Origin of the sequence: Tepidiforma thermophila, assembly GCF_002563855.1 — a bacterium.
Classification (GTDB): domain Bacteria; phylum Chloroflexota; class Dehalococcoidia; order Tepidiformales; family Tepidiformaceae; genus Tepidiforma; species Tepidiforma thermophila.
In genome coordinates this window covers 674,781-731,754 of record NZ_PDJQ01000001.1, presented here as the reverse complement: position 1 = coordinate 731,754, position 56,974 = coordinate 674,781, and the positions used below count along the sequence as shown (strand labels likewise).

Annotated in this window: 45 protein-coding genes and 1 pseudogene (2 of these 46 only partly in view); 12 read left to right on the top strand and 34 right to left on the bottom strand. The window is 70.5% G+C overall.

What is annotated here, in order from left to right:
- Positions 1-159: the 3' portion of a GAF domain-containing protein gene (locus A9A59_RS03450; RefSeq protein ID WP_133117498.1), read on the top strand. 4,350 nt of this gene lie to the left of the window's left edge; 159 of the gene's 4,509 nt are visible here — the last part of the coding sequence; its start codon lies beyond the left edge, outside the window; the stop codon is at positions 157-159.
- A 239-nt stretch (positions 160-398) separates the two neighbouring features.
- Here A9A59_RS03450 and A9A59_RS03445 read toward each other — a convergent pair whose 3' ends face one another.
- From A9A59_RS03445 to A9A59_RS13970, 4 genes are all read right to left on the bottom strand, one after another.
- Complete coding sequence (locus tag A9A59_RS03445; RefSeq protein ID WP_133117497.1) at positions 399-971, bottom strand: hypothetical protein; 573 nt, start codon at positions 969-971, stop codon at positions 399-401.
- A 100-nt stretch (positions 972-1,071) separates the two neighbouring features.
- Positions 1,072-5,385, bottom strand: coding sequence for a hypothetical protein (locus A9A59_RS03440; protein WP_098502945.1), 4,314 nt, complete (start codon positions 5,383-5,385; stop codon positions 1,072-1,074).
- Positions 5,386-6,572: 1,187 nt separating this feature from the next.
- On the bottom strand, positions 6,573-6,938 hold the full coding sequence (locus A9A59_RS03430; protein WP_278286771.1) for a four helix bundle protein: 366 nt from the start codon (positions 6,936-6,938) through the stop codon (positions 6,573-6,575).
- A gap of 285 nt (positions 6,939-7,223) precedes the next feature.
- Entirely contained in the window at positions 7,224-7,637 is a 414-nt protein-coding gene (locus tag A9A59_RS13970; RefSeq protein ID WP_165772378.1) for a hypothetical protein, read from the bottom strand.
- Positions 7,638-8,462: 825 nt separating this feature from the next.
- Between A9A59_RS13970 and A9A59_RS03420 the strand changes: the two genes are divergently transcribed.
- On the top strand, positions 8,463-9,062 hold the full coding sequence (locus tag A9A59_RS03420; RefSeq protein ID WP_133117496.1) for a PA14 domain-containing protein: 600 nt from the start codon (positions 8,463-8,465) through the stop codon (positions 9,060-9,062).
- A gap of 93 nt (positions 9,063-9,155) precedes the next feature.
- On the opposite strand, the gene A9A59_RS03415 is transcribed toward A9A59_RS03420, so the two are convergent.
- Together A9A59_RS03415 and A9A59_RS03410 are read right to left on the bottom strand one after the other, a co-directional pair.
- Complete coding sequence (locus A9A59_RS03415) at positions 9,156-9,785, bottom strand: CDP-alcohol phosphatidyltransferase family protein (protein ID WP_098502942.1); 630 nt, start codon at positions 9,783-9,785, stop codon at positions 9,156-9,158.
- Entirely contained in the window at positions 9,782-10,501 is a 720-nt protein-coding gene (locus A9A59_RS03410) for a phosphocholine cytidylyltransferase family protein (RefSeq protein ID WP_106427052.1), read from the bottom strand. The genes A9A59_RS03415 and A9A59_RS03410 overlap by 4 nt, the downstream gene beginning before the upstream one ends.
- Positions 10,502-10,925: 424 nt before the next feature.
- Between A9A59_RS03410 and A9A59_RS03405 the strand changes: the two genes are divergently transcribed.
- Both A9A59_RS03405 and A9A59_RS03400 read left to right on the top strand, forming a co-directional pair.
- Entirely contained in the window at positions 10,926-13,382 is a 2,457-nt protein-coding gene (locus A9A59_RS03405) for an HAD-IC family P-type ATPase (RefSeq protein ID WP_098502940.1), read from the top strand.
- A 53-nt stretch (positions 13,383-13,435) separates the two neighbouring features.
- Positions 13,436-14,203 (top strand): enoyl-CoA hydratase/isomerase family protein, encoded by a 768-nt coding sequence (locus A9A59_RS03400; RefSeq protein ID WP_098502939.1) that lies wholly within the window; start codon positions 13,436-13,438, stop codon positions 14,201-14,203.
- An 8-nt stretch (positions 14,204-14,211) separates the two neighbouring features.
- Here the strand turns inward: A9A59_RS03400 and A9A59_RS03395 are convergent, their stop codons facing one another.
- On the bottom strand, positions 14,212-16,248 hold the full coding sequence (locus A9A59_RS03395) for a penicillin-binding transpeptidase domain-containing protein (protein ID WP_165772471.1): 2,037 nt from the start codon (positions 16,246-16,248) through the stop codon (positions 14,212-14,214).
- Here A9A59_RS03395 and A9A59_RS03390 point away from each other — a divergent pair.
- A complete protein-coding gene (locus tag A9A59_RS03390; protein WP_165772470.1) occupies positions 16,214-17,407 on the top strand; it encodes a glycoside hydrolase family protein in 1,194 nt (397 codons plus the stop codon). The genes A9A59_RS03395 and A9A59_RS03390 overlap by 35 nt on opposite strands.
- 15 nt (positions 17,408-17,422) lie before the next feature.
- Here A9A59_RS03390 and A9A59_RS03385 read toward each other — a convergent pair whose 3' ends face one another.
- From A9A59_RS03385 to A9A59_RS03315, 15 genes are all read right to left on the bottom strand, one after another.
- Entirely contained in the window at positions 17,423-18,595 is a 1,173-nt protein-coding gene (locus A9A59_RS03385; protein ID WP_098502936.1) for a site-2 protease family protein, read from the bottom strand.
- A 35-nt stretch (positions 18,596-18,630) separates the two neighbouring features.
- The gene (gene purL, locus A9A59_RS03380) at positions 18,631-20,859 is read right to left on the bottom strand and encodes a phosphoribosylformylglycinamidine synthase subunit PurL (RefSeq protein WP_098502935.1); all 2,229 of its coding nucleotides are present in this window, start codon (positions 20,857-20,859) and stop codon (positions 18,631-18,633) included.
- Between the two features lie 60 nt (positions 20,860-20,919).
- Positions 20,920-21,507, bottom strand: a complete 588-nt coding sequence (locus tag A9A59_RS03375; protein ID WP_098502934.1) for a DUF4389 domain-containing protein — start codon at positions 21,505-21,507, stop codon at positions 20,920-20,922.
- A gap of 127 nt (positions 21,508-21,634) precedes the next feature.
- Positions 21,635-22,336, bottom strand: a complete 702-nt coding sequence (gene purQ / locus A9A59_RS03370; RefSeq protein ID WP_098502933.1) for a phosphoribosylformylglycinamidine synthase subunit PurQ — start codon at positions 22,334-22,336, stop codon at positions 21,635-21,637.
- A gap of 47 nt (positions 22,337-22,383) precedes the next feature.
- Positions 22,384-24,561 carry an HD family phosphohydrolase gene (locus A9A59_RS03365; protein WP_098502932.1) on the bottom strand — a complete coding sequence of 726 codons (2,178 nt, stop codon included), beginning with the start codon at positions 24,559-24,561 and terminating at the stop codon, positions 22,384-22,386.
- 51 nt (positions 24,562-24,612) lie between these two features.
- Entirely contained in the window at positions 24,613-25,338 is a 726-nt protein-coding gene (locus tag A9A59_RS03360) for an HAD family hydrolase (protein ID WP_098502931.1), read from the bottom strand.
- A gap of 6 nt (positions 25,339-25,344) precedes the next feature.
- Entirely contained in the window at positions 25,345-25,842 is a 498-nt protein-coding gene (locus tag A9A59_RS03355; protein ID WP_098504784.1) for a GatB/YqeY domain-containing protein, read from the bottom strand.
- A gap of 78 nt (positions 25,843-25,920) precedes the next feature.
- Positions 25,921-26,136, bottom strand: coding sequence for a 30S ribosomal protein S21 (rpsU, locus tag A9A59_RS03350; RefSeq protein ID WP_098502930.1), 216 nt, complete (start codon positions 26,134-26,136; stop codon positions 25,921-25,923).
- Between the two features lie 78 nt (positions 26,137-26,214).
- A complete protein-coding gene (locus tag A9A59_RS14235) occupies positions 26,215-26,679 on the bottom strand; it encodes a DnaJ family domain-containing protein (protein WP_181950226.1) in 465 nt (154 codons plus the stop codon).
- Positions 26,680-26,754: 75 nt separating this feature from the next.
- Positions 26,755-27,057 carry a hypothetical protein gene (locus A9A59_RS03340; protein ID WP_098502929.1) on the bottom strand — a complete coding sequence of 101 codons (303 nt, stop codon included), beginning with the start codon at positions 27,055-27,057 and terminating at the stop codon, positions 26,755-26,757.
- A 138-nt stretch (positions 27,058-27,195) separates the two neighbouring features.
- Complete coding sequence (locus tag A9A59_RS03335; RefSeq protein WP_098502928.1) at positions 27,196-29,046, bottom strand: LysM peptidoglycan-binding domain-containing protein; 1,851 nt, start codon at positions 29,044-29,046, stop codon at positions 27,196-27,198.
- Positions 29,047-29,061: 15 nt separating this feature from the next.
- A complete protein-coding gene (locus A9A59_RS03330; protein WP_098502927.1) occupies positions 29,062-29,670 on the bottom strand; it encodes a QcrA and Rieske domain-containing protein in 609 nt (202 codons plus the stop codon).
- 1 nt (position 29,671) lies between these two features.
- Positions 29,672-30,562 carry a cytochrome b family protein gene (locus A9A59_RS03325; RefSeq protein ID WP_098502926.1) on the bottom strand — a complete coding sequence of 297 codons (891 nt, stop codon included), beginning with the start codon at positions 30,560-30,562 and terminating at the stop codon, positions 29,672-29,674.
- 36 nt (positions 30,563-30,598) lie between these two features.
- Positions 30,599-31,351: a selenite/tellurite reduction operon b-type cytochrome ExtP gene (gene extP / locus A9A59_RS03320; protein ID WP_098502925.1), complete on the bottom strand. Its 753-nt coding sequence runs from the start codon at positions 31,349-31,351 to the stop codon at positions 30,599-30,601.
- 302 nt (positions 31,352-31,653) lie between these two features.
- Positions 31,654-32,394: a dolichyl-phosphate beta-glucosyltransferase gene (locus A9A59_RS03315; RefSeq protein WP_098502924.1), complete on the bottom strand. Its 741-nt coding sequence runs from the start codon at positions 32,392-32,394 to the stop codon at positions 31,654-31,656.
- 217 nt (positions 32,395-32,611) lie between these two features.
- Here A9A59_RS03315 and A9A59_RS03310 point away from each other — a divergent pair, with 217 nt between their 5' ends.
- The 3 genes from A9A59_RS03310 to A9A59_RS03300 all read left to right on the top strand — a co-directional run bounded on the left by A9A59_RS03310 (position 32,612) and on the right by A9A59_RS03300 (position 34,784).
- Positions 32,612-33,307, top strand: coding sequence for a ubiquinone/menaquinone biosynthesis methyltransferase (locus A9A59_RS03310; protein WP_098502923.1), 696 nt, complete (start codon positions 32,612-32,614; stop codon positions 33,305-33,307).
- Entirely contained in the window at positions 33,304-34,215 is a 912-nt protein-coding gene (locus tag A9A59_RS03305; protein WP_098502922.1) for a 1,4-dihydroxy-2-naphthoate polyprenyltransferase, read from the top strand. Before A9A59_RS03310 ends, A9A59_RS03305 begins: the two co-directional genes overlap by 4 nt.
- Positions 34,216-34,301: 86 nt before the next feature.
- A complete protein-coding gene (locus tag A9A59_RS03300) occupies positions 34,302-34,784 on the top strand; it encodes a hypothetical protein (protein ID WP_133117495.1) in 483 nt (160 codons plus the stop codon).
- Here A9A59_RS03300 and A9A59_RS14300 read toward each other — a convergent pair.
- Together A9A59_RS14300 and A9A59_RS03295 are read right to left on the bottom strand one after the other, a co-directional pair.
- Entirely contained in the window at positions 34,781-35,437 is a 657-nt protein-coding gene (locus A9A59_RS14300) for an MFS transporter (protein ID WP_278286770.1), read from the bottom strand. The genes A9A59_RS03300 and A9A59_RS14300 overlap by 4 nt on opposite strands.
- An 89-nt stretch (positions 35,438-35,526) precedes the next feature.
- Positions 35,527-36,126: pseudogene (locus tag A9A59_RS03295) on the bottom strand (MFS transporter); the annotation flags it as partial.
- Positions 36,127-36,226: 100 nt separating this feature from the next.
- Between A9A59_RS03295 and A9A59_RS03290 the strand changes: the two are divergent.
- Positions 36,227-37,165 (top strand): aldo/keto reductase, encoded by a 939-nt coding sequence (locus A9A59_RS03290; RefSeq protein ID WP_098502919.1) that lies wholly within the window; start codon positions 36,227-36,229, stop codon positions 37,163-37,165.
- A 799-nt stretch (positions 37,166-37,964) separates the two neighbouring features.
- On the opposite strand, the gene A9A59_RS03285 is transcribed toward A9A59_RS03290, so the two are convergent.
- The 3 genes from A9A59_RS03285 to A9A59_RS03275 form a co-directional block, all read right to left on the bottom strand.
- Positions 37,965-38,612, bottom strand: coding sequence for a hypothetical protein (locus tag A9A59_RS03285; protein ID WP_098502918.1), 648 nt, complete (start codon positions 38,610-38,612; stop codon positions 37,965-37,967).
- Between the two features lie 13 nt (positions 38,613-38,625).
- A complete protein-coding gene (locus A9A59_RS13965; protein ID WP_165772468.1) occupies positions 38,626-38,793 on the bottom strand; it encodes a hypothetical protein in 168 nt (55 codons plus the stop codon).
- A gap of 357 nt (positions 38,794-39,150) precedes the next feature.
- Positions 39,151-40,359 carry a serine hydrolase domain-containing protein gene (locus A9A59_RS03275; RefSeq protein ID WP_278286769.1) on the bottom strand — a complete coding sequence of 403 codons (1,209 nt, stop codon included), beginning with the start codon at positions 40,357-40,359 and terminating at the stop codon, positions 39,151-39,153.
- A gap of 371 nt (positions 40,360-40,730) precedes the next feature.
- Between A9A59_RS03275 and A9A59_RS03270 the strand changes: the two genes are divergently transcribed.
- Positions 40,731-41,138, top strand: a complete 408-nt coding sequence (locus tag A9A59_RS03270; RefSeq protein ID WP_098504783.1) for a DUF302 domain-containing protein — start codon at positions 40,731-40,733, stop codon at positions 41,136-41,138.
- Positions 41,139-41,150: 12 nt separating this feature from the next.
- On the opposite strand, the gene A9A59_RS03265 is transcribed toward A9A59_RS03270, so the two are convergent.
- From A9A59_RS03265 to A9A59_RS03255, 3 genes are all read right to left on the bottom strand, one after another.
- Positions 41,151-42,467, bottom strand: coding sequence for a PSP1 domain-containing protein (locus tag A9A59_RS03265; RefSeq protein WP_133117494.1), 1,317 nt, complete (start codon positions 42,465-42,467; stop codon positions 41,151-41,153).
- Positions 42,460-43,548, bottom strand: coding sequence for a DNA polymerase III subunit (locus A9A59_RS03260; RefSeq protein WP_165772467.1), 1,089 nt, complete (start codon positions 43,546-43,548; stop codon positions 42,460-42,462). Before A9A59_RS03260 ends, A9A59_RS03265 begins: the two co-directional genes overlap by 8 nt.
- A gap of 224 nt (positions 43,549-43,772) precedes the next feature.
- Positions 43,773-44,069, bottom strand: a complete 297-nt coding sequence (locus tag A9A59_RS03255) for a helix-turn-helix domain-containing protein (RefSeq protein WP_098502913.1) — start codon at positions 44,067-44,069, stop codon at positions 43,773-43,775.
- Between the two features lie 160 nt (positions 44,070-44,229).
- Here A9A59_RS03255 and A9A59_RS13960 point away from each other — a divergent pair, with 160 nt between their 5' ends.
- Positions 44,230-44,544 carry a hypothetical protein gene (locus A9A59_RS13960; RefSeq protein WP_098502912.1) on the top strand — a complete coding sequence of 105 codons (315 nt, stop codon included), beginning with the start codon at positions 44,230-44,232 and terminating at the stop codon, positions 44,542-44,544.
- A 153-nt stretch (positions 44,545-44,697) separates the two neighbouring features.
- Here the strand turns inward: A9A59_RS13960 and A9A59_RS03245 are convergent, their stop codons facing one another.
- From A9A59_RS03245 to A9A59_RS03230, 3 genes are all read right to left on the bottom strand, one after another.
- The gene (locus A9A59_RS03245) at positions 44,698-45,735 is read right to left on the bottom strand and encodes a Gfo/Idh/MocA family protein (RefSeq protein ID WP_098502911.1); all 1,038 of its coding nucleotides are present in this window, start codon (positions 45,733-45,735) and stop codon (positions 44,698-44,700) included.
- Positions 45,736-46,143: 408 nt separating this feature from the next.
- The gene (locus tag A9A59_RS03235; protein WP_098502910.1) at positions 46,144-51,873 is read right to left on the bottom strand and encodes a choice-of-anchor K domain-containing protein; all 5,730 of its coding nucleotides are present in this window, start codon (positions 51,871-51,873) and stop codon (positions 46,144-46,146) included.
- 710 nt (positions 51,874-52,583) lie between these two features.
- Positions 52,584-53,897 carry a phage terminase large subunit family protein gene (locus A9A59_RS03230; protein WP_098502909.1) on the bottom strand — a complete coding sequence of 438 codons (1,314 nt, stop codon included), beginning with the start codon at positions 53,895-53,897 and terminating at the stop codon, positions 52,584-52,586.
- Between the two features lie 122 nt (positions 53,898-54,019).
- Here A9A59_RS03230 and A9A59_RS03225 point away from each other — a divergent pair, with 122 nt between their 5' ends.
- Entirely contained in the window at positions 54,020-56,353 is a 2,334-nt protein-coding gene (locus tag A9A59_RS03225) for a sensor domain-containing diguanylate cyclase (RefSeq protein ID WP_098502908.1), read from the top strand.
- Positions 56,354-56,396: 43 nt separating this feature from the next.
- On the opposite strand, the gene A9A59_RS03220 is transcribed toward A9A59_RS03225, so the two are convergent.
- On the bottom strand, positions 56,397-56,974 hold the 3' portion of the coding sequence (locus tag A9A59_RS03220) for a major capsid protein (RefSeq protein ID WP_098502907.1). It continues 310 nt past the right edge of the window; the window shows 578 of its 888 coding nt (coding positions 311-888); its start codon lies beyond the right edge, outside the window — the gene reads right to left on this strand; its stop codon occupies positions 56,397-56,399.

The following is a 56,974-nucleotide window of genomic DNA, read 5'->3' as shown; positions in this document are numbered from 1 at the left end:
CCGGACCTGCCGGTGGTGGTGTGCACCGGGTATGCGGCGGACGCGCACATCGATACGGACGTGAAGCGGCGGATTGCGGGGCTGATCCAGAAGCCGTTTACGGCGGAGCGGCTTGCCCGGGCGCTGGAGGCGGCGGGGGCGCGGCCGCGGAGGCGGTAGGGAGGAGGGAGGAGGGAGCTGGGAGCGGGGAGCTGGGAGCTGGGAGCGGGGAGCGGGGAGCTGGGAGCGGGGAGCTGGGAGCGGGGAGCGGGCGTGATGACGGCCTCGGTTGGGTCAAGCTTCAAGCTGGAGCAAGGGGGGAGGAGGGACCATCGTGAGCGGTGAGCGCTCGCGCCGGGGGAAATGGAACGGGGCCCCGCTGGTGCGGGGCCCCGTGGTGGTCACCCGGAGGGTGAAGGCTAGCGGGCGCGCCGGGCGACGGCGAGGCCGCTGACGCCGAAGGCGAGAATGCCGAGGCCGGCGATGGCGAGGAGCCAGCTGGCCGAGGCGCCGCCATCGGTGGCGAGCGTTTCGCCGGTGGACGGCGGCCGCGGGGTCGCCGTGGGCGACGGCGCCGGGGTCGGCGTCGTGTAGGTCAGGTTCAGCTCGTTGAGCTGGTAGTTCCGCCACGTGCCGGACTCCGCGGCCTTCTTGCCGCCGATGTAGAAGCTGACGACCGCGCCGTCGACGCCGCAGTTCGGGTTCGCGCCCGGGTCGAGCGCCGGGACATCGAGGACGTAGCGGGCCTGCCCGCCCTGCGTGAACGTCTGGGTGACGCCGCAGGCGGCGTTGCCGATGCGCGCTTCGATGACGGTGCCGGCCGGAACCGGCTGGCCATCGACGGTGACCGTCCCGACAAACCGGGCCGGCGGGTTCGGCGGCGACTCTGCGGAGACCGTCTGCCCACCAAGGGCGCCGGAGGCCGCGAAGAGCGCGATGCCGAGGACTGCAGCCAGCCATCCGCCAGCGAGCACCTTGAGAACTTTCGTCATGGTTTGCTCCATTCCTGTCTGTACGACCGTTTTCAACCTGCCCGGGCCCGGGGGACCGGCCCGCCCGCGGGGGGCAGGCCGGCCTCCGGGGGCGCCGGTGCTAGTCGACGTTGGTCGCGATAGTCCAGGTGACGGACGACGGACCGGTGATGGCGATCCAGTAGGCCTCGCCAGTCTTGAGGGCGGTCAGGTCGTTCGCGCCGGGCACATCAACGCCCGCCGGGAAGAACCCGAGCCACGCCTGGGCGGCAGCGTTCCAGCCGTAGATGGCGGTGACGCTGTCGGAGATGTCGTTGCCGGCTTCGTTCTTGCCGGTGCCCTTGATGGCATCCATCACCGGGATGTTGTCGGCGCCGGCCCAGGTGATGAGGCTCCAGCGGAAGTTGAGCGTGTAGCTCGTGGTCGTCTGGAGGTCGATGACCCGGTCGAAGCCGATGTTGCCCTCGTCATCCTTCGCAATCACGAGGACGTTGACGATGCCGAGGAGGCTGTTCGAGACCTTGATCCAGGCCTGGCACTCGTCGTCCTGGCCCTCCGCCGCGAGCGGGCTGAGCGGGAACTCCTTGATGCCCGACGTGGCCGGGTTGTTGGCCTTGACGGAGAAGGTCGTCACGCCGGTGGCGAACCGCTTGCCATCGTTGATGGCGCCGCCGCCGGACTGGGCGATGATGATGCCTTCACCGCTGTCGATCAGGAAGTCGACGTTCTCGTTCGGGTCGCCGTTGTAGCGGGCGCCGAGGGCCGAGAAGTCGTTGCCGGCATCCGCGCTGGTGAGGACCGGGTGGAGGCTGACCGCGCCGGACGGCACGGAGCAGAACCCATCGCGGTCGAGCGCGTGGAAGACGACGTAGACGAACTGGTCGGTCTCGCCGGGCTGGATGGAGACGTCCTTGTAGCCGCCCCAGGTCCAGTCGACGGTGACCGCGTTGGACGCGACCGGGAAGTGCTTGCCGCGGAAGTCCGGGTAGTCGGCGGTGGCGGTGATGGTGGCCGTGCCGACCTTGTCGCCGGGCTTGCAGTGCTTGCCGCCGGCGAGCGCGTTGGTGGCGCAGGCCGAGAGGTCGGTCTTGAAGTCGCCGTTGGCAGCGACCATGAACTCGCCGTGGTTGTCGCTGAAGACGACCAGGTCGCGGGCGATGGTCTGGTCACCGTAGGCGCTGCGGATGATGCCGAGCTCGGTGATGTCGGTCGAGCTGAGGGCTTCGCCGATGCCGGCGCTGTTCACGCCGACGCGGACGGGCCGCCAGAACAGGTACGGACCCTGGGCCGAGCCGTTGGTGCCCCAGCTATCCCAGAGGAAGCCGCCGCCGGCAGCGACCGCGCTGATGAACGGGCTCTCGGGGATCTCGGTCCAGTAGTACGGGTTCGGGTAGACCTGAGTGCCGCCGGTAGCCACAGGGTCCGTGTTCGGCGTGCCAAGGTAGTAGACCTCGTCCTTGAACACCGCCTTGATGAAGCCGGTGCCGCGGAGGCCGACGCTGAGGATAGCGGGCGGCATCGGGGCGTCCCACCAGTCGACGTCGAAGTCCTTCCAGGCCGTGTCGCGCACGGTGAAGCCGGACAGGGACGTCGGCGCGGTGGTGCCGAAGCCGTCCTTGCTGAGGCCGACGATATCGAGCGCGCTGTAGGGGCCGATGAACGGCGTGCCGGACGCCTCGAAGATCGCCGTGCCCGCGGGCGGAGCAGCGGTGAAAGCCGGGTTGATCACCAGCGCGGTGCCCGAGCAGGAAATCACCGTGCGGTTGACGGACGGGGAGTTCGAGAAGATGACGATGTCGCCGGTCTGCAGCGAGGCGCAGGTCGTCACGCCGATCGGCGAGGTGGACGTGCCGACGCCGCTGTTGCCGGCGGCGACGACGGCAACGAGGTTAAGGCCGACGCCGCTGTTGGAGGCGAGCGCCAGGCCGAGGGCGTTGTTCGGGGCGATCATGATGTCGTAGTAGGGCCGGAACTGCTCAGCAGTGCCGAACGCCTCTTCGCCATCGGGACCGCCGGCGAGGAGCGGCCAGTCGTTGGGCATGACCCAGCGGTTGGCCGGGCGGACGTTGAGCGGATTGCTCGTATCGGCCGGGCGGCCAGACGGGTTGCTGTTGACGAACCAGCCGGAGACCCGGCCGCGGACGAGGATGTCCCTCGAGACGTTCCACTCCGTGGTGCCGTCGCTGTCATCCTGCGAGGCGTCCCACGGGTTGCCAGGCGCCCAGTCGGGAGCGGTCGAGCCGTTGTGGGTCGGCTTCGAGACCTGCGTGACCAGCGAGAGGTTCACGGTCTCGATCTTCATGTAGTAGACGACCCAGGCGACCTTGGAGGCCGGCTCGCCGGGGATGAACGCTTCGACGTCGACCTGGCCCTGGTCCTCCGACTCGTAGACGGCGACGGAGATGCAGGGGTAGGACGAATCGTTCGCCTGGAAGGTGGCGCTGGCCTCGTCGTTGCCGGAAATCGTGTTGACCGTGCCGCCGGGGATGAAGTTGCCGGGGCTGTTCGCCTGGCGGATGTACGTGACCAGGCCGGTACCCTGCTGGACCGGGCAGGTGGCCTGGGACGACGCCCGGGTGGACGGGTCGAGCGCCCAGTTGTGCTCGAGGACAACGCGCTGGCCGGCCCAGGCGAGGAAGACGTGCTTCGCCGGGATGGACGTCACGAAGTTGAACTCGATGAGCTGGGTCACCGTATTGCCGGTGCCGGAGCCGAGGGCGCCGGGCTCGGTGCCGCGGATGCGGATGACCACGCGCTGGCCGGGAGCGCAGCCGTCCGGGTCGAAGGTGACGTTCGGCTGGCCGCCGACGACGTGCGTGTTCGGTCCGCCGGCCGGCGTGCTGGTCAGCGTGGTGGTGCCGCTGAGCGCGCCGCCCAGGTTGCCGCAGGAGCTGGAGCCGGGTGCGCGGTCGACCGTCCACTGGACGCCGGCGAGCGGCATCGGGCCTTCCTTCTGCCCTGGCGTGTTGGTGTGGCTGCCGCGGAAGACGTCGCTGATGATGACCGGCTCGCCCTGGTACTGGCCGGTGACCGGGTTGAGGGTGACGCCGAGGGTGCGGCTGATGACCGGGGTGGACTCGCTGTTGCCGGTGCCGCTGCCGGTGGCGCCGCCGGAGAGCGTGACGGTGCTGTCCTCGAGGCGGTTCCACTCCTTGACGACGCCCTGGGTGCCGGCCGTGTTGAGGTTGCTGACGTTCGGCCGCCAGAAAACGTTGTAATTCTGGCCATCGGCGCCGACGTAGAGGAGGCTGATCGTCTGGTCGCCGGCATCGAGCGAGCGCCAGGTGATGCAGGTTGCATCCTGGCCGCCGACGCTGCCGACGTAGATCTGCACATCGCTGAAGGTCGGGTCGGTGTCCGCGGTGCTGGCGTAGCCTCCGCCGTTGGTGACGACGATGTTGGAGAGCGTCAGGCCGGGCAGGACCAGGCCCACCGGGGCGATGTCACCGTCACCGCTGTCGAGGTAGTCGCCGTCGTTGTTGGCGTCGTAGCCGGCGGTGGCGACGCAGATGGTGTGCTGCGAGCCGCGGACGTTGTTGTTCACCTCCTGGGCCACGATCGGCAGGCCGTTGTCCGCCATGTGGTAGAGGTGCGGGCGGACGTAGTCCTTGGTGCCTTCCGCGGAGGTGAAGGTCGTGTAGTCGTCGTCTTCAGGGTCGTCGCCGGTGGCGACATCGAGCGAGACGGTGCCGCCGGGGCTCGTGGGCGAGCTGTTGAGGACGGTGACGAGCACGTCGCTGCCGTCGACCTGGATCGACACCAAGCTCAGGCCGGGGCTCAGGTTGACGTCGGCCGCGGTGCACTCCGGCGTGACGCTGTCATTGTCAGTGTCCGAGGCGCAGGTCTCGGTGCCGCTGAAGGTGAAGGTGAAGGTATGCGGGACGCCGAGGGCGTTGGTCGCGCTCTCAGGCGAGACCGAGACGGCGTTGGCAACGGTGTAGGCGCTGTGCGTGGTCCCGGTGCAGCTTACCGTGGTGCCCTCGGTGATCTGGCAGCCGGTCGGGGGGCTAATTGTGCCGCCGCTGTACGGGTTGGTGGCATTGATCGTGATCGTGCCGTTTGTAAACCCGTTAGGGTTCGCGACCGTCGCGCACGTCACGACATTCCCGGGATTGACAGAACACACCGGGATTCCCGGGACGGTTGAGGCGGGGAGACCGTTGATGATGAGGTCGTCATCAAGGTCGATGGTGAATGAACCGCCGCCGGCAGAAGCAGACGGGCTCGGGTTGAACGTCAGTGTGATGGTGTAATTTCGCGAGTCGCCGGGCCCGGTGCCGCCGGTCGAGCTGATGACGGCCGTGGTCGAAGGCAGCGCCGCGGATGACGTCCGCCACTGGCTGCCGAGGGCTGCCGCGACGGCGAAGGCGGCGAGGAGCGCGATGAGCCACGCGACCCTCTTTCCGCCAACGGTCTGAGCAAGTTCCTTACTCAATTGCTGTTACCTCTCCAGTCATGTGAGTCGTTGTGGGTTTCGTTCCCCCGCGGTGTGCGGGGTTCGGAGCGACTCCTGGCTGTGGTTGCGGGGCGATGCGGCCTCGCGGGCCGGTTCCCCGCGGTGTGGGGTTGCTGGCGGGCGCCTGCCTTTGGGGGGCGGGCTCCCGTGTTCCGGATGCGCCCGGACTGCGGGCATTCGTTCTGCAGGTGCTGCCGGCGGGCGCCGGCTTCGGCTGCTGGCGAGGTTGCCCGCTCGTCTGCCGCGCCTGGCCTGGCGCTGGCCATGGGCGGATCCGGGCTTCCCTCTGGTCGGACGGTGGTGTGTGCGGATTTCGTTGGTGCGGGGCCTTCCGCCTGCGGGAGCGTCACGGCGTTCCCGGCGCCGGGCGTGCGGCCGCGCTCAGCGAAGCCCTCCTTTCGTACCGAGTGTGGGATGTTCCTGCCACCCGGCGCGGGTGCGCCGAGGTTGGAGGCTGAAACGGGGAGCGGGGAACAGGGAGCCGGGAGCAGGGACCCCGCCGCTCCGCCCCGCCGAGGCTCCGGGGAGCGGGGAGCGGGGAACAGGGAGCGGGGAGCGGGGCATGGGGCCTCCTGGTGTGACGGACATGATGAGGCGCCGCGGGGTGTGCCCCGGGCGCGGGTAAAGTCTTGCGAAAGGTACTGACCGGTGGTGCAAGGGTCAATCCTTTCGTGGTGGGCGCGTGGAAGCGCGTGGTACGGGGAGCACGGGTGGGTGCTCTCCGTCCGGCGGTAGTAACGCTTTGGGGAAGGGTGGGGTTAACGGGGAGGAGGTTGGAGCTTGGAGCTTGGAGGTTGGAGGTGGGAGGTGGGAGGTTGGAGCTTGGAGGTGGGAGGTTGGAGGTTGGAGGTTGGAGCTTGGAGCTTGGAGGTGGAAAAGCTTCAAGCTTCAAGCTCCAAGCTGGGCGGGGGGAGACGGGGCGGGGGCAAGCTTCAAGCTCCAAGCTTCAAGCTGGGGAGGGGAACCATGGGGTGCGGGGCCAGCTCCAAGCTGGGGAAGGGGGATGGGGTGCAGGGGCAAGCTTCAAGCTCCAAGCTTCAAGCTGGGGAGGGGAACCATGGGGTGCGGGGCCAGCTCCAAGCTGGGGAAGGGGGATGGGGTGCAGGGGCAAGCTTCAAGCTCCAAGCTTCAAGCTGGGGAGGGGAACCATGGGGTGCGGGGCCAAGCTACTTCGGGTTGCGAAGGGAGTCGATCATGGCCTGGACCATGGCGGTGAGCTCGTAGATTTCGGAGTGAAGGGCAGCGTAGGTTCCATCGGGGAGGAGGTTGCGGCAGTGGCAGAGGTAGAGGGCGGCGTCGAGTTCGAAGAGGGAGCCGCGGGCGATGGCAAGGAACCCGGCGAAGTCGTTGCGAGTTCGACGGCCGCGGCCCTCGGCGATGTTGAGGGGAATGGAGAGTGCGGCGCGGGTAATTTGGTCGGCAAGGGCAGGGCGACGGGCGACGGGCCGGGATTCTGCGAGGTCGAGAGCGGCCATGGTGAGTGCGTGCGACCGCCGCCAGACCTCGAGGTTCCGGTAGGGCAGCTCGGGCACGGCGCGGACTTTAGCATAGAGAGCTTGGAGGTTGGAGCTTGGAGCTTGGAGCTTGGAGCTTGGAGGTTGGAGGTTGGAGCTTGGAGGTTGGAGGTTGGAGGTTGGAGGTTGGAGGTGGAAAAGCTTCAAGCTCCAAGCTGGGGAAGGGGGATGGGGTGCAGGGGCAAGCTTCAAGCTTCAAGCTCCAAGCTGGGCGGGGGGAGACGGGGCGGGGGCAAGCTTCAAGCTTCAAGCTTCAAGCTCCAAGCTGGGGAAGGGGGATGGGGTGCAGGGGCAAGCTTCAAGCTATTCCACGATTTCGAGGCGGGCGGAGCCGCGGGCGGTGAGGCCCTGGCAGGCGGGGGTGACGCGTCCGTGGGTGTTGGTGGCGTAGTCGCTGAGGGCGGCGTCGGGCGGGACGGTGAAGGTCCAGCTGACGCGTCCGTTGGGGCCGGTCGGGCTGGGGCCGCCGGAGGCGATGGGGTTGAGGGCGCGGTCGTAGGCGGTGTAGCTGCACGGGATGCCGGCGGGGCCGGGGACGGGGGTGCCGCCGGGCGGGGGCGGCTCCTGGACGATGATGGTGACGGTGACCTGTCCGCCGCGGCTGACGCGGATGGGGTCGACGTGGATGAGCATTTCGAGCGCGGCGCCGGGCGTGGACGTGGGCGTGGGCGTGGGGCCGAAGGGCTGGTCCGGGCTGCAAGTTGCGCCTTCGGGCATGGCGAAGGCGAGGACGGGTGCGAGTTCGATGCCGGAGGGTGCGCCGTCGGTGCCGGTGGTGCGCGGTTCGCCCCAGGCGGGGACGCCGACGAGCGCGGCCTGGCCGCCGAGGGTGCGCCAGCTGGCGGATGGGGGGACGCCGCAGCGGTTGATGAAGGCGACGCGGGCGGCTTCGATGGCGGCGCGGTCGGCTTCGCTGGCGCCTTCGGTGCAGCCGGGCGCGGGGAGGCGTGCGCGGAGGGGGGGGCCATCGGGGCTGGCGGAGAGGAGGAGGTCGATGGTGCCGTCGCGGGCGCGGATGGCGGCGCGGAGCCAGGCGGTGAGCTGGACGGCGCGTCCTTCGGTGGGGAGGTGGCGGGGGCTGGCGGCGGCCAGGCCGGGGGCCGGTCGAGGGCGAGGAGGCCGGCGATGGCGGCGGGCGCGGGGGTGCGGTCGACGGCGGCGGCTGCGGGGTCGGCGAGGGCGCGGACGTCGGCGCGGTAGCCGCAGGCGGAGGCGGGGGAAGGGTGGGGGTGGGGGTGGGGGTGCCGGCGGGGAGGGTGGCGAGGCCGGGGGCGGAATCGGCGGCGAGGGCGGGTGCGACGGCGCGGTGGGGGCGGTCGCCGCCGGGGGCCTGGGCGTGGGGCCGGGGGGCGGGCGCGGCGGCGAGGAGGAGGGCGGCGCCGAGGAGCGCGGCGGCGAGGGCGGCGAGGGAGCGCATGGGGGAAGTGTGGGGCACGGCGGCGTTTGCCGGAACGGGGAGATGGTAAGCGGCGGGCAAAATGTGTCGGCGGGGGCGTGTGCGGCGTTCCGCGTTCGGGCCGGCGGGGCGACACTGTTTGGGTGATGCGCGGGCTGGGGCTCCGGGAGATTGTTGCGCTGCTGGCGCTGGCGGTGGTGGGGGTGATTGCGTTCCAGTTCCTCGACCCGGCGGCGAGCGAGGGCGGGGTTCGTTCGACGCCGACGCGTGGTCCGGCGGCGACGGTGACGGCGGAGGTGACGGCGCCGGTTTCGACGCCGACGCCGACGGCTTCGCCGACTGCGACGCCGACGCCGCTGCCGCTGCGGGAGCTGGCGCGGCCGGCGCGGTTCCGGGTGGAGGTGTTCGATGACCGGCCGACGAGCGGGCATGTGAAGGTGGCGGACGGCGCGGTGGAGGGGCTGGCGCTGTCGTACGCGGGGGCGCCGTTCCCGGACCTGGTGGACGACCGGTGGAGCCTGGTGGCGAGCGCGCCGGTGGAGCTGCCGGAGGCGGGGCGGTACCGGTTTGTGCTGGTCTACCGCGGGGAGGTGACGGTGCGGGTGGACGGGGAGGAGGCGGCGCGGGCGGCGGGGCCGTCGGAGGCGGGACGGCTGGAGGTGGTGTTCAGCCACGGGGGCGGGACGGCGCTGCTGGAGATTGAGCTGCGTGACCGGGGCGGGGTTGCGGAGGTGCGGTGGGAGTAGGGAGGAGGGAGCTTGGAGGTTGGAGGTTGGAGGTGTTGGATAGCTCCAAGCTGGGGGGTGGCGGGGACGATGGGGCGGGGGAAAGCTTCAAGCTCAGCGCGGCGGGGGGGCGGAGGCGGCGGGGGAGAAGCGGAGGTAGGCGAGGCGCCAGGCGATGGTGAGGCCGGCGAGGGCGGCGACGAGGGCGAGGGCGAGGTAGCACTGGCCGAGGACGGCGCCGATGGCGAGGAGGAGGGAGCGAACATCGCGGCTGGCGAGGCCGAAGATGCGGTCGAGGTTGCCCTGGCGGGCGACGTGGGGGAGGTCGGCTTCGATGCGGGCGCGGCTGTAGCTGACGATGAGTGAGGCGCCGAGGGCGAGCATGCCGACGAATTCGGGGCGGGGCCAGTCTTCGAAGCGGGCGGCGTAGACGGTCATGCCGGCGATGAGCGCGGCGTCGGCGTAGCGGTCGGTGACGGCATCGAAGATGGCGCCGAAGCGGGTGGCGGCGTTTTTGAGGCGGGCGAGTTCGCCGTCGACGCCATCGATGACGCTGACGGCCTGGATGGCGATGCCGCCGGCAATGTTCCAGCCTGCGGCGAGCATGGCGCCGGCTGCGACGGCGAGGAGGAGGGTGAAGGCGGTGACCTGGTTGGGGGTGACGGGGGTGCGGCGGAGGGCGCGGGCGGCGGGCCGGCTGAGGGGTCGGTTGAGGTAGCGGGAGACGAGGCCGTCGTAGCTCATCGACGGGCGGCGAGGAGAGCGGCGGCGGCTTCGAGGTCGGCGCCGGTATCGATGTCGTACCAGTGGGCGCCGCCGATGTCGACGGCGCGGAGGGCGCGGCGAGCGGCGAGGATGGAGAAGATGGTGGAGAGTTCGCAGCTTTCGGGGGCGGCGTCGAGGGCGTCCCAGGCGGCGGGGTCGAGGAGGAAGGCGCCGGTATCGAGGGCGTCGTAGGGTTCGAGGTGCTTGCCGATGGCGGTGACGAAGCCGTCGGGGTCGAGGGCGAGGCGGGTGGCTTCGTCGAGGTAGTCGGCGGGCCAGCGCGTGGGGGTATCGGCGGCGACGAGGGAGACGCCGGGGGGCGTGTGGGCGCGGGCATCGAGGAGGCGGCGGATGATCGGTTCGGAGAGGAGGTGGTCGGCCATGAGGAGGAGGAAGGGTTCGCTGCCGGCCCACTGGCGGGCGGCGGCGAGGGAGAGGGAGGCGCCTTCACGGAAGCGGGCGTTGTAGATAAAGGAAAGGCTGAGGCCGCGGGCGTCGGCGGCGAGCGCTTCGCCGAGCTGGCCGGCGCGGTAGCCGATGACGACGGCGGTTTCGCAGACGCCGGCGGCGGCGAGGGCTTCGAGGGTGTAGCTGATGATGGGCCGGCCGGCGATTTCGACGAGGGGCTTGGGGCGTTCGCGGGTGAGGGCGCCGAGGCGGCCGCCATCGCCGGCGGCGAGGATAAGGGCGTTCACCAGCGGGCCCGGGCGAGAGAGCGCATGGGGATATGGTAGCGGGTGCGAGGGAGATCGCGTATGGGCGGCGCGGGAGTTAGGATGGGAAAGCCGGGCGAAACCCCGGAGTCCAGCGGGAGGGTGGACTGCCCATGTGGAAGACGATTGGCTACCTGACGCTGCTCTGCGGCGTCTTCATCGCGATGCTGATCTCGCTGTCCATCATCGGCATCAAGGGCTGAGGCGGGGGCACGCCCGCGGGGGCGGATGCCGCGTCAGCGACGGAAAACGCGACGGCGGCCAGCTGGAGGGAGAAGCTGGCCGCCGTTTCTTGCGCATGCTGCAGGGGCATGCTCAGCGCATATGTACTGTGCACCGGGCAGTGTTAGGCGGTGGTTAACGGCCTGCCCTTTCATTCCGGGCGGGATTGCGTCAGGCTAAACGGGTGACGCAGACAGCACAGGCGCCGCTGCCGGGGCTGCAGGATGGAACGGCCCTCCGGGGGCTGACCTCGGCGGAGGCGATGGCGCGCGCCGCCGCGGGGCTGACCAACCGGGACGGGGGGCGGATCCGGACCGACGCGGACGTCATCCGCGCGAACGTCCTGACGTTCTTCAACGTGATCCTCGGGTCGCTCATCCTTGCGCTGCTGGCGATCGGCGAGTTCAAGGACGGGTTTTTCGTCGGGATTGTGGTCATCGCCAATGTGCTCGTGGCCACGCTGCAGGAGCTGAAGGCGACGCGGACGCTGCGGGAGCTCCGGGCGCTGACGGCGCCGCAGGTGACGGTGGTGCGCGACGGGGTGGAGATCGACATCCCTGCGGAGGATGTGGTGCAGGGCGACCTGGTGCACCTGAAGAAGGGGGACCAGGTGGTGGCCGATGGGCCGATTGTGGCGCGCGAGGCGGAGATCGACGAATCGCTGCTGACGGGCGAATCGGAGTCGGTGAAGCGCCGGCCGGGCGACGAGCTGCGGAGCGGGAGCTTCTGCACGACGGGGGACTGCTACTACCTGGCGGAGAAGGTGGGGATGGAGGCGTACGCCATGCGGCTCACGGCGGATGCGCGGCAGCTGGTGAAGCGGCTGACGCCGCTGCAGATCCGGTTCAAGCGGATCCTGCGGGTGCTGCTGACGGCGACCGGGGTGCTCGCCGCCGCGCTCCTTATCCAGTACACGATGAACGACCGGGGGCTGGCCGACGCGCTGAAGGCAACGACAGCCACGGTGACGACGGTCGTGCCGACGGGGCTGCTGTTGGGGATGACGGTGGCGTTCGCGGTCGGGGCGGTGCGGGTGTCGCGGGCGGGGGCGATTGTGCAGGACATCAATGCGGTCGAGGCGCTGAACTATGTCGACGTGATCTGCCTCGACAAGACGGGGACGATAACGGCGAACCGGATGTCGCTCCGGGAGGTGCGGTGGGTGCCCGGGGCGGAGGGGTATGCGGGCTGGCTGGGGGCGTTCGCCGCGGCGAGCCGGGAGGAGAGCAAGACGGCCGAGGCGCTGGCGGAGGCGCTGGGGAACACGACGAACCTCGCCCGGCCGACCGGTTCGGTGCCGTTCAACTCGGAGCGGCGGTGGAGCGCCGTCCGGCTGGAGAAGGACGGCGAGGTGCGGACGTTCGTGCTCGGCGCGCCGGAGACGGTGCTGCCCCGATGCGTGAACGGCGCGGAGCTGGAGGCGGCCTACCGGGAGGCGGCGGAACACGGCCTGCGCGGGGTGGTCTTCGCCGAGGCGGAGCGGCTGCCCGGCGCGGACGAGGACCCGGGCACGCTCCGGGCGCTGGCGCTGCTGACGCTGGCCGATGAGTTGCGGCCGGAGGTGCGGAACGCCTTTGCGATGATGGAGCAGCTCGGGATCGAGCCGAAGATCATCTCCGGCGACAACCCGGAGACCGTGCGGGCGCTGCTGGCGCAGCTCGGCATCCGGCTGAAGGGCGGGGTCGTCGCGGGGCCGCAGCTCGAGCCGCTCGACGGGGAGGCGTTCCTGCGGGCGGTGGAGGAGCACAGCGTGTTCGGGCGGGTCACGCCGGCGCTCAAGGCGCGCATCGTGGCGGCGCTGAAGGAACAGGGGCACTTCGTGGCGATGGTGGGCGACGGTGCGAACGATGTGCAGGCGCTGCGGACGGCCGACGTTGCGGTTTCGATGGCGAGCGGCACCTCGATGACGCGGGCGGTGGCCGGGATTGTGCTGCTGAACGATTCGTTCCTTGCGCTTATCCGGGGGGCGAAGGAGGCGACGGCGGTGCTCGGGAATGCGGCCCGGCTGAGCAAGCTGTTCATCGCGAAGAGCCTGTACGCCTACCTGATCATCGTGGCGACGAACATGCTGGGGCTCGACTTCCCCTTCCTGCCGCGGCACGGCTCGCTGACGGCGCTGCTGACGCTGGGCATCCCGGCGGTGTTCATTTCGATCAGCGTGCCGCCGCCTGATGCGGGGCGCGACTTCACGCGGAACGTGCTGCGCTGGGCGCTGCCGGCTTCGGTGGCGCTGGCGGTGGCGGCGATCCTGGTGCACCTGCTGACGGAGGGGCTGCTCCGGCGGGACATTGCGGAGGCGAGGACGCTGGTGTCGCTGACGATGGGGATTACGGGGCTCTTCTTCATGGTGGAGGTGCTCGGGTTCCAGGGCGCCTCCTGGCGGAGCCTGACCCGGCCGGTGCTGACGAGCGTGCTCGGCATCCTGCTGGTGGCCGGCTTCCTTGTGACGATCTACACGCCGCGGCTCCGCGCGTTCTTCGATTTCACCGAGGTGCACACCGGCGACTGGGTCATTGTGCTGACGGCTGTCGCGGGGGCGCTGCTCGGACAGTACCTGCTCAGCCGGTACTGGCAGCAGGTGCTCGACTTCCTGACGGCGAAGCCGGGCAAAGAGGAGCGGCTGCGGGGCCGGGCAATCTGAGGAGCGGGCGGCTGGTGTAGACTCCCGCGCGACGCTGGTCGGGAGGAAAGCTGATGCCGGGAACCGTGCTGTACGAACGCGAGGGACGGGTCGCTGTCATCACGTACAACCGCCCCGAGGCGCTGAACGCGATTAACGCGGAGCTGCGGGAGGACCTCGACGCGGCGTGGGTGCGCTTCCGGGACGACGAGGACGCGTGGGTGGCGATCGTGACGGGCGCCGGGCGGGCGTTCTGCGCAGGGGCCGACCTGCGCGGGGCGGCGCCGCCGCGGGGGGCGACCCACTGGGAGACGCCGAGCCTGACGTCGCTGGAGAACGGGCTCGAAATCTGGAAACCGACCATCGCAGCGGTGAACGGCTACTGCCTGGGATTCGGCTGCACGCTGGCGGCGGCCTGCGACTTCGTGATCGCGAGCGAGCGGGCGGAGTTCGGCTTCCCGGAGGTGCGGCTGGGCATCCCGACGATCCAGGGGGCGGTGCGGATGCCGCAGAAGGTCGGCTGGCAGTATGCGATGGAGCTGCTGCTCATCGGGGAGCGGGTCGATGCCTACCGGGCGAAGGAGATGGGGCTGGCCTGGAAGGTGGTTCCGCACGAGCGGCTGATGGACGAGGCGCGGGCGCTGGCGGAGCGGCTGCTGAAATCGGCGCCGCTGGCGGTGCGGGCGACGAAGGAGGTCGCCTGGCGGGGGCAGCAGATGCCGTGGGTGGAGGCGATCCGGTTCGGCGAGACGATGCGGCGCGTGGCCCAGGCGACGGAGGATGCGCGGGAGGGGATGGCGGCCGCGCGTGAGCGGCGCGAGCCGCAGTGGAAGGGCCGCTGAGGGCCGCGCTACCGGAGGGCAGCGAGGACGATATCGCGGGCGATCGGCCCGGCTTCGATGGAGCCGGACTTGCCGTCATCGAGGACGACGGCGGCGATGGCCCGGGGCTGTTTCGCCGGGCTCATGGCGACGAAGAGGACGTGCGCCTGTGCGTTGGCATCTTCGGCGGTGCCGGATTTGCCGGCGAAGTCGGTATAGCCGGCGAGCGCGAAGGCGGCAGCGGCGGTGCCGCGGGGGCCGGTGACGAGTTCGAGGCCGCGCTGGAGGTGGGCGTGCTGCTCCGGGGTAAGCGGGAGCGTGCCGCGGACGGTTGCCTCGGCCTCCTGGAGGAGGCGCGGGGTGCGGAGCTGGCCGGTGACGAAGGTGCTGTAGGCGTTGGCGAGCTGGAGCGGGGTGATGAGGAGGTCGCCCTGGCCGATGCCGAGGTTGACTTCGTCGCCGGGGTACCAGGGCTGGCCGGTGGCCCGGCGTTTCCAGGCGGCATCGGGCACGAGGCCGGCTTCTTCGACGACGCCGACGGTGCCGGTCGGGGCGCCGAAGCCGAACTGGCGGGCCATGGCGGCGAGGGCGTCATCGAACTGGTTGTAGAGGCGGAGGGCGATTTCATAGAAGACGGGGTTGCAGGAGCGCATGAGCGCCTCGGCGATGGTGAGGGGGCCCTGGCTCCCCTCCCAGTTTCGGCGGGGCGGGTCGACGCCGTACCAGACGGCTCCGCAGTCGAGCCGGTCGTTCGGGGTGAGACCGAGGTAGACCATGCCGGCGGCGCCGGTCACGAGCTTGAAGGTGGAGCCTGCGGAGTAGAGGCCGGTGGCCGCGCGGTTGGCGAGCGGGGCGCCGGGCGCGGCCGTGATGGCGGCGAGGGCAGCGGCATCGCCGCGTTCGAAGGCGTTGGGGTCGAAGCTGGGGGAGCTGACGAGGGCGAGGAGGTCGTTGGTGGCGGGGTCGATGACGACGGCGGCGCCGGCGCGGCCGCCCAGGCGTTCGTGGGCGCGCTGGAGGACCCGGGCATCGAGGGTGGTGTAGAGGTCTTCGCCCTGGCGGAAGGGGCGGGAGATGAGCACTTCGGCGACGGCGCCGTCGGGGCCGATGAGGCGGAGTTCGGCGCCGATGCTCCCGGCGAGACGGTCGTTGAAGGTGGCTTCGAGGCCGGCGGCGCCGACGCGGTCGCCGGGGCGGAAGCCCTGGCCGGCGCGGGCGTTGAGCTCCTCGGCGGTGTACTCGCGGGTGTAGCCGACGACGTGGGCTGCGGCCGGGCCGAGGGGGTGCACGCGCTGGGTTTCGACGTAGATGATGACGCCCTGGAAGGGGCGGAGGAGCCGGTTGGCCTCTTCGACGCGGTCGTCGGGGATTGGGCCGACGCGGACGCGGTGGTTGAGGGGCCTGGGCGAGTTGAAGGCAGCTTCGACCTGCTCGGGGGTGAAGCCGAAGGCGAGGAGGGCCGCTTCGAGGCCGGGGCGGTCGGTGATGACGCTGCGGTTGAGCCCGACGTGGCGGATTTCGCGGGTGACGGCGAGTTCGATACCGTTCCGGTCGTAGATGGTGCCGCGGACGGGGCGCGTGATGACGGAGCTGAATGCGTAGCCGCCGGCGAGGCGGGGATGGATGGCGGCGGGAGTCCAGTCGATAAGGTAACGGCCCGGTGCAGGGACGAGGGGGAGGGTGGTGGAGTATTCGAGCGTGCCGAAATAGGCTGTAGCGAGGCGCACGTCGAGGCGGGCGGCGGAGCCGTTCACATCGGCGACCCGCACGTCGGTCCCGGTTACCGTGAGCTGCTCTTCGAAGGCGCGGTAGGCATCGGCGAAGGCTTCGTAGCTGTAGGTGCGCTGGGCGGCCGGGGAGAGGAGCAGGTAGCGGGCCTGGAGGTCACCGGCGGCCCAGGCGGCGGCGAACCCGGCGGCGGCTGCGGCGGGGGAGCCGGGCTCGGGCGCTGCGGCGGAGGGGGAATCGCTGCCGCCCCGGGAGGCGGCCCACCGCGCGCCGGCCACGGCGCCGCCGGCCAGGAGGCCAATGATGATGGCTGCAAGGAAGACTGCGCGCACGGGCATGCGCCGCTCCTCGTGGGTCCCCGCCAGCTGGATTGTAGCAGCGCTGCTGGCGCTGACCGGGCTGGCCTTTACCGGCTGCCGGACCGAGGGCGCGGAGGATACCGGGGCGCCGGAGGCCGGACCGGCGGGCCCCGGCCCGACGGTGGTGCGGCCCGAGCCGGCGGGCGAGCCGCGGACGGTGCTGCTCGGCTTCAGCTCGCTGCCGGCGGAGCTGACGAGCGAGTCGTACATCCAGGCGTTCGCGACGGCGGCGCAGTACGCCGACCTCCTCCTCATCCAGCGGACGCCGCCGTGGGCGGAGTTCCTCCCGGGCGGGACGATTTCGAACGCAACGGCGGAGACGACGCGGCTGGAGACGGCACTCTTAAAGCAGTACAGCAATCTCCGGCTCTACTACGCGATCGACCCGACGGATGGGGCGGTGCAGCGGAGCCGGCTGGCGAACCTGCCGTCGTCGGTCGATGTGCAGGCCGGGTTCGAAGACCCGGGCGTGCGGGCCGCGTTCGTGGCCTATGCCGCCTACATCGCGAAGAACTACAAGCCGGCGTACATGGCGCTCGGGCTGGAGATCAACATGACGTATGAGCGGGCGCCGCGGCAGTTCGAGGCGTTCGCGACGCTGTACGACGAGGCGTACGCGGTGGTGAAGGGGAACAGCCCGGGGACGAAGGTGTTCCCGACGTGGCAGCTGGAGGACCTCGAGGGGACGTTCGGGCAGGTGCACCCGCCGCGGTGGGAGCTGATCGAACGGTTCCGCGGGAGGATGGACGTGCTGGCGGTCAGCACCTACCCGTTCCTGGGCGAGGTGCGGAGCGTGGCCGACATCCGCGAGGATTACTACCGCCAGCTTCGGACGCGCTGGGACGGGGAGATCCTGGTGGCGGAGACGGGCTATCCGTCGGCGCCAGTGGAGGGCCGGGAGGCGGTCGGCACGGAAGCGGAGCAGAAGGCGTACCTGCAGCGGGTGCTGACGGAGGCGGAGGCGCTCGGGTTCAGCGGGGTGGTGTGGTTCGCGGCGCTCGACCCGGCGTTTGCGACGACCGGCCCGGCGGTGGCGTTCAAGGATATCGGGCTGCGGCGCTCGGATGGGTCGAACAAGCAGGCGTGGGCGCTCTGGGAGGAGTGGGCGCGGCGCCCGCTGGCAGACGGCAGGCGATAGGGGCCTGCGCGGCGCTCAGGCGCCGGGCGTGGGGGCTGCGGGACGTTCTTCGTCGATGGCGGGGGTGTTGGCGCCGAGGCTCTCGGCGAGCTGGAGCCGGTCGAGGATTTCCCGGCGGGTGACGAGGCCGACCATCCGGCCGTTTTCGAGGACGGGCACCTGGTTGAGCGCCTTCTCGCCGAGGAGCGCCAGGACATCGACCGCGGGGGTTGCGGCGTCGACGGTGATCACGCGCTCGCGGGGGGTCATGGCGGCCTGGGCCGGGGTGTAGGGCCATTCCGAGCGGGGGACGCGGCGGATATCGGTGACGGTGAGGATGCCGAGGACAACGCCGCCGTTTTCGACGATGACGGCGCGCTCGCCCTGGCCGACCATGTACTCATCGACAACGGCCTGGAGCGGGAGGCCGGGGACGACAGTGGGGAAGTCGGCGCGCATGACATCGCGGGCGGTGAGGCGCCGGAGGACGCCTTCGAGCTGGAGGTTGGAGGCTTCCCCCCGGGCGGCGCCGAGGAGGAACCAGCCGATGAACATGAGCCAGAGCCCATCGAGGAGGAAGCCGCCGAGGAGGATGAAGAAACCGATGGTCATGAGCATGTAGCCGAAGAGCTCGCCGACGCCGGCGGCGGTGCGGGTGGCCTTGCGGAAGCTGCCGCTCCGCTTCCAGGCGATGGAGCGGAGGACGCGGCCGCCATCGAGCGGGAAGCCGGGGAGCATGTTGAAGACGCCGAGGAGGGCGTTGACCGCGGCGAGGTAGTAGAGGATGGCCTCGAGCTGCTCGTTGAGGGAGCCGAGGAGGAGGGCGGCCAGGCCGGTGACGGCGGCGATGACGAAACTGGTGGCGGGGCCGGCCGCGGCAATCTGGAACTCCTCACCGGCGGAAGACGGCTGGCGGGCAAGGTGGGAGACGCCGCCGAAGATGAAGAGGGTGATGCGCGGCACGGGGAGGCCGCGGCGTTTCGCGACCAGCGCATGGGCGAGCTCGTGGAGGAGGACGGTGAAGAAGAGGAGGAAAGCGGCCGTGACGCCGACCGCCCAGTAGGTGCCGGTGCCCCAGCCCTCGTAGCGGGCGGGGAAGAGCCCCTCAGAGAGGGAGTAGGAGAGGAAGGCGAGGATCAGGAACCACGAGGGGTGGACTTCGATGTCGATGCCGAAGAGGCGGGCGACGCGCAGGGATCCGCCGAACACAGGCTCAGCATACCGGAAACGGCGGACCGACGCGGTCAGGCGTCGATGAGCGACTCGTAGGCGGCGCGCAGGGCATCGATTTCGGCTTCGATGGGGCCGAGACGGAAGCGGGGTTCGGGCGTGGTGCGCCCGAGCGGGGTGACGGGCACGCCGAGTGCTGCGCCGAGGTCGCGCAGGCGGGCGAGGCCGCCGCCCTGGCGGTAGGTATCGGCGGGGATGGTGACGATGATGCGGGACTGGGCTTCGCCGAAGAGGGCGGCATCGAGCCGGCCGGGGAGCTCGGCCGGGCCGACGAATCCGCAGCCGCCGAGGATGCAGCTCTCGGCGAGGGCGACGGCGAGGCCCCCTTCGGAGCAGTCATGGGCGCTGAGGAGGAGCCCTTCGGCGTGGGCCTGGAGGACGAGCTGGTGGAGCCGCTTCTCAAGGGCAAGGTCGATGGCGGGCATGCCGGCGACGCGGCCGTGCTCGGCTTCGAGGTACTCGGAGCCTCCGAGGGTGCTGGCGGGCTGTTCGAGGCCGGCGCCGAGGAGGACGACCTGGCAGCCCGGGCCGGGGAAGGCGGCGCGCAGGTGGCGGGCGACGTCGTCGAGGAGGCCGAGCATGCCGATGACGGGGGTGGGGTAGACGGGGCGGCCGCCGGCTTCGTTATAGAGGGAGACGTTGCCGCTGACCACGGGAGTTTCGAGCTGGAGGCAGGCCTCGGCGATGCCGCGGATGGCGTGCTCGAGGGTGTAGTACACGTCGGGGCGCTCAGGGTTGCCGAAGTTGAGGCAGTCGGTGACGGCGACGGGGAGGGCGCCGGTGCAGACGACGTTGCGGGCGGCCTCGGCGACGGCGATGGCGCCGCCGGTGTAGGGGTCGAGGTAGACGAGGCGGGCGTTGCCGTCCGTCTTGACGGCGATGCCGCGGCCGGTGCCGGGCACGCGGAGGACGGCGGCATCACCGCCCGGGGGGACGACGGTGTTGGCGAGCACCTGGTGGTCGTACTGCCGGAAGACGCCGCGCTTCGAGGCGATGTTGGGGCGGGCGAGCAGGCGGAGGAGGGTTTCGGCCGCCCGGTCCGACGCGAGGTCCGGCAGGGTGCCGGGGTCGAAGGCGTTCAGTTCGGCGAGTTCGGCGGGGCGGACGCCCTGGCGGCGGTACTGGGGCGGGTCGGTGGCGATATCGACCGGGACGCGGGCGACTTCGACGCCGTGCTCGCGCACGACGACTTCGTTGCCGCTGGTGACGACGCCGATGGCTGCGCAGTGGAGCTCCCACCGCTCGAAGAGGGCGGTGACATCGGCGACGTGCTCTTTTTTGGCGATGACGAGCATCCGCTCCTGGCTTTCGGAGAGCATGACCTCGTACGGGGTCATGCCCTGTTCGCGGCGGGGGACCTTTTCGAGGTCGAGGATGGCGCCGGAGCCGCCTTTGGCGCAGCATTCGACGACGGAGCTGGTGAGGCCGGCGGCACCGAGGTCCTGGAGGCCGACGACCCAGTCGCGGTGCTGGGAGGCGAGTTCGTAGCAGGCCTCCATGAGGAGCTTTTCGAGGAAGGGGTTGCCGACCTGGACGGCGGGGCGCATCTCTTCGAAGCGTGCCTCGGGGTCGGTGCGGGAGGCGAGGCCGCTGGCGCCGTGGATGCCGTCGCGGCCGGTATCGGCGCCGACGAGGAGGAGGACGTTGCCTTCGCCCTGGGCGCGGGCGCTGAGCAGCTTTGCGGTTTCGGCGACGCCGACGCACATGGCGTTGACGAGCGGGGTGCCGGCGTACGGTTCGGCGAAGAAGACTTCGCCGCCGACGGTGGGGATGCCGAGGCAGTTGCCGTAGCCGCCGATGCCGGCGACGACGCCGTGGAAGAGGTAGCGGTCCTGGGGGTTGTCGATGGGGCCGAAGCGGAGGGAATCGAGGATGGCGATGGGGTAGGCGCCCATGGCGAAGATATCGCGGACGATGCCGCCGACGCCGGTGGCCGCGCCCTGGTACGGCTCGATGGCGGAGGGATGGTTGTGGGACTCGACCTTCATGACGACGCAGCGGCCGTCGCCGATGTCGATGGCGCCGGCGTTTTCGGCTCCGACGGCGGTGAGGACGCGCGGGCCGCTGGAGGGGAGGAGGCGGAGCAGCGGTTTGCTGTTCTTGTAGCCGCAGTGCTCGCTCCAGAGGGAGCCGAACATGCCGAGTTCGACCTCGTTCGGTTCGCGGCCGAGCCGCTGCACGAGGAGGTCGTACTCGTCGCGGCTGAGGGCGACGGCATCGAGGGCGGCCTGGTCGACGGGCATGGGGCTATGGTACGCGGGACAGGGCGTACGGGTGAGGGGGACGGCAGCGGGCCGGGGCGGTCAGCTCAGGCTGAAGGGCGGGTACCGGTCGGTGAGGAGGTAGATGTAGGCCGTCACCCGGGCGTACCAGCGGCTGAAGCCGGCGAGGAAGTTGTGGATGCCGCCGGGGATCTGCCCGGTGAAGATGCCGACGACCCAGCCGATGACCAGCAGGACGAGGGCGATGACGGCGAGGATAACGATGAGGATGAGGTGCGGGATGACGAGGATGATGCGGAAGAAGACGCTGAGGCGGTTGCGGCCTTCAAGTTCGGGCTGGCCCCAGAGGCGGATGGGGTAGGAGGTGTCTTCGCCGAAGGCGAAGGGCGGGTAGCGGCCGGCGAGGAGGTACGTGTAGCCCCAGACGCGCATTTCCCAGTGGAAGACGCCGAGGATGAGGTTCGCGATGCCGGATGGGAGTTTGCCGGTGATGATGATGACCACCCAGGCGAAGAAGACGAGGAGCTGGATGAGGTTGGCGAGGATGTTGACGATGAGGAGGTGGGGGATGGCCAGGATGCCGCGGAACAGGATGGTCAGGCGGCCCTGGGCGGACGGGGCATCGACATCGAGGCCGAACGGGTAGGCGGGCGATGTTGCTGCGGACACGGCGGTTCTCCCTGCGGCCGGCCCTCTGGGCCCGCGCCGGCGAACGCGACAGGTTCGCGCCGGGATTCTGCGCTCCGCAATGTTGTCGTGTAAAGATTTTGTTGCGAAATCAGGGATTTCGCTCGGGCTAACGGACGGTTTCGACGGCGCTGCGGATGACGGATTCCCAGATGCGGTTGCCGTCGGTGCCCCCGACGAGGGGTTCGCCGGCGCGCTCGGGGTGGGGCATCATGCCGAGCACATTGCCGCGTTCGTTGATGATGCCGGCGATGTTGCGGGCTGAGCCGTTCGGGTTGGCCTCGGGGGTGACGTTGCCGGCAGCGTCGCAGTAGCGGAAGACGACGCGGCCGGCGGCTTCGAGGCGGTCGAGCGTTTCGGGGTCGGCGTAGTAGTTGCCTTCGCCGTGGCTGATGGGGACGCGGAGGACGTCGCCCTGGGGGATGGCGTCGACCCAGGGGCTGGAGCCGCCCTCGCGGCGGAGGTAGACCCATTCGCAGCGGAACTGGAGGCTGGCGTTGCACATGAGCGCGCCAGGAAGGAGGTGGCTTTCGCAGAGCACCTGGAAGCCGTTGCAGATACCGATCACCGGCTTCCCGGCCTCGGCGAAGGCGATGACCGACTCCATGACGGGGGAGAAGCGGGCGATGGCGCCGCAGCGGAGGTAGTCGCCGTAGGAGAAGCCGCCGGGGAGGACGACGGCATCGAAGCGGGAGAGGTCGGTCTCGCGGTGCCAGACGATCTCGGCCTGCTGCTCGAGGATGTCGTGGAGGACGTGGTAGGTATCGCGGTCGCTCCAGGTACCGGGGAAGCGGATGATGGCGAAGCGCATACGGGGATTGTGCGGCGCGGCGCGCGGGTGTGTCGAACGGAGGCCGGTCAGGGGGAGCGGACGGGCGTTTCGCCGCGGGCGACGGAGGCGAGCTCTTCGGCGGTAGGCTGGGGGTAGCGGACGCGCGGGTGGTAGACGGCGCGGAAGGTGGCTTTGAAGGTGCGGGCGATCGCCTGGAGGTCGCGCATGGTGATGTCGCACTCGTCGAGCTGGCCTTCGGCGAGGCGCTCGGCGATGACGGCGTCGACGGCGGCGTCGATGGCGGGCGGGTCGTGGTCGCCGGCGCGGATGACGGCTTCGCAGGAGTCGGCGAGCATGACGATGGCGGCTTCGCGGGTCTGGGGGCGCGGGCCGGCGTAGCGGTAGTCGGCCGGGTCGGGCTGGCGGCCTTCGCGGACGGCGGTGCGGTAGAAGTAGCTGACGAGCCGGGTGCCGTGGTGCTGGGGGATGAAGTCGCGGACGGCTTCGGGGAGGCGGTAGCGGCGGGCGAGTTCGAGGCCGTTGGTGACGTGGGCGCGGATGATGCGGGCGCTCTCCTCGGGCGGGAGGCCCTCGTGGGGATTGGCGGCGCCGGCCTCGATCATGTTTTCGATGTAGTACCCGGGCATGGCGAGCTTGCCGACATCGTGGTAGTAGGCGCCGACGCGGGCGAGGAGGGCATCGGCGCCGATAGCGACGGCGGCGCGCTCGGCGAGGGCGCCGACGAGCATGCTGTGGTGGTAGGTGCCGGGAGCCTCTTCCTGGAGGCGGCGGAGGAGCGGGTGCTCCGGCTGGGCGAGTTCGAGCAGCTGGATGCGGGAGGTGATGCGAAGGGCGAAGGCGAGGAGGATGAAGATGCCGAGGCCGAGGACAGCGCTGCCGACGCCGTGGATGGCGGCGGCGAGGCCGATCCAGGCAAGGTCGATGTTGGCGCGCGGCATTTCGAACAGCCAGAAGGCTGCCATGGCGGCGGCGGTCGCGACGGTGGTGGTGACGGCCGCGAGGGCGAACCGGTTGATCTTCTCGGCGCGGGAGACGGCTGCTGCCCCTGCAAGGCCGCCGGCCGTGGCGACCATGGCGTACTCGAGCGCCTGGAGGGGGCCGATGTAGGCGGAGCCGGCAACCTGCGAGAAGCTGCCGCCGATGAAGGCGGTGAAAATGCCGACCGCCGGGGCGACGACGGCGGCGAAGGAGACGCGGGAGAAGGAGGCGACGACGATGGCCGCGGTGGAGACGGGGATGGCGTGGAGGAGGAATGTGCGGTCGGCATCGGGGGTGAGCACGGGGAAGGCGGCCCGGGCGGCGAGGAGGGCGGCGACGATGGCGAGCGCTGCTGCGAGCAGCCGGCGGCCGGCAGGGGGTTCGAACGGCTGGAGGAGGTAGCAGTAGAGCGCGAGGACCAGGCCGAAGCCGGCGGCGATGAGGCCGGCGCCGCCGAGGGCGTAGGGGTCGAGACCGGAGCGGAGGGTGCCGGTGGCGCGGAGGGCTTCAATCTCCTGGGCGGTGATGCGCTGGCCCTCGGTGACGATCACCTGGCCGGCGGTGATGGTGCGGACGACGGGTGCGACGGCGGCGCGGGCCTGTTCGCGGGCGCGCTCGGTGGCGGCCGTATCGACGCGGAAGTTGGGGGCAGCAAAGGCACGGAGAAGTGCGGCGAGGGCGGTGCGCTCACCCTCAGAAGCGGTCCCCCGCTGGGCGATGAGCTGTTCGACAGCGGCAGCGATGTCGCGCTGCTGCTCTTCGGGGGTAGCACCGCGGCCGATGGGGCTGCTCATGAGGGCGCGGAGGAGGTCGGCGGCGCGGGATTCGAAGAGGCTCAGGCCGGTGGTATCGAGGGCGACCAGGTAGAGGCGGGTGGTGCTGCTGATAGCGGAGGGGGTTTCGAGGGCGGCGACGAGGTCGACCTTCTGCTGGGTGGTCAGGTCCGTCCGGGCGACGATGGAGCGGACGCCGGAGAGGTAGCGCTGGAGGGCAGCGACCCGCTGGTCGGTGAGCTGGGGGTCGGGCGGGAGCGGGACTTCGGGAACCGCGGAGGCGGCCTGTTCGCGGGCGGCTTCGGTGAGCGCTTCGGAGACGAACTGGGCGTCGTGGGCTGCTTCGAGGGTGCGGGGTGCGAAGTCGCCTTCGTTCAGGTCGGTGCGGAGGCCATCGATGGGCGCGACGAGGAGCGCGGCGCAGGCAGCGATGGCGAGCCCGAAGGCGGCTGCCGAGAGACGAGAGACCGGCGGCGATGGGGGGCGGATCATCGTGGTGACCCCAGCATACCAGAGCGGGATGGGGCGCCCGCCGCCGGGTGCCTACGGCCCGGCGAGGGGCGAGAGTCCTTCGCCGAGGACATCGGCGAGGGCGCTGAGGCGCTGGATGACGAGGTAGCCGGCTGCCTCGCGGCGGCGGCCATGGCGGTCGAGGAGGATGGCGCGCAGGCCGGCGGCGCGGGCGCCGGCGATGTCGGTCGCGGGGGTGTCGCCGACGAAGATTGCTTCGTGGGGCGGGATGCCGAGGTCGGCGAGGGCGCGGCGGAAGGGTGACGGGTTCGGTTTGGCGAGGCCGACATCGGCCGAAGAGACGAAGGTTTCGAGGTAGCCGGCGAGGCCGAGGCTGTTGACCAGGGGCCGCCAGTACTCGGCGGGGAAGATGGAGTTGCTGACGACGCCGGCGCGGTAGCCGCGGTACTTGAGGGAGGCGAGGACGGCGCGGGCATCGTCGAAGACCTGCAGGCCGCGGCTGGCGGCTTCGAAGAAGACCCGGGCTGCGGCTTCGACGTCGCCGGCAGATGCCGGCCAGCCGAGCCAGGTGAAGGCCTGGCCAAGCATGCCGCGGATCTCGGGGGCGCGGTCGCCGCCGGAGGGGGCGCGGTGGGGAAGGACGGCGGTGAAGGCGCGTTCCAGGTCGGCGGGGCGGGCTGCAACGCCGAGGTTGCGTGCGGCGTAGTCGGCGACGGCGGCGCAGGCTGCCGGCACTGGCTCGGCGCCCTGCCGCGCGAGGGTGCCCTCCCAGTCGAAGAGGACGGCACGGACGGTCATTGCAGGTCAGCCGGCGAGGAGGCTGCGGACGACGTCGTTGATGGTCCGGCCATCGGCGCGGCCGGCGAACTCCCGGGTGAGGACGGGCATCACTTTGCCGAGGTCGCGCGGGGAGCTTGCGCCGGTTTCGGCGATGACGCGGCGTGCGGCGGCTTCGATTTCGTCGCGGGAAGCCTGCTGCGGGAGGTAGCTCTCGAGGACGGCGACCTCGGCGGATTCTTTCTCGACGAGGTCCTGTCGGCCGGCCTTTGCGAATTGCTCGATGCTCTCTTTCCGCTGCTTGATCTGCTTCTGGATCAGGGCGAGGACGGCGGCGTCATCGAGCACGAGGGGCGGGAGTTCGGCCATGCGGGCGAGCTCTTCGTCGGTGGCGCCTGCCGGCGGGGTGCGAATTTCGGCGTTCTTGATGGCGGAGAGGAGCATGCGGAGGGTGGATTTGCGGGTTTCGTCGCGGGTGCGCATGGCGTCGGCGAGGTCGGCCTGGATGCGGTCGCGGAGGGACATGGCGGTGCTCCGGAATGGGATGGCCCGGCGAAGCTGCCGGGCCATCGTGTGTGTGCGTAGCGGTTGCTGCGAGGCGGCTCAGCGCCGGGCTGCGGCTCGGGCTTCGCTGCGAAGCTGCTTCTTGCGGAGTTTGCGAAGGCGCGCGGCTTCCTTCTTCTTGCGCTTGACGCTGGGCTTTTCGTAGTGCTCGCGGCGGCGCGCTTCGGAAAGGATGCCGTCCTGCTGGACGCGCTTGTTGAAGCGCTTGAGGGCTACTTCAAAGGGCTCGCCTTCGGCAACGATGACTTCGGACAAGAGCGGCTCTCACCTCGCCTTCTGGTTGGAGTGGGTGCGCGCGGGGCGCATTGGTCAATGTATCACGGGTTGGGCTGCTCAGGCGAACAGCCGGCGCTGGCTCTCGGGGATGCGGGCATCGAGCCGTTCGAGGTGGTACTCGACCCAGATGCCCGGCCGCTCCGTGCGGATGCCGGGGGCATCGAGGTTGAAGCGGTCCTGCATACGGCGGATGTCGCGGGCGAGGGTTTCGTAGCGCTGGCGGGCGTGGAGGATGGCGAGGCGGTGGCCGGCCCAGTCGCCGGTGGCGGCGGCGTGTTCGCAGAGGCGGCGGTGGGCATCGTCGATGCCGGCGAGCTGTTCGAGGGCGTGTTCGATCTCGCGGGCCAGGTTGAGCCACTCGGGGAGGACGCCGGCGTTCTTGAGGATGTGGTGGCCGAGCCAGTTCGGGTCGTTTTCGTTGCCGTCGAGGCGGAGGGGTTTGCCGGCGCCGGGGAGGTTATCGAAGAGACCGGCGGCCATGGCCTCCTGGATTTGCGATTCGATGGCTTTCTCGAGCGACATGGCAGTGCCGGAAATGGGAGTGGCCCGCCGGGAAGCGGGCCACCTGATCGTAGCGCCTGTGCGGCAAGGCCGCGGTCAGTCGGCCGAGGGGAGGACTTTGGGCTGGAGGAGCTCCATGGGCCGGCCGTCGACGTTGAGGGCGCACGGGCCGGGCTTGACGACGAGGACTTCGATGCCGGTCTGCTCGTCGCGGTAGCGCTTGCCGAGCTGCACGGTTTCCATGCCGGTGGTGTCGACGGTGACGTTCGGGTCTTCCTGGCCGCGGATCTGCATGGGCACATCGCCGCAGCGGAGCTCTCCGTTGCCGCCTTTGGTCACGATGAATTCGGCGACACCGCCGGGCACGACGTACCGTTTGCCAGTCTGGGCTGCTGCCATCCCTTCTACCCCTGTTCCTGTTTTGGAGATTTGCGCGCGGGCGCGGTGAATCGCCCGGATCGTACGGAGCTGGGATGCGGCGGTCAAACGAAGGGGGCCGTTGCCCGGCCCCCTTTGTATGCACCCGAGTGTGAGGCGCTACTCTTCCACCCAGATGTAGGCGAGCATGGGCGGGTGGTAGTCGCAGGTGACTTTGTACTCGCCGGGCGTGTTCATGGTGATCTGGCGGGTGTCGCCCTGCTTCAGGTCGGGGCCCTGGGCCTCGCCGTTGAAGACGATGTTGTGGAGGCCGACGATGGAGGTGAAGGTGATGGTGGTGCCGGGCTTCACCTTCACACCGCCCATGTTGGGCTCCTTCCGCTGGCCATCCGCAACGACCGTCCAGTCGTTGGCGTGCGCCTCAATGGTCACCTCGGTGCTGAACTCCTCCGGCTTTTCGATGGTGACCGGCGTGCCGAGGCCGGGCAGTGTTGCGAAGACCGCATTGGGGATGGCGTACTGGACGCAGGCGGTGCCGGGGTTGATGGCATCGGGCGGGGCGGTACCCCACGCGGAGTCGGGCAGCTTCAGGGTGGTGCCGATGGCGAGCACGGAGTCGGGCTGGATGCCGTTGGCCTCTGCGAGGGTCGCGGCGGTGACGTTGGCGAAGCCCTCGGCGACCTCATCGAGGGTCTGGCCCTTGACGGTGTACCGGTCGATCTTCGGCAGCTGCAGGACGACATCCTGGCTGAGCGGGGTAGCGGGGTCGCTGCCGTTGGCGCGGGCGAGCTCGGCGGCGGTGGTCTTGTGGCTGCGGGCGACGGACTCCCAGGTGTCCGCGAGACCGACGATGTAGCGGGTGCCGTTCGGGAGGCGGATCTCCTGGCCGGGGTTCACGACCGGGGCGCCGGCGTCGAGGTTGTTCAGCTGCGCGAGGCCGGCGACGTCGGTGATGCCATGGGCCTCGGCAATCGCCTGGAGCGTATCGCCTTCGCGGGCGATGTAGACGAGGCTGGGCAGGTTGAGCTGCCGGCGGTGCTCCAGGGGGTCGGTATCGTTCACCCCCTCAAAGATGGCAGGGTTGAGGCGGCGGAGGTCGGCGACGGTGATGCCATGCTGCTCGGCGATGGAGGCAGGGGTATCACCGGCGGCGACGATGTAGGTCGCGCCTTCGGGGAGCTCCAGGATTTCGCCCGGGAAGAGACCGGCGCGGGGCTTGCCATCTTCGGTGAGGAGCTGGAGGGTGGCGACGCCGCGCTTTTCTTCGAAGGTGTATTTCAGCCCGTTGAGGTCGGCGATGATGACGGGGCCAACGAGCTGGCTGTCGGCGATTTTGCGGAGCGTCTCGTTGTCTTTGTAGACGGTGTAGATGTAGCCGTCCGGACGGGCCTTGAAGCCGGGGATGCGGACGCGGGTGTTCTTCGGAAGGATCTCGTCAACGTTCCGGTTGCCGTTCGCAGCCGAAATCTCCCGGTAGCCGATGCCGTGAGCCTTCGCGATGGTGGAGAGCGTATCGCCGCCCACGAGGGCCGAGAGCTCAGTGTTCAGGTTGTGGGCGAAGTGCTCGGCTTCGAGCCACCACTTTGAGGTGGGGACGCCGTCGACTTCGGTGTCCTCGGGGGCGGTGATCAGGTTGATGAGGTGTTCGATCTGGATAGCGTTGAGGGACCCGCCGTTGGTGTTGAGCCAGGGCTGCATGAGGGTGCCGGCCCGGCCGCAGTAGAGCGTGCGGCGGATCATCGCCTTGTTGGCGGCGAGGACGAGGGGGTCCTGGTTCTTCAGCTCGGGGGTATCGAGGGGGAGGCCGACGCCGCCTTCGCCGCGGTTGCCGTGGCAGGTGCGGCAGTTATTGGCGTAGAGGAGGGCGCCGCGCTCGCGGGATTCATTGAGCGTCCACTCCTCCTGGGAGGGGGCGCGGACCGGGAGGTCGATGGCGGCGTAGGCCGCACAGCCGCCGACAGTCATGAAGAGGAGGGCGACGATCAGGATGATCTGCTTTTGGGTGTTCAATCGAACCTCCTCGGGTCAGGCGTACGGTACAGCGCGGAGGGGGTTATCGGCCGCGCCGCCGGTGATCTGGCCGGTATTGACGCTCACGGAGCCGTCGCCGTTGACCTTGATGGCCATGGTGTCCATCGGCCGGGGTGCGGGGCCATAGACGCGGATGCCGGCCTTCGAGTAGGTGGAGCCGTGGCAGGGGCAGCGGAACCAGCCGATGATGCCGGGGAAGTTGACCGCGGCGCCGTTGAAGGCGGGGTTCCACGGGACGGTGCAGCCGAGGTGGGGGCACTTCCAGTAGAGGGCGAGGAGGCCGCCGGTCCCGCCGGCCTGGAGGACGTCGCCCTCCGGGCCGTTCAGGTTGACGAGCCAGAACTTGCCCTCGGGGATGCGGACCGGGTCGGCGCCGGGCCGCGGGATGCGGTCGGGCGTGACGGTGACGGTGCCGCCGAAGCCGGTGGGCTTCCGGAGGTTGAAGAAGCCGAGGAAGCTGGCGATGAGGCCGCCGGTGAAGAGGGCGAGGCCGGAGAAGGCGCTCACGCGGAGGAAGGAGCGGCGCGCGAGCTTGCGGGCTTCGATCTGGCGGGCGCGTTCGATGCGCCCGGTTGCGCGGGGAGCGGGTTGAGCCTGTGCCATGTCAGTGCGCCTCCTCGCCCGGGATGCCTTCGCTCACCTTGAGCTGCCAGGGCATGACGAGCTCCTGGCCCTGGCCGCGGAACGCCGTGCCCACCAGGGTGAGGACGCCGAAGACGACGACGAACCCGGTGAAGAGGGCGAGGAGCGCATCGCGGCGGCTCACCACCCAGCCCATCCGCCAGAGGGTGTAGATGAGCAGGCTGGGAAGGCCGACGAGGGCGGTGATGGGAATCGCCTGCTCGACGAGCCAGCCGGGGAAATCGAGGTGCTGGAAGGTGGTTGGGCCGCCGCGGCCGGTGCCATCGAGGATGCGCAGCTCGAAGGGGAGGTAGGTGATGCTGCGCGACCACTCGGGCCAGGGGAGCTGGGACTGCATGGAGCGGACGTTCTCGAGGAAGCGGAAGGTATCGCCGCCGGAGAGGCCGAACCAGGCATTGAGGAAGTAGGCGATTTTGCCGGTATCCCAGAGGATGAGGAGCCAGGTGCCGACGAAGGCGACGATGCCGGAGACGATGGTGATGCGCCAGGCGTTTTCGGTGGCGAACCAGGCGCCCTGGCCTTCGTTATCGCGGTCGAAGTACGGGAAGGCGGCGAGGAGGATGAGCCAGACGGTCGGCACGATGATGCCGGCCATGGCTGCGTTCATGTGGAGGAGGAGCTCCTGCAGGTTGAGGAGGTACCACGGCGCCTTGGAGGGGTTGGGGGTGACGTCGGGGTTCGCCTGGTCGAGGAGCGGCGCGTTCATGAACGTCGACAGGATGAGGAGGCCGACGGTGAAGACGAGCGCCGAGATGAATTCGATGAAGATGAGGTCGGGCCAGACGAGGACCTCTTCGTCGCGCGCGCGGGGCTGCGGGCGCGCGACGGGGCGGGCTACGACTGCGGTTGCCATGCGTTCCCCTCTCTCAACCTGGTGTGGAGCCCGGGCCTAGAGCGGCCGGGCGAGGCCGCCGTCGCGGCGGATGCGCCAGAAGTGGACGGCCATGAAGATGGCGGCGAGCAGCGGCAGGCCGATGACGTGGAGCGTGTAGAAGCGGATGAGGGCGTTGGGGCCGACTTCGAAGCCGCCGAGCATCCAGAAGCGGGTCTTGGGGCCGAGGACGGGCGCCGAGCCGGCGATTTCGGAGCCGACGGTGATGGCCCAGAAGGCAAGCTGGTCCCACGGGAGGAGGTAGCCGGTGAAGCTGAGGAGGAAGGTGAGGACGAGGAGGATGACGCCGACGACCCAGTTGAATTCGCGCGGCGGTTTGTAGGCGCCGGTGTAGAAGACGCGCATCATGTGGAGGAAGACGAGGATGACCATGGCGTGGGCCATCCAGCGGTGCATGTTGCGCATCAGCTGGCCGAACTGGACGGTGGTGGTGATGTTCTGGATATCGAGGTAGGCCCGCTCGACGGAGGGCACGTAGTAGAACATCAGCAGGATGCCGGTGACCGTGAGCCCGAGGAACATGAAGAAGGAGAGGCCACCGAGGCAGTAGGTGTGGGTGATTTTGACGTGGGTGCGGTGGATGCGGGTCGGGTGGAGGTGGAGGAACACGTTCGTCGCAACGATGAGCATCTGGTTGCGCGGCGTGTTCGGGTAGCCGGTGCGGAAGATGGACTTCCAGACGTAGTTGTGGAAGAGCCTGTCGTAGATCTTATCGGCGAGGGTTGGCTTGGGTGGTGCTTCGACGGCCATGCGGTCTTCCTGCCTTATTTCTGCCACCACTGCCCGAAGAGCACGAGGATCCCGAGCATGGCGGTGATGGAGATCGCGACGATAACGAGTTCGAGGGGTTCTGCGAAGTCGTGCGGTAGATTAGCCCATTCCATGCGGCCGGCCTCCCCCTCCCCGGCTGCGGGGCGCAGCAGGCCCCGGTGCGGGAACTTTGTGAATCCTGTAGCAAGGCTGAGTTATACCATCGGGCAGGGAGCGGATCAAACCGCGAGCCCACACGCGCGGCCAACCTTGACGTTCGGATGTAAGCAAGTGCGGAACGGTCAGGCCGCGTGCGTTCGGTGCTGCGGGCGGCGGAAGCGCATGCGGAGCAGCCCGCGGATGTCTTCGATGGCGGTGCTCACGATTTTGACCTTGGTGTCCGGGTCTTCGACCCAGCGGACGGGGAGCTCGCAGATCCTGAGTCCGGCCTGGTGAGCGAGGATGAGGAGCTCGGTATCGAAGAACCACATGCGGTTTTCGATCCGGGGGACGACGAGCTCGACGGCGCGGCGGCTGAGGGCCTTGAAGCCGCACTGGGCATCGGTGATGCGGAGGCGGGGGAAGGTGAGCCGGATGAGGGCGACGTAGCCGCGGCTGGTGATTTCGCGCTTGAGCTGGCGTTTGACTTTCGCGCCCCGGGCGAGCCGGGAGCCGATGGCCACGTCGCAGCCGCGCTCGGCGACGAGGGCGATGAGCTCCGGCAGGTGGGCGAGGTCGGTAGAGAGGTCGACATCCATGTAGCTGACGATGTCGGCGTCGCTCTGGAGCCAGGCTTCGCGGAGGGCGAGGCCGCGGCCTTTGACCTCGAGGACGAGGGCATGGACACGGGGATGTTCGGCGGCGAGGCGGCGGGCGAGCTCGGAGGTGCCGTCGGTGGAGCCGTTATCGGCGATGACGAGGCGCCAGTCGTACTGGGGGTTTTGGTCGAAGAGGGCGAGGGTGGCGAGGGTGCTCTGCTCGAGGACTTTGACCTCGTTGTAGCAGGGGATGACGACATCGACGCGGGGCCGCGGCTCGGTCATGGGGTGATTGTGGGGCCCGGGGGGGGAGAGTGTCGATGGGAGCGGGGAGCGGGGAGCTGGGAGCGGGGAGCGGGGAGCGGGGAGCGAGTTTGGCCGACACCTCGAGTCCGTCAAGCTCCGAGCTTCAAGCTCCACGCTCGGGCAGGGGTAGGCGAGGGGCGGGGCAGAGCGCCGGGGCTGACTGCGCGGTAGGGGCGGGCTTGCGACAATACGGCCGATGGCGCACCTGCCCCCGCCCGAGGAGAAGGCCCGCGCGGTCCGCGCGATGTTTGACCGGATTTCGCCCTCGTACGACCGGGTGAACCGGCTGATGACCTTCGGGGCGGACCAGCGCTGGCGGATGGCGCTGGTCGAGCGGCTGGCGGTAAGCCCGGCCGATGTGGTGCTCGACCTGGCCTGCGGCACGGGCGATTTCGTCGAGCTCTGCCGGGCGCGCGGGGCGCTGGCCGTCGGGCTCGATTTCAGCCGCGGGATGCTCCAGCAGGCGGCCGCGCGCTCCGGTGAGACAGCGGCATGGGTCCAGGGCGATGCCCTGCGGCTGCCGTTCCGCGATGGGGCGTTCACGGTGGCGGTCTCGGGCTTTGCGCTGCGGAACTTTGTGGCGATTCCGCCGGTGCTCGCCGAGCTGGCCCGGGTGCTCGAGCCGGGCGGGCGCCTGGGCCTGCTGGAGGTGGACCGCCCGGGGAATCCGCTGGTCGCGGCGGGGCACCGCCTGTATTTCCAGAAGGTGGTGCCGCGGGTGGGCGGGCTGCTGGCCGACCGGGCGGCCTACCACTACCTGCCCGAATCGGCGGCCTACCTGCCGGAGGAGACGGAGATGGTCCGCATGCTGCGCGAGGCGGGATTCCGCCGCATCCGGAAGCGGCGGCCGATGTTCGGCGCCATCCAGTCGATCACGGCGGAGCGGCGATGACGGCCGCGGCAGCGGGGACGCGCCCGGGCCGGCTGCAGGCGTGGCGGATGGCGGCGCGCCTGCCGACGCTGACGGCCGCAGCGGCGCCGGTGGCGGTGGGCACAGCGGCCGCGGTCCGGGATGATGCCTTCGCGCCCCTGCCGGCGCTCGCAGCGCTGTTCGGGGCGCTCTGCCTGCAGGTTGGCGCGAACTTCGCGAACGACGTCTTCGACCATGAGCGCGGCGCCGATACGCCGGACCGGCTGGGGCCGCCGCGGGCGAGCCAGCTCGGCCTGCTGACGCCGCGGGAGCTGAAGGCCGGGATGGCGGCGTCGTTCGGCATGGCATTCGTGGTCGGCATTTACCTGGCATGGGTTGGCGGCTGGCCGATTGTGGCGGTCGGCCTTGCGAGCATCGTCGCGGCGGTAATCTACACCGGCGGGCCGTGGCCGGTGGGGTACCACGCGCTCGGTGACCTGTTCACGTTCGTCTTCTTCGGGCTCGTGGCCGTGATGGGGACGTACTACGTGCAGGCGGGGGAGCTCACCTGGTTCAGCTTCTGGGCGGCGGTGCCGGTCGGGGCGACGGTGACGACGATCCTCGTGGTGAACAACCTGCGCGACATCCCCACCGACCGGCGGACCGGCAAGGTGACGCTCGGGGTGGTGCTCGGCGACCGGGGGACGCGCTGGTGGTTCGCCGTGCTGCTGGGCGTTGCGCTGGCGGTGCCTGCCGCGGCGACGGTGGCCGGTGACGCGCCGCTGGGGGCAGCGGCGGCGGCTGCGGCCGGTGTGCTCGCGTGGCCGAACCTGCGGCAGGTGCTCGGCGGGACGAGCGGGCGCGACCTGAACCCCGTGCTGAAGGCGACCGCCCGGTTTGCGCTCTGGCATGCGCTGCTCTGGGCGGCCGCGATCGCCATCCAGCCCTGACCCGGGGCCATCGACTCTTTACAATGAGGTGCGGCACGGGCGGCGTACCCCCGGGCCGTATCCTGCACGAGCGGGAGGTGATGTCCATGACCGGCAGGGGAACACCGGCACTGACCGACCTCCAGCAATCGGCCCTGGCCGGGGCAGAGCGGACGCAGAACGGCCTGCTCGTCGCGCAGGATGCGCTCCTCGCGGCGCTGCGGCGGCCCCAGCCGATGCGTGAACGCGCGTGGGCTGAGCGGGTAGGGCAGGAGCTGGCGAAGGTGATCGAGGCGCTGCGCGAGCACCGGCTGGAGGTGGAACGGGCCGACGGGCTCTACGCCGAGATCCTGCGCGATGCGCCGTGGACCGAACCGCGGCTCCGGCAGCTGGCGGCCCAGCTCCGCCGGCTCGAAGCGGAGGCCGCCGACCTGCAGGTGGAGGTCCGCCGGGTGGAAGAGGGCGACCTCCAGGGCCTGCACACCATCCGGCACGATGCGGAGCGGATGCTGCAGAGCCTGCGCGACCTGCTGTCGAAGGAAGCGGACCTGATCTACGAGCGGTTCGAGCAGCCGCCGGCGGCGGACTAGCCGACATCGGGGGCGCGGCCGCCCCACGCGGGGGCGCCGGGCGGAGCGCCGGGGCGGAAGCCAGGTGCGGCGGCGGTCGCCTCGGCTTCGAGGGCGCGGGCGACGGTGCTGTCGATGCCGCGCAGCGCCCGGCTGGCGGCCAGCAGGGCCAGGGAGAGCGCGACGGTCACCACCGAGGCGATCGCCACGGCCGCGGGCGCACCGAGCGCTTCGGCGAGGGCGCTGACGGGGACGGTGCCGAGCGGGGTGAGGCCGAAGGTCATCATCATCAGGCTCATCACCCGGCCGCGGACCTCATCGGGGATCAGCACCTGGATCAGCGTGTTCACCGTGGTGGTGAAGGCGCTGGCGAAGACATCGGCGGCGAAGACGAGCGGGAGCGCGAGCAGGAACCAGGGGCTGAGGGAGAAGAGGAGGAGGCTCCCGGCGAAGGCGAGGAGGGTGCTCATCATCAGGCGGAGCTTGCGGGGGGACTCGCTGGTGAAGGCGACCCAGAAGGAGCCGGCGATGCCGCCGAGCCCGGCCGCGGCCTGGAGGACGCCGAGCCCGCCGGCGCCGACGTGCCAGACGTCATCGGCGAAGACGACGAGGAGCGCCTGGAACGGCATGGCGAGCAGGATAGGAATGATCGAAAGGAGAAGGAGGGCCCGCACGGGCGGGTCGCCGGCGGCGTAGCGGAGCCCGCCGAGCAGCTCGGACCAGACCGGGCGCCCGCGGGCGCCGTCGGCGGGGGCGCGCGGTGGACGTGGGCCATGGAGAAGAAGGCGAGGGCGTAGAGGGTGACGGCGACGGCGTAGACCCAGCGAACGCCGGCGACGGCGATGATCAGCCCGGCGAGGACCGGGCCGACGACGCGGGCGGCGTTCATGCCGCCCATCTGGAGGGCCATGGCGTTCGCCATGCCCTGGCGGCCGACGATGCTGGCGACGATCGCCTGCCGCGCCGGCATGATGAACGGGAAGGTGCAGCCCATGACGAAGACCGCGGCGAGCAGGTGCCAGAACTCGAGCAGGCCGAGGACGAGGAGGACGAAGACGGCCAGCTCGGAGGCGACGAGGACGGCCTGGCCGGTCATGATCAGCCGGCGCTTTTCGACGCGGTCGGCGACGACGCCGCCGAAGGGGGAGACGACGAGCATCGGGATGGCGACGACGAGGTTGATGAGGCCGAGGGCGAGTTCGCTGCCGGTGAGCCGGTAGGCGAGGACGGAGCGCACGACGAACTGGCCGTTCATCGCGAAGAAGAAGGCGATGTTGGAGGCGAAGAGCCAGCGGAACTGCTGGTAGCGGAGGGAGGCGAAGGGGCCGCCGGCGGGGGCCGGGCTGGCCGGGAGCTCGAGCATTTGGTTAGCGTAGCAGGAACAATCGGGGCGGGCGCGGGCAGAAGCGGGCCGCCTGGCGCGTATACTTCGCGCCACCAGCACATTCGCAGGAGCAACCAGCATGGAATTCCGGCATCTCGGCCGGTCGGGCCTCGAGGTATCGCTCGTGGGGCTCGGCTGCAACAACTTCGGCATCCGCTGCGATTTCGAGCATTCGAAGGCGGTGGTGCACCGCGCGCTCGACCTCGGGATCACGCTGTTCGACACGGCGGATGTGTACGGCGGGGGCGGCCGCTCGGAGGAGTTCCTCGGAAAAATCCTGAAGGGCCACCGGGAGAAGGTGGTCATTGCGACGAAGTTCGGGATGAAGATGGGCGAGGGGCCGCACCGGATGGGCGCCTCGCGGAAGTACATCATGCAGGCGGTGGAGGATTCGCTGCGGCGGCTGGATACGGACTACATCGACCTGTACCAGGTGCACCGGCCGGACCCGCACACGCCGATCGAGGAGACGCTGCGGGCGCTGGACGACCTGGTGCGGCAGGGGAAGGTGCGGTACATCGGGCATTCGAACTTTGCGGCCTGGCAGGCGGCGGAGGCGCACTTCGTGGCGCAGCGGCTGAATGTGACGCCGTTCATTTCGGCGCAGAACGAGTACAACCTGCTCGACCGGCGGATCGAGGCGGAGCTGGTGCCGGCGTGCAACGCCTACGGGCTGAGCATCCTGCCCTACTTCCCGCTGGCGAGCGGTTTCCTGACCGGGAAGTACCGGAAGGGGGAGGAGCTCCCGGCGGGCACGCGGCTGGCGAACGCGGGGCCGATGGCGGCGCGGGTACTGACGGACCGGAATTTCGCGATCCTGGAGAAGCTGGAGGCGTTCGCGCAGGCGCGGGGGAAGGGGATGGTGGACCTGGCGATCGGGTGGCTGGCGAGCCAGCCGCACGTGGGGAGCGTGATTGCGGGCGCGACGCGCCCGGAGCAGGTGGACCAGAACGTGGCGGCGGCCGCGTGGCGGCTGACGGCGGAGGAGCTGGCGGAGGTAGACGCGATTACGCGGTAAGAGGGAGCCCCGCCCCGGCCGCCCCCCACCGCCCCGAGGGAGAAGGGAGGAGGGAGAAGGGAGCCCCGCCCGGCCCAGCTGCCCCGCCAAGGGAGGAGGGAGAAGGGAGCCCCGCCCGGCCCAGCTGCCCCGCCAAGGGAGGAGGGAGAAGGGAGCCCCGCCCGGCCCAGCTGCCCCGCCAAGGGAGGAGGGAGGAGGGAGAAGGGAGCCCCGCCCGGCCCAGCTGCCCCGCCAAGGGAGGAGGGAGGAGGGAGAAGGGAGCCCCGCCCGGCCCAGCTGCCCCGCCAAGGGAGGAGGGAGGAGGGAGGAGGGAGCCCCGCCCGGCCCAGCTGCCCCGCCAAGGGAGGAGGGAGGAGGGAGCCCCGCCCGGCCCAGCTGCCCCACCGAGGGAGGAGGGAGAAGGGAGGAGGGAGCCCCGCCCGGCCCAGCTGCCCCACCGAGGGAGGAGGGAGAAGGGAGGAGGGAGCCCCGCCCGGCCCAGCTGCCCCACCGAGGGAGGAGGGAGCGGGGAGCTGGGAGCTGGGAGCTGGGAGCTGGCAGCAAGGGTGGCCGGCGCGCCTATTCGGTCAAGCTTCAACCTTCAAGCTCCAACCTCCGCGCTGGGGGACGGGTGACAGCCGGGGCCGGGCACCCTCCTCCCTCATCCCTGGGTGGGGAAGAAGGGAGGGGCGGGGGTCCCTCCTCCCTCGGGGACGGGTGACAGCCGGGGCCGGGCTCCTCCTCCCTCATCCCAGGGTGGGGAAGAAGGGAGGGGCGGGGGTCCCTCCTCCCTGGGGTGGGGTGCCTGGTGGGGGTGAGGTCAGGTGCCGGCGAAGTAGGCGGGAGACATGCCGAGTGCGTCGCTCACGGGCCCGGAGCAGCGGACGAAGGCGTCCATGTCATCCCGGACGAAGGGAAGGAGGCTGCCGCCGGCGGCAGCGGCTTCGGGAATCTCGAGGCCCTCGGCGCGCAGGCAGCCGACGAGCTGAACGTGAGCGTCACGCAGCTGCGCCGGCGACGGCTGGTGCGCCTGGGACCAGATGGCGCTGATGCGGGCGTAGGTCGGCGAGGCGCAGGCGTCGACCGCTGCCTGGCTTGCGGCAGCGATGGCGGCATCGCCCTCGGCCCGGGGCGGGAAGGCGAACTCGATGGCGTACACCTGGAGCGGGCCGGGGACCAGCGGGCGTGCAAGCTGGCCGCCCCGGGCCTCGACGCAGGCGACGAACGCGCGGGTCACGCGATCGTACTCCTCGTATGACAGCCGGCCATCCGAGAGGATTTCGGCGGCAAGGAGGTCGCCCTCGCTGCGGGCGAGTTCGGCCTGGCCGGGCCAGACAACGACGCGGCCATCCCGGTCGAGCGAGCCGGGGCTGGCGTCGGCTGCCGGGGACCCGCCGGTGAAGAACAGCCATGTACCGGCGACGGCTGCGGCCGTGAAGATGCCAAGCGTGAAGATGATGCGGCGCACTGCGTACCCTCCGTTACCAGGTGTTGGTGCCGTAGTAGCCATCGAATGCGGTGATGAACTGCAGGGCATGCGTCCCGGCCGCAGCGGTTACCGGTGATGGATTGCCGATGTTGCCCCAGACGATGTCCCCGGAATACCACCCGCCGGCAAGCGTGCGTGAGGTTCCGTTCTGTTGAACCACGGTGCCCGAGAGGTAGCGGGAACTCCCGCTGCAGCCAGTGGTTCCCGTGTATCCGGCAGGGTAGCTGAGCCAGGACTGGCCGTACCCGATGCATCCGCCGGCGTTCAGCGTAACTGTCGCGGGACCGGCGCCTGCCGGAGAGGCGCCCGCGAAGAGGAGAACAGTCGCGAGCAAAGCGATCCACTGGAGCCGGGACCGCGCTTCCCTGAAGCTATGCTGGATTACCGTCTTCAACATCAAAACCCTCCGCCGAGTCCGGTCATCCGAGCCTAGTTCGTGCTGCATGGGTTGTCAATGTCATCTTAACCATCTATTGACTGGGGGGAGGGACGAGGGAGGAGGTTGAAGGGGCGGGGCTCAGTCGATAGCGGAGTAGATGAGGTTCTTGAGCTGGCCGCGGAAGTTGAAGGTGCCTGACGGCATGAGCTGGGTCATGAAGATGCAGACGAGGTCTTCGCGGGGGTCGACCCAGAAGATGGTGGAGGCGGCGCCGCCCCAGTAGTAGTCGCCCTCGCCGAGGGTGCCGGCGCGGGCGGCATCGAGGGTGACGGCGAAGCCGAGACCGAAGCCGACGCCCTCGTTCGCGGTCTCCGAGAAGGCGCCGATTGCGAGGCTGGTGAGGTCCTGGCCGCCGGGCAGGTGGCTGCGGGTCATCAGTTCGAGCGTGCGGCTGCTGATGATGCGGGCGCCATCGAGTTCGCCCCCGCGGCGGAGCATTTCGCAGAAGCGCAAGTAATCGCGGGTTGTGCCGACCAGCCCGCCCCCGCCAGAGAGGAACGACGGCTCGCGGAGGTAGCTGCTGGTCTCGGGGTCGTCGATGAGCTTGAGCGTCTTATCGGGCTGGCGCTGGTAGTTGGCAGCGAACCGCTCCTGCTTCTCGGGCGGGACGAAGAAGGCGGTGTCGGTCATGCCGAGCGGTTCGAAGATGCGTTCGCGGAAGTATGCATCGAGCCGCCGGCCGGAGATCCGCTCGACGAGGGCGCCGCAGACGTCGGTTGCGAAGGAGTACATCCACCGTTCCCCGGGTTCATAGCGAAGGGGCGCCCGGCCGAGCTTTTCGACGAAGGTATCGAGGGTTTCGCCGGGGCCGCGCTGGATGCCGAGCCGGCGGTAGGCCTTATCGACGGGGTGGTTGGTGGCGCCGTAGGTGAGGCCGGCGGTGTGGCTGAGCACGTGCCTGAACGAGACGGGACGGTTCGGCGCCTTCGTTTCCATCTCGTCGCCGTCGCCGCTGACCCAGACGCGCTGGTGCTCCCACGAGGGGAGGTAGCGCGCGACGGGGTCGTTCAGCATGAAGCGCGCTTCTTCGAAGAGCTGCATGAGGGCGACGGAGGTGATCGGCTTGGTCATGGAGTAGATGCGAAAGATGGTGTCGTCGCGCATGGGGCGCCGGCGCTCGCGGTCCATGAAGCCGAATGAGCGGAAGTAGGCGGGGATGCCATGGCGTGCGACGAGGAGCTGGCAGCCGGCGATTTTGCCGGGCTCGATGTAGTGGCGTTCGAGGTGGGCGGTGATGCGGTCGAGGCGGGCCGGGGAGAAGCCGGCGCTGCGGGGTGAGGTCTCCACGTGCGTTGAAACTCCGGTGTCGAAAGGTAGGCGCATGATACGGGAGGGAGGAGGGAGGAGGGAGCCCCGCCCCGGCCACCCCTGCACCGCCCCGGGGGAGGAGGGAGCGGGTGTGGTCGGCGCGTTTGTCCTGTCAGGCTCCAACCTCGAGGCTCCAGGCTGGGGTGGGGCGGCCGGGGGTGGGGCAAGCTCCAGGCTCCTCCCTTGGGCGGGGAGAAACGGCGGGGCGGCGCTCCCTCCTCCCTCGGGGACGGGTGGCAGCGGGGGTGCGGCTCCCTCCTCCCTGGGGCAGGGACGCCGGCGGGGGTGGGGTTTCCGCTTCACCGGGGAGGGGCCGGTTTCTGCTACGGTGGGAGGAGGAGGTGATTGCCATGACCGCAACGATCGAACAGCTGACGTTTGGCCTGCGCCGGGAGACGGGGCTGCCGTTCCACCAGGCGGTGGAGGCGGTCCGCGAGGCGCTGAAGGCGCAGGGCTTCGGGGTGCTTACCGAGATCGATGTGCAGGCAACGCTGAAGGCGAAGCTCGGGGCGGAGATGCCTCCCTACCTCATCCTCGGAGCGTGCAATCCGCCGCTGGCGCACCGGGCGCTGAGCGCGAACCCGGAGGTCGGCATGCTGCTGCCCTGCAACGTGGTGGTGCGGGATACGGGCCGCGGCATCGTCGTGGAGGCGATGGACCCGGTGGCCGCGATGAGCATCGTCCAGGACGCCGAGGTGGCGGAGGTCGCGAAGCAGGCTCGGGAGAAGCTCGCGGCGGCGCTCGCGGCGCTCGAGTAGGGGGAGCCCGGGTCAGTCCTCGCCGGGGGCCGGCTGCTGGCCGCCGCCCCGTCCGCGGCGGCGCCGGCGCCGGCGGGATGCCCCGGCTGAGGTCCCCTCTGCGTGCGCCGGCGGCTCCCCGGGCGGCGGGGGCTGCTGTTGGCCGCTGCCGGCGCGGCGGAAGAGGCGGCCCGCCGGGGGCTGCGGTCCGGCCGCCGGCTGAGCCGGCCTGGCGGCGCCGGGCTGCTGGGCTGATTCGGCACTCCCCCGCGGACGGCGGGGACGGGAAGCAGCCGGCGGCGCCTGCGCGGGCGGCGGAGCGGCAGGCTCGGCCTTCGCAGGGCGGGCCGGGACGATGCGGCGAGGGCCGCCGCCGGGCAGCCGGCCGCGCCCGGGCCCGGGTTCGAAGGCGGTTTCGAGCTCCTCGGCCGGGGTTTCGGCGAGGTCTTCGGCGTCGGGCTCGATGAGGCCGAGGGCGATCGCCTCCTCTCGCGCGATGCTGGGCGGGGGCGGCGCGCTCTTGCTGGAGGGGTCCCACCGGACGACGGTGCCGAGGTCGCGGTCGCCGACTTCGATGCGCTGGCCGTCGACGAGGAGGGTGACCTGCCGCTTGAGGATGTTGATGGCGACGACTTTGCCCTCGCCGGTTGGGGTGCTGCAGCGCTGGCCGACCTTCGGGAGCGACTTCCGCATCTCGCGGTAGCCCTCGTCTTCGTAGCTGAGGCAGCAGAGGAGGCGCCCGCAGAGGCCGCTGATCTTCTGGGGGTTGAGCGGAAGCTCCTGGTCCTTGGCCATGCGGATGGAGATGGAGGGGAAGGTTTCGAGCCAGCTGGCGCAGCAGAGTTCGCGGCCGCAGATGCCGTAGCCGCCGGCGAGGCGGGCGCGGTCGCGGGCGCCCATCTGGTGCATTTCGACGCGGGCGTTGAACTGCTGGCTGGCGCGGCGGACGAATTCGCGGTAATCGAGCCGCTCTTCGCTGGTGAAGGAGAAGGTCAGCCGTTTCCCGTCGAGGGTGAAGGAGGCGGCGTCGATGCGGGCGGGAAACCCGGTCTCCCCGCCGAGGCGGCGCGCCTCGGGGAGGAGTTCCTGAGCCCTCCGGTGGAGTTCATCGGCCCGGCGGATATCGGCTTCGGTGGCCAGGCGGAGGATCGGCTTGAGCTCGTCGCGGGGGAGCTCATCGACGACGACCTGGTCGGGCGCGATGACGACGCGGGCGATTTCGGGCCCGCGGACGGTTTCGACGACGACGTATTCGCCCGGTTCGAGACGAAGGCCGGCCGCGTGGAAATAGAAGATCTTGCCGGCGTTTCGAAAGCGCACGCCGGCGACGCGCGGGGGTCGTTCAGGCATGGGCCGGGAGTTCTTCCTCGGTGCTGGGTTCCAGTGTAACGCGGGGGAAGCGGAGGAGCATAAGGTCGAAGGCGGGCCGGGCCTGGACGTTGGCGAGGAGGTGCTCGCGGGCGGCGGCGACGGCGCGGAGGGCTTCGAGCGGGCCGGCGAGCTCCTCGCGGGCGCCGGAAGCAGCGGCGCGGCGGAGCCGCTCCTCCCAGAATGCCTCCCAGCACTCGAGCTCGAAGCGGACGGCGGCCTGGTCGCCGCGCCAGCGCTCGGCGAGGGTGCGGGCGTAGTCGAAGCGCGCGGGGATGCCGGCGGCGGCGAGCTGGGCGCACCGCTCGAGGATGCGGCTGCGCTGGCCCATGAGGTCGGGGTCGGCGACGAAGGCGAGGGCGCGGCCGGGGCGCCCGCGGGCGGCGGCAGCGGCCTCGGCGGCGATGCGCGGGTCGACGCCCCGAGCGAGGAGACCGGCTTCGATCTCGGCGCGGGCGACGGGCCGGACATCGATCCGGCGGCAGCGGGAGATGATTGTCTCGAGGAGGCGGTCGGGCGCGGCGGTGACCAGGACGAAGACGGTGTGGCCGGGCGGCTCTTCGAGCGTCTTGAGGAGGGCCGGCGCGGCGTAGAGGGCGAGGCGGTCGGCCGGGTCGATGATGATGACGCGGGTGCGGGCTTCGAAGGGGTAGCGGGCGACGAGCTCGGTGATGCCGCGGACCTGGCAGATGCGGATATCGGCGGAGTCGGGGTGGGCGGGGTGCGACTCGCCCTCGCGCGGGCGGCAGAGGGTATCGCCGGGGGCGACGGTGATCACGTCGGGGTGGGCGCCTTCGAGGATGAGGCGGCAGGCCCGGCAGGCGCCGCACGGCTCGCCGGGCGCGGAGGCAGCGGGCGGCAGCGCGTCGCCGAAAAGGGAGGCCCCGGCTGCCGGCGGCGGATGGAGCGCTTCGCAGTTGAGGAGCATGGCGAGATAGCGCGCGAGGACGGCCCGGCCGGTGCTCTCCGGGCCGGCGAAGAGGAGCGCGTGGGGCGGCTCGGGGCTGGCGGCGAGAGCGGCGAGTTCGCGGCGGAGGTCGGCGTGGCCGATGACCTGCTCCATATCCCCAGCGTACCGCCCCGGGCGGAGCGGTGGTACGGGGGCCAGGAGGCCGGGCGCGGTCCGTTGCCGCGGAATTTTGACAATAACTTTTGCAATGTTGCTGCGTTGTACGGGGCGAACCCGGCCGAATGTCATATCGGAGGGTTCCTCCCCGGCGGCGCCTGCAAGGGATGTCCCGCCCGCGCGGGCGCTGCCCCCGACGCCTCCTGCGCCGGGCCGGCGGCTCACTGCTGCCGGCCCGGCCGTTCGACGCGGCGAAGGGCGCGGAAGACGCTCCGGCGGGAGAGGCCGAACATCTCGGCGACGTCGTCGATGGGCAGGTGGCGGCGGCGGACGGCTTCGGCGATGGCGGCATCGCGCCTGGAGCGGAGCATGGCGGCGAGGCCGCCTGGCAGGTCGTAGCGGCACTTCGGCAGCGGGCAGGCGAGGCAGGACGGCGCGAGGTCACAGCCCGTATCACGGTAGTCGGTGTGCTCGGGCAGGGCGTCGCAGCGGGCGGGCCGGGGAAGCGGCTCAGACATCTCAGGCCCCCTCTCGTGGTGGATGTGTGCCGCTGAGCGTAGAACGGATGTTCTATTCGTGCCAAGCGGCGGCTGTCGCCGGGGAGCGAAGTCGTCAGCAGGTGCCGCGGGTGCCAGCGGGGCGTGGGGGATGCTGCGCCGCGGGCGCGACGCTCGGGGCATGACGACGGAACGGCGTTCGAAGGGGGAGCCGGGCGCCCGCCGCCGGCGGCCGGTTTCGGAGCGCGACCCGCTCGCAGCGGCATGGAACGTGATCGATGCGCTCTGGCGGGAGGAGTGCGACCCGCCGCGCGCGCAGGCGATCATCGCGGCGCTGCGGCTGGTGTTCGCCGCCGGGCAGGCGCCGCTCGACCGGGACCGGGCACTGCGGGAAGCGGAGGTGCTGGGGCTGGCGATGCACGGCCTGCCCCCGCGCGACGCGGAGGAGGCGGCGCTGGCGGAGGAGCTGTTCGGGAGGAGGTACTGGGAGGAGTGAGCTCAGAGCTGGGAGCTTGGAGGTTGGAGCTGGGAGGTTGAAGGTCAAAGGCAGCCGGACTCGAGGCCTTAAGCTGCAAGCTGGGGAAGGAGGTGTGGACGGGCGGGGGCAAGCTCCAAGCTGGGGGAGGGGCGGCGGCGGTGGGGGGTTCCCTTACTCCCCGAGGGGGAGGCGGCGGCCTTCTTCCCAGCTGCGGTGGGCGGCATCGACGACGCGCATGTAGGCGACGCCGTCTTCGAAGTTCGTGAGCCGGACGGGCGCGCCCTCGCGGATGGAGGCGATGAAGTCCTCTTCGACCCGCCAGCCGCGGTCGGTGCCGGGGTCGGGTTCGAGCGGGTGGCCGTGCGGCTGGCCGAAGGTGACGACCTCGGCGGTGTCATCCGGGCGCCAGCGGAGCACCGCCTTCGTGCCATGGACGGCGATGCCGTTCGCTTCGGCGCCGGCGGCCATGGTGCTCAGGTGGTAGGTGATGCGCGCGCCGCGGGCGAGTTCGCCGCAGACGACGTAGGTATCGGGCACGGTGACGGGCGCCATCTGCCCGGTCTCGGGGTCGCGCCGCTCGGGGATGAGGATGGCGCCGTCGGCGGTGACGCTCCCGGCGTGGCGGCCGAGCCACCGCTCGATGATTTCGACGTAGATGCCGAACATCTGCACGTTCCGCCCGGAGTAGTCGCGCCGCTGCCGCCAGTGGAGCGGGGCGTGGGGATCGAGCCCCTGCCCGTTGAGGACGCGGACGGTGACTTCGCGGACTTCGCCGAGGGCGCCTTCGGCGATGAGCCGGGTGATGGTGGGCCCGAGGCGGAAATCGAACGGGGCGGGCACGAGCTGGGCGACGAGCTCCGGGCGGCGCTGCGCCGCGGCGAGCATCTCGAGGGCCTCGGGGAGGTCCATGGCCATGCGGGCTTCGCAGAGGACGTGCTTGCCGGCTTCGAGGGCCATGATGGTGTAGTCGCGGTGTTTGTAGGGCCAGGTGCCGATGCAAACGGCGTCGATTTCGGGGTCGGCGCAGACGGCTTCGGGGGATTCGAAGACGCGCGGGATGCCGAACTGGTCGGCGACGCGGCGGGAGCTCTCGGGGGTGCGGTTGACGACGCCGACGATTTCGACGCCGGGGATGCGGCGGAAGCCGGGGATGTGCCGGGCGGCGGTGTTGGCGCCCGCGCCGATGAGGCCGATGCGGATGGTGCTCATGGGCGTAGTTTAGAGGGAGAAGGGAGCGGGGAGCTGGGAGGTGGGAGCTGGGAGCTGGGAGCGGGGAGCTGGGAGGTGGGAGGTGGGAGCTGGGAGGTGGGAGCTGGGAGCTGGGAGCCGGGAGCCGGGAGCCGGGAGCCGGGAGCCGGGAGCGGGGAGCGGGGAGCTGGGAGCGGGGAGCGGGGAGCTGGGAGCGAGTGTCACGACGGCGCCGGCTGGGTCAAGCTCCAACCTCCAAGCTCCTCCCGCGGCGGGGCGGCTGGCGAGGGGATGGGGCTCCCTCCTCCCTGGGCGGGGAGAAGGGGAACGGCGGGGCTCCCTCCTCCCTCGAAACGGGGCGAGGCCCCGGGTGGGGTTCCCGGGGCCTCGCGGTGGGGTTAGCGGGGCCGGCGGCTGCCGGCCGGGGCGTTACCGGTTGGTGCGCCGGCCGAGGGCGAGGAACCCGAGGCCGAGGCTGAGGCTGACCAGGCCGGCGAGCACAAGCAGGAGGCTCATGCCGCCCTGGGCGGTGCCGAAGCCGTAGCCCGTGGCCGGCGCCAGCGGCGTCGGCGAGGCGCCCGGACCCGGCGTCCGCTCACCCGCGACCTGCGTCACCGGCGTGTTCGTCGGCGTCGCGGTCGGGGTGTTGGTCGGCGGGGTCGTGCCCGTCGGGGTCGGCGTCGACGTGGCGCCTGTCGGCGTCGGCGTCGGCGTCTCAGGCGTCGTCGGCGTGGGCGTGGGCGTGCTCGGCGGAGGCGGCGGCTCGCAGCGCGGGTCGTTCGGGTCGACGCACGGCGGGTCGAAGTTCCGGATGTTCAGGAACTCGAGGGTGACGACCTGGCCGCCCGCGACGGGCTGGGCCGTCTGCGAGACGAACTGCGGGGTCCAGCCGGGCTGGACGGTTTCGGTGACGGTGTACTGGCAGCCGATGGCCGGCGGCAGGTCGGTGAACTCGGCGATGCCGCTGGCGTCGGTGGTCTTCTTCTGCGGGGTGATGCCGCAGCCGGTGAGGGTGAACTCCCAGCCCTGGCCGTCGGACGTGAAGCCGACGACGTTGAGCGTCTTGTGGACGCGGATGGTGACGCGCGCTTCGTTGTAGAAGCAGATGGCGGCCTGCGGCGACATATTGCTCAGGGTGGCGGTGGCGCTGCCGGTGCCGGTCGGGTTGGCCGGGCAGGTGACGCTATCGCCGGAGATGGTGCCGTAGGCCCAGCCGAGGTAGGCGTAGCCGTCCTTCGGCTCCTCGCTGACGGTGAAGGTGCCGGCGGAGAGCCCGGGGAAGAGGCCGGGCGTCTGCTGGCTGAAATCCTGGGTGGCCGTGCCGGTGATGCCGGGGCCGGTGAGCTCGGCGGTGAACGACGTGGTGTCGCCGGGCTGGCCCTTCACGACCTTGCGGACGAGGATGCGGCCGTCGCTGGCGACGCAGCCGATGTCCACCGCGGCGCTGTCGGTGCCCTGGGTGCCGGCGCCGGAGAAGGAGACGGTGTTCGTCGTCTCGCCGCAGACGTCGAAGTCGTTGGTCGGGACGGTGGCCGGGATGGTGACCTTGTAGGTGCCGATCCCTGTGCCCTGCGGGAGCGTGCAGGAGAGCGACAGGCCCGTGAGCGTGCAGCTCAGCGGCGAGTCGGCGGTCGGCGTGCCGTAGGTGAAACCGGCCGGCAGGGTGTCGGTAAGGGTCAGCACCGAGGAGGTCGGGCCGTTGGCGACGCTGACCGAGATGGTCCACTCGAAGGTGGTGCCGGGGGTGACGGCGCCCGCGGGCGCCTGCTTATCGACGACGACGTTGCCGAAGCGCTCGTTGTAGAAGCAGATGGTCTTCGTTTCGCCGGCGTTCAGGGACCCAACGTTGGCGGTTGCCCCGGTTTGCGTCGGCTGCGCCGGGCAGGTGCCGTCGTTGGCGAACGCCCAGCCGAGGACCTGGTAGCCGTTCTGGCCGCTTTCGGTGACGGTGTAATTGTTGGTGATCGAGAGGTTGGTGAAGCTGGCGTTCACCGGGCCCGCTTCGGCGATCTGGCCGGTCTGGGAGCTCTCGCCGCCGGTGAGGGTGACGGTGAACTGGGTGGTGTCGTTCTCGACGTTGGTGACGACCTTCTTGACGACGATGGACGGCTGCTTGCAGTTCGTGAAAAGCCAGGTGTCGAGGGGCACGATGGTCGCAGCCTGGAGAGCCTGCTCGCGGCCGCCATTCAGCGGCACCGCTTCCGGGTAGGTGCACTGCTCCCACCCCGTGGCGGGCACTTCGGTGACCTGGCCTTCCCAGCTGTAGGGCACGGTGCAGGTCCAGGTGCCGGTGACGACCGGCGGGGTGCCGGACGGAGACGAGGGCTGCGGGCCGGTGCACGTAACACCTTCCGGGAGGCCCTGGAAGGTCGGGTAGTCCTCTTCGGTGATGCTGCTGTCGCCGACCCAGGTCTTCGTGATGGTGATGGTCTTGGTGGCGGGGACGTTGTAGGCAGTGCAGGTGACCTGCCCGTCCTTCGCCGCGCTCCAGAAAATCCACTCCCAGTTGTCGTTGTTGTAGGTGTCGCCCTCGCACTTGAGCGCGGCGAACATGTAGCCGGCCTGGTAGTTCTCCTTGACGAACAGCCGCTTAGACGGGCTGTTGAGGAGTTCGGTGAGTGCGTCCGAATTCAGCACGTTCGGCCCGACCCCGGCCTTCTGGAGCAGAGCCCCACCCGAGGGAGTGTCTGCCGGCCACGACGGGTTCGACGTCGTCGAGGACCAGATCTCGAACTCCCAGTCGTTGACCGTCGTGCATTTGCCTTCGGTATCGCCGAGCGCCGCCACGGTCTCCTGCACGACGGGCGCGCCGACGTGGACGTAGTCGGTCCCGGGGTTCTTCGGGACGTCTTTGAAAGTTTCGCAGATCTTCTTGACGAAGGTCACCGTCACCTCGATCGGCTTCTCTTTGTTGGTGACGGTGAAGGTGTAGCCGTCCTGGGTAACCTTCGGGTAGCCGTCGGCGTCGCCGTTCCAGTCGGCCGGGCGGGTGGCGGTTTCGCCGACGGTGATCGTGGCGTTCGCGGGGACGGTCACGGCCGTGCAGGCGGGCTGGCCGCCCTCGGCGGCATCGAGCGCGTGCTGCGTTGTCTGGCTGCCGTCGTTGACGGTGAGGGTGAAGGTGCCTGCCGGCCGCTTGTACCCGTCGCGGTTGTCCTCGAGGATCTTGCAGACCTTGATGGTCCTGGTGCAGAGCTTCGGGTCGCCGAGGAGGGTGATGGTCGAGGAAGCCTCTCCGAGCCTGGTCGGCGGGTCGCCTGCCAGGTAGAGCTCGACGGTGTTGGTGAACGTCTGGTCCTTGCAGGCGCGCTCGGGAGTCTTGGCCGGCTTGACCGTGAAGGTGATGCTGGAGCCTGCGGGCATGGTGCAGTAGACGCCGTTCGCGCTGGTCAGCGCCTGCTCGAACGGTTGGCCGCTGTCCGGCTTGCATTCCGCTTTGCCGGTGTAGGCCGGGCCGGAGGTCACGGTGACGTTCTGGTCCTTAATCCAGACGTTGCGGGTGATGCCGTTGGTGCCGTTCGGGTTGGTGACGGTGACGACCCAGGCGATGTCAGCAGGGTCGCTGACCTCGGAGGCCTGGCTGGCCTGCTTGGTGATGGTGGGGAGGCCGCACTTCTTTTCGTCGGCGGGGATGGTGTACTTGGTGTCGTTATCGCCGCCGGCGCTGCCGATGAGCGTCTTCTCGCCGCCGTTGGCCGGCACGAGGTACACCGCGGCGGTGTTGTTGACCTCGGTGGGCTTGCACTGCGGCGTGACCGCCTTCTTCACCTTGACGGTCAGCGTGGCGTTGGCGTTGACCGAGCAGGTGATCTTCCCGTCGGAGAAGTCGGTGTCGGAGCAGGTGCCACCGCTGTGGCTGACGTAGGTAGCGCCGCTGTCGTGGATCTCGACCGTCTGGGAGAAGTTCTCGGGGTTGGCGACGCTGATGTCCCAGTAGGCGTAGCCGCCGGAGACACCCTCGGTCGCCCTGGTCTTGGAGATACTGGGGGTCTGTGCCGTCTTGGTGTTCATCACGCAGACGACGGTGGTCTGGTTGGCAGTGACCGTGACGTTGCTGATGGAGCTGCCGGCGGTGTAGCTGTTCTTGTCGCTCGGGCAGGCGGCCTGGTTGTTGGTGTAGCTGCCGAGGGCCCAGCCGTACGGCGTCCAGCCGTTCTCGGTGCCGGTTTCGTTGAGGCTGTAGGTGGTGCCGGCATTCACCTGGATGGCGCTGGTGAAGCCGCCGAAGGTGATGGGGCCCCAGGTGGTGTTGGTCGGCCCGGAGATGGTGCCGCTGAACTGGGAGCCGTCGGCGTTGGGGACGCCGGCGGTCGGGTCCTTCACCTTGCCGACGATGATGTTGCCCTTGGGGGTCGAGGTGCGCTGGCAGAACTCGACGTGAGAGACGGCCGGGGTGTTGCCGCCCCAGTTGACGAGCCCCGTGTTATCGAAGCTGCCGATCATGGTGTCGGCCGGATAGGGCGGCGGGAAGGGGAAGATCTTATACGCCACCGGGCCGGAGCCGCCCTTGACGATGACGGCGCCGATCGGGACCGTCGAGGTCCAGCTGCCGCCGGTTGCGGTGCCGCCGAAGATGGTGACCTGCCGGCCGGGTGTACCGCTGCCGCTCTCCCACTGGTAGGTGTTGTTGTTGAAGTTGAACTTGTCGATCAGCGTGAGGCCAAGGTCGGTGCACCTTGTTGCGGTGACCTTGACGTTCAGGAAGCAGACCGTTTTCGTGTCGCTGCCGAGGTTCGTGATGCGCTCGCCGTTCTGCGGGTTGTTGGAGTCCCATTTGTTCGAGCCGACAGCCGGGCAATTCGCGTTACCGCTGCCTTCCCAAGTGGCGAGGAGCTGGTAGTTGGCCGGGAGCGCCGTCTCCGTGACGATGAAATCATTGCCACTACTATGGCCGCCGAAGGTGTGGGTGTACGGCGAGCTCTGGCTGAAGCTGATGCCGCTCTTGTCCCCGGCGGAACCGTTCTCATTATTTACCGCAGCGGTGAACGTGTCGGTGGGGCTGGAGCCCTGGCCGGCGACCACCTTCTTGATGATGATGGTGCCGCAGCCGGTCACCTGGACGGAGGCGGAGCCGGACTCGCGCGTTTCATTGCCCTTGGTCAGGGTCGCCTTGTCGTTGGTGACGGTGCCGCAGCCTTTGCCCTTCGTCGATGCCTTGACCACGACCTCGAATGTTCCGGGCTGGTTTGGCGTCCCCCGGGGGATGGTGATGTTGCTGCAGGTGAGCGTCGTCCCGGAGATGCTGCAGCCGCTCGCCGGGGATTCAACGGTCCAGGTATAGCCGCTCGGGAGGGTGTCGGTGAGCGTCCAGCCAGTCGCGTCCGGCTGGCCGGAGTTCTTCGCGGTGATTTTGAACTTGATGTCGCTCCCGACGCTGACGGAGCCGGAGACTGCCGACTTCTCCACGGTGACGACCGGCTGCTTGAGCGTCAGCTTCGCGTAGACGCAGGCCTTGTTGGTGGCGTCCTCTTTCGTGTAGAGCCGGTCGATGTTGGTCTGCGAGAAGCCGCCCTCGTTCTTCGTCGCGGGGCAGGAGTCCGACGGGCTTGAGAGCAGGTTGAAGCCGGTGAACTCGAGGATGTAAAGGTTGTCGCCGATCTGGAACGGCTGATCTGCGAGCGACGGCAGGAGGACGCGGTCGGCGCAGCCCTCCGAGTTGTCGATGCCCGGGCCGGAGTAAGCGCACGGGTCGGCAAGGTTGTCCGTCTCATGATGTTGGAACTGCACCGAAAGGTTGACGGTGTGGTTCGGGCTGGTAAAGACGAGCTGCAGGCCCAGGGTGACCGACGTCGGCGATGTGCCCCAGATCGGATTGTTGTAATGGATAAACGTGCCGAGCAAGAATTCCGACCCGAAGCTGATGTTCGAGACCGAGTTGCCGGTCCAGTTGTAGCCGGAGCGGTTGTTGACGTCTCCGCAGCCGGAATCAGATGTCCTGCCCCAGCGGATCGTGTCGGTGTTCAGCCCATGCCCGCAGGTAAGCCATGTGTAGGGCGGCATAGTGGCGGTCCAGGTGCCGCTGGCGCTTACGAGGTCGATCGCCCGGGCGTCGCGTTGTGCGACGAGGGCGCCGATGGTGGCGATGAGGACGGCGAGGAGGGCGGCGGCAAGAAGTGCGCCCTGGCGCCGTCGGCTTTTTCCGTAGAGTGCGAGTGTCATTGATACCTCCGTCCTCGCGTTGGCCGGCTGTCCCGTGCCGGCGGTGTGGTGGTGAAGGTCGCGCGCTGTTTCCTCCCCGGCGCTGTCAGACCCCCGTCGTGTTCAGTCCGTGTGCTCTCTCGCTGCCTCCAAGGTTTCTGTCTGCTGGCGCCGCTCTCGCCTTACATGGCGGAAACGGCCTGGTCGCTGACGGTCCGCCGGGCGGCAACGCTGCTGCCCCGCGGGTGTCACGCTTCCCCACGGTAGGGGAAGGAATAGTGAACACGATGGAGAGAATACGGGAAATCCCTGATGCGTGTCAGTAGGAAATTTGTTAGAAGCCTGGCCCCTTCCCTCCCGGCCGCCCCGCCGAGGGAGGAGGGAGGAGGGAGCCCCGCGTCCGTCCCGGCCCCGCCCCGAGGGAGGAGGGAGGAGGGAGCCCTGCGTCCGCACCGGCCCCGCCCCGAGGGAGGAGGGAGGAGGGAGGAGGGAGGAGGGAGCCCCGCGGCCGCACCGGCACCGCCCCAGGGAGGAGGGAGGAGGGAGAAGGGAGAAGGGAGGAGGGAGCCCCGCCCGGCCGCCCCTCCACCCCAGGGAGGAGGGAGGAGGGAGGGGAAGCCCCGCGGCCGCTCCGGCCCCGCCCCGAGGGAGGAGGGAGGAGGGAGGAGGGAGAGCATCTCATCCCTCTTCCCTGGGGGGAGGTATGGAGGGGAGGGGCTCCCTCCTCCCTTCTAGCTCCTTCTCCCGCGGGCGGTGCGCTCCTGGGGGAGGGCGCCGGCGGCGTGGAGGGCGAGGGCGAGGGCGGCGACGAAGTCGTCGTGCTGGCCGGCGGGGGCTTCCCAGTGGAGGATGCCGCCGATGCGCAGGCTGCGGCGGCAGGCGCGCAGCTCCTCCCAGCACTGGAGGAGGGCGGGCTGGCCCCCGGCGGGCGAGGGCAGGGCGAGGCGGCCGGTTTCGCAGGCGGCGATGAGCTCCCAGCCGAGGGCGCTCTTCGTCTGCTGGCTGAAGGCGACGGGGAGGAGGGCGCGGCCGAGGTGGGGTTCGAGCGCGGCGGCGAGCGGCTGGCCGAGTCCGGTGGCGTCGATGGCGAGCCGTTCGAGCCCCCAGCGGGCGGCGATGCTGGCGACGCGGGGTGCGAAGCCGGCGAGGTCGGCGCCCTGCCAGGTTTCGAAGGCGACGATTTCGAGGCGGCGGCCGGGCTGGAGCCGTCCGATGGCGAGGACGGTGGCATCGGGACCGGCGCCGGCGGGGTCGAGCCCGGCGACGTACCGTTCGCCGGCGCGGGGGCCTTCGAGCAGGCTGTGGCTGCCTTCGATGCGGGCGAGGGCCTCGGCAGAAAGCAGGCGCGCGCTGGTGCGGGAGGCGATCAGTTCGTACTGGCTGAGGTAGAGGGGGTTTTGGGCGCCGAGGCGCTGGCGTTCGCGTTCGACATACTGGCCGTAGATGGGCACGTCGCGGGCAACCTCCTGCCAGGAGACGGAGTAGTGGAGGGGGAGGCCGGCGGCGGTGCGGCCGGCGTTGCGGGCGATGGCGCGTTCGAGGAGGGAGTCGCCATCCCAGGGGGTGCCGAAGAGGAGGGCGGGTGCGCCGGTGGAGGCGGCCATGGGGCGGAACTGGCGGTCGAACCAGTCGGGGTCGATGTCCTGGGCTTCGTCGGCGAGGAGGGCGATGCTGGCGGTGTGGCCGGCGACCTGGGCGTGGCCGGAGGCGGAGAGGAAGACGGCCTCGGCGTTGCCGCAGCGGATGCGGTGCTCCTCGACCCGGGGCTGGAGGCCGGCGCGGCGGGCGGCGGGTTCGAGGATGGCGCGGGTGCGTTCGAGGCTGATGGCGGCCTGGGGGCGGAAGGTGGGCGCGCAGATGACGATGCTGCCGCCGCGGCGGGCGTGGGCGAGGAGGAGGGCGGTGACGATGGTGGCGGCGAGCTGGTTCTTGCCGGACTGGCGGGGCATGAGGAGGGTGAACTGCTCGTGGCGGACGGTGAGGAGGCCGCGGCAGAGGGGGAGGAAGACGCGGCGCTGGTAGGGGCGGAGGAGCGGGGCGGCCATGGGGCGAAGGTGGCCGGGGCGGCGGGCGAGCGCCAAGGGGCCGGAGGCACTCCAGCGCGGGCGGTTGCGTGCCGAAACGTAAGGAAAGAGGGCGGAGGCTGCTCCGCCGGAGGGGAGACTGCGTGCGAGGGGGCCGTTTCGGGTGGCTGCTGCGGGCGCTGGGGCGCGGGCCGGTGCTGCCGCTGGCGGTGGCTGCCGCGGGGGTCATCGCGACGGCGCTGCTGACGGCGCAGCTCCAGGCCGAGGGCGCGGCGCGGGACCGGGAGCGGCTGGCGGCGGAGGCGGCGCAGGCGGTGCAGCGGCTGGAGACGCGGCTGGCGGCCTACGAGAGCGTGCTGCTCGGCGGGGCGGCGCTCTTCGGCGCCTCGGAGGAGGTGACGGCGGAGGAGTGGCGCGGGTTCGTGGAGGGGATGCGGGTGGGGCAGCGGTACCCCGGGTTCCGGTCGGTGGGGTACGCGGCGGTGGTGCCGGAGTCGGAGCTGCCGGCGTTTGCGGCGCGGCTGGGGCCGGGGGGCACGCCGGCGGAGGTGCGGCCGGTGCCGGGGAGCGGGCCGGCGGCCGGGCCGGCGTGGGTGGTGCAGTACGTGGAGCCGCTGGAGGAGAACCGGGGTTCGCTGGGGGTGCGGTTCGATGGCGCGCCGGTGCAGCGGGCGGCGGCGCTGGCGGCGGCGCGCTCCGGGTCGATGCAGATGACGGGGACGGTGCCGCTGGTGCGCGACGGGGCGCCGGGGTTCATCCTCTTCGTGCCGGTGTACGGGGAGCGGCCGGCGCCGTTCGACGCCGAGGGGCGGGAGCGGGCGACTGCGGGGTGGGTGTTCGCGGTGTTCGCGCAGGAGGAGTTCTACCGGGCGGCGCTCGGGGTGATGGCGCCGGAGGTGGAGATTACGGTGTTCGATGACTCGGCTGCCGAGGGGCCGATGCTGTTCGCGACGGGGGGCCAGGCCGGGGAGGAGCTGGCGGTGCGGCGGGCGGTCCTGGGCGGCCGGGTGGTGCGCCTGGAGGTGCGGCCGGGGGCGGCATTCCCGGTGAGCAACGCGGCGCTGGCCGATACGGTGGCCGCGGCAGGCACGCTGCTGACGGTGCTGCTGGCGGGGACGGCGTGGCTGCTGGTGACCTGGCGGCGCCGGGCGGAGGCGCTGGCGGCGCGGCGGACGAAGGAGCTGGGGGAGGCGCTGGCGCTGCAGCGGGCGATCGTGGATGGTGCGGGGCTGGCGATCCTGGCGACCGACGGGCAGGGGCGGATCACGCGGGCGAACCCGGCGGCGGAGGCGCTGCTCGGGATGTCGGCGGAGGAGCTGCGGGCGCTGCCGTCGGTGGGGCACCTGGCTGCGCTGGGCACCGGGCGGGGGCTGGCAGCGCTCATCGCGGAGCTGCGGCCGGGCGTGAGCATCCAGCGGGAGTGGCTCTACCGGCGGCCGGGCGGGGAGCTGCTGACCATCTGGGTGACGATCTCGGCGCTGCCGGGCGAGGGCGGGGCGCCGGGCGGGTTCGTGTTCATCGGGCGGGATGTGACGGCCGAACGGGAGGCCGAGCGGGACCGCGACCGGGTGTTCGCCTACTCGATCGATATGCTGGCGATCGTGACCGGGCGGGGGCGGTTCAAGCGGGTGAGCCCGGCCTGGGAGCGGACGCTGGGGTGGAAGCCGGAGGAGCTGATCGGCCAGAGCCTGTGGCACTTCGTGCACCCCGACGACCGGGAGGAGCAGATTGCGCGGGCGCGGGCGGTGCTCGAAGGGCGGGACGCGTGCGACCTGCGTGGGCGGTTCCGGCATGCCGACGGGAGCTGGCGCTGGGTGTCGTTCAACGCCTCCGCGGCGACGGACGACGAGAGCTACGTCGTGGCGCGGGATATCACCGACATCGTCCGGGCGGAGGAGGAGATGGAGGAAACGATGGAGGTGCTGCGGGCGAACGCGGTGGCGCTGGAGGAGCAGGCTGCGGAGCTGGACCGGCTGCGGATCGAGGCGGAATACCTTGCGAACCATGATGCGCTGACCGGGGCGCTGAACCGGCGGGCGTGGTTCCACCAGGCGGCGATCCACTCGCCGACGGCGATCGCGATCTTCGATATCGACTACTTCAAGAAGATCAACGACACGTACGGGCACCCGGCGGGCGATGTGGTGCTGCGGGAGGTCGCGCGGCGGCTGGAGGCGGCGGCCGGGGAGGCCGGGGTGGTGGGGCGGATCGGCGGGGAGGAGTTCGCGGTGTTCTTTACGGTGCCGGCGACGGAGGCGAAGGAGATTGCGCTGCGGTGCGTGGGCGAGGTCGCGCGCGAACCGGTGGCGATCGGGGGCGGGCTCGAGCTGCAGGTCACGGTGAGCGGCGGGTTTGCGCCGTGGCAGCCGGCCCCGGAGGACCGGCCGCTCGACGCGCTCTCGGTCACGTACGAGGCTGCGGACCGGGCGCTCTACCGGGCGAAGGAGGCGGGCCGCCACCGGCTGGCGGCGGCCTGAGGGGGCGGGGCCGCTCACCCCGCCGCGGTTGGAGCCGGGGGCGTTACGGACGGACGCCGACGAGCTTGGCGAGTTTGACGGAGTTGAAGAGGGCGAGGCCGGCGTACCACTTCACGCGGATGCGGCTGGCGTCCTTCGTTTCGAGGCTGCCGACCCGCTCGACGGTGAGGCCGCCGGGGGCGGTGAGCCCGGCGAGGCCGCCCTCGCCGAACTGCATGGCGTAGATGGTGCTGCAGTCGGTGCTGGTGCCGACCGCCTGGTCGTCGGCGATGTAGTCGTTCAGGCCGATGGGGATGCCGTCGTAGTACTGGACCATGCGGCCGAACTCGTCGCGGTCGGCTTCGAGGAAGCCGCCGGAGGCGCGGGCGATCTCGTTGAGGGTGCGGCGGGAGCGGCGGCTCATGAGGAGGAGGTCGGGCTTGCCGCCGCGGACGCGGTCGATCAGCTCATCGAGCTTCGCGAGGGTGAGGGTGCCGCCGTTGGGGCCCATGGAGACCACCTGGGCCGGGTCGCAGAGGCGGTCGATGCCGTCGAAGCTGCGCGGGTTGGCGGCGGCGTTGCCGTTGATGAAGGTATCGTCGAAGAGCGCCTGGACGGCCTTCGCCTTGAGCTGGACGATGG

What these genes read in the sequence shown, in the direction of transcription:
- A9A59_RS03415 (WP_098502942.1), bottom strand. Translation starts at nt 9,785, where the DNA reads ATGAGCTACGACGGCCTCGTCTCCCGCTACCTCAACCGACCCCTCAGC.
- A9A59_RS03400 (WP_098502939.1), top strand. Translation starts at nt 13,436, where the DNA reads ATGCCGGGAACCGTGCTGTACGAACGCGAGGGACGGGTCGCTGTCATC.
- A9A59_RS03300 (WP_133117495.1), top strand. Translation starts at nt 34,302, where the DNA reads ATGACCGGCAGGGGAACACCGGCACTGACCGACCTCCAGCAATCGGCC.
- A9A59_RS03355 (WP_098504784.1), bottom strand. Translation starts at nt 25,842, where the DNA reads ATGTCCCTCCGCGACCGCATCCAGGCCGACCTCGCCGACGCCATGCGC.
- purL (WP_098502935.1), bottom strand. Translation starts at nt 20,859, where the DNA reads ATGCCCGTCGACCAGGCCGCCCTCGATGCCGTCGCCCTCAGCCGCGAC.
- A9A59_RS03315 (WP_098502924.1), bottom strand. Translation starts at nt 32,394, where the DNA reads ATGACCGAGCCGCGGCCCCGCGTCGATGTCGTCATCCCCTGCTACAAC.
- A9A59_RS13960 (WP_098502912.1), top strand. Translation starts at nt 44,230, where the DNA reads ATGACGACGGAACGGCGTTCGAAGGGGGAGCCGGGCGCCCGCCGCCGG.
- A9A59_RS14235 (WP_181950226.1), bottom strand. Translation starts at nt 26,679, where the DNA reads ATGTCGCTCGAGAAAGCCATCGAATCGCAAATCCAGGAGGCCATGGCC.
- A9A59_RS03360 (WP_098502931.1), bottom strand. Translation starts at nt 25,338, where the DNA reads ATGACCGTCCGTGCCGTCCTCTTCGACTGGGAGGGCACCCTCGCGCGG.
- A9A59_RS03290 (WP_098502919.1), top strand. Translation starts at nt 36,227, where the DNA reads ATGGAATTCCGGCATCTCGGCCGGTCGGGCCTCGAGGTATCGCTCGTG.
- A9A59_RS03365 (WP_098502932.1), bottom strand. Translation starts at nt 24,561, where the DNA reads ATGATCCGCCCCCCATCGCCGCCGGTCTCTCGTCTCTCGGCAGCCGCC.
- A9A59_RS03395 (WP_165772471.1), bottom strand. Translation starts at nt 16,248, where the DNA reads ATGCCCGTGCGCGCAGTCTTCCTTGCAGCCATCATCATTGGCCTCCTG.
- A9A59_RS03310 (WP_098502923.1), top strand. Translation starts at nt 32,612, where the DNA reads ATGGCGCACCTGCCCCCGCCCGAGGAGAAGGCCCGCGCGGTCCGCGCG.
- A9A59_RS03260 (WP_165772467.1), bottom strand. Translation starts at nt 43,548, where the DNA reads ATGGAGCAGGTCATCGGCCACGCCGACCTCCGCCGCGAACTCGCCGCT.
- purQ (WP_098502933.1), bottom strand. Translation starts at nt 22,336, where the DNA reads ATGCGCTTCGCCATCATCCGCTTCCCCGGTACCTGGAGCGACCGCGAT.
- A9A59_RS03445 (WP_133117497.1), bottom strand. Translation starts at nt 971, where the DNA reads ATGACGAAAGTTCTCAAGGTGCTCGCTGGCGGATGGCTGGCTGCAGTC.
- A9A59_RS03305 (WP_098502922.1), top strand. Translation starts at nt 33,304, where the DNA reads ATGACGGCCGCGGCAGCGGGGACGCGCCCGGGCCGGCTGCAGGCGTGG.
- A9A59_RS03265 (WP_133117494.1), bottom strand. Translation starts at nt 42,467, where the DNA reads ATGCCTGAACGACCCCCGCGCGTCGCCGGCGTGCGCTTTCGAAACGCC.
- A9A59_RS03330 (WP_098502927.1), bottom strand. Translation starts at nt 29,670, where the DNA reads ATGGCACAGGCTCAACCCGCTCCCCGCGCAACCGGGCGCATCGAACGC.
- A9A59_RS03325 (WP_098502926.1), bottom strand. Translation starts at nt 30,562, where the DNA reads ATGGCAACCGCAGTCGTAGCCCGCCCCGTCGCGCGCCCGCAGCCCCGC.
- A9A59_RS13970 (WP_165772378.1), bottom strand. Translation starts at nt 7,637, where the DNA reads ATGCCCGAAGGCGCAACTTGCAGCCCGGACCAGCCCTTCGGCCCCACG.
- extP (WP_098502925.1), bottom strand. Translation starts at nt 31,351, where the DNA reads ATGGCCGTCGAAGCACCACCCAAGCCAACCCTCGCCGATAAGATCTAC.
- A9A59_RS03340 (WP_098502929.1), bottom strand. Translation starts at nt 27,057, where the DNA reads ATGGCAGCAGCCCAGACTGGCAAACGGTACGTCGTGCCCGGCGGTGTC.
- A9A59_RS03270 (WP_098504783.1), top strand. Translation starts at nt 40,731, where the DNA reads ATGACCGCAACGATCGAACAGCTGACGTTTGGCCTGCGCCGGGAGACG.
- A9A59_RS03235 (WP_098502910.1), bottom strand. Translation starts at nt 51,873, where the DNA reads ATGACACTCGCACTCTACGGAAAAAGCCGACGGCGCCAGGGCGCACTT.
- A9A59_RS03230 (WP_098502909.1), bottom strand. Translation starts at nt 53,897, where the DNA reads ATGGCCGCCCCGCTCCTCCGCCCCTACCAGCGCCGCGTCTTCCTCCCC.
- A9A59_RS03390 (WP_165772470.1), top strand. Translation starts at nt 16,214, where the DNA reads ATGATGGCTGCAAGGAAGACTGCGCGCACGGGCATGCGCCGCTCCTCG.
- A9A59_RS03420 (WP_133117496.1), top strand. Translation starts at nt 8,463, where the DNA reads ATGCGCGGGCTGGGGCTCCGGGAGATTGTTGCGCTGCTGGCGCTGGCG.
- A9A59_RS03255 (WP_098502913.1), bottom strand. Translation starts at nt 44,069, where the DNA reads ATGTCTGAGCCGCTTCCCCGGCCCGCCCGCTGCGACGCCCTGCCCGAG.
- A9A59_RS03245 (WP_098502911.1), bottom strand. Translation starts at nt 45,735, where the DNA reads ATGAGCACCATCCGCATCGGCCTCATCGGCGCGGGCGCCAACACCGCC.